Raw genomic sequence first — 57,671 nt, 5'->3', positions numbered from 1 at the left:
TAAAAGGAGTGATGCCGATCCCTCCCGCAACCCAGACCTGACGCTCAGATTGAATATTAAAGTCTAAATAACCCCAGGGGCCCTCAACAATCACGTCCTGTCCAGTTTTTAATTCTTTCTTTAGTGAATGTGTATGATCCCCTAATGCTTTAATGGCAAAGCGCAAGTGTTTTTTATCCTGGCAATAAGAGGCTATAGTGAATGGGTGTGCCTCTGCATCATGTTGAAATGTTAAAAATGAAAACTGCCCTGGTGTATGTAATAGAGGAGTGTCAGTATGTAGAGTTATTTCTATAATATCATTTGGGTAATAGTCGATGTTTGTGATGATCGCAACGCGTTTGTTTTTATAACCAATCATATTAAATAGCGAAAGACCAGCGGCATAAATACCGGGGATACTCACTATTACCAGCAGAATGCCCGCAGGTGAATTCCACCAATATGTTTTAAATAGAACGGTAAAAATATGGAAAGCAGTAGCCAGGTAAAAAACAGGAAACAGACGATGTATAAAATGGAAAATGTTATAAGGGATTTTTTTTACAAGAGAAACCAGCACCAACCCTATCATCAGGTATGTAGACCATTCAGCAGCTAACAATCCTGCATAGATCAGTTGAGATTGCCATGAGCTTATCTGAACACTTCCCAGTGATCCTGGATGAGCAAGCCAGCCATTTTGCACCAGCCAGTGAGGTATTTTTTCGTCCAGCCAGTGCGCCAGTGTAAAGACTGTCGCGATAATACCAGCTTGTTTGTGTAAACCCCACGATTTATCCAGACCTTTCAGAATTCGATTCAACCAGGGTGAACGCAAAATCAGACACATAGCTAATGTCATAAAACACCATGCGACGCACCCACTAAAAAAGAGAAAGTTTTGCCGAAACAGCCAAAAGATTTTAGATGTTTCAGCGTGGAATATTTCACCTGATAAGACAAAAATAAGACTTGCTGTGAGTAATGTTAAGCTACTCACAAAATACGTTATTTTCATAATGGCCTGTTTTTTTAGCAGGCACGGGCAATTACCCGTGTCCTGGATAATAATTACGATTGATTGTGATTGTGATTGTGATTGTGATTGTGATTATTTATAAAGAATAGCGGTGGCGTGTGATTGATTATCGATATGAAATGAAGTGATTCGATAATAATGAGCACCTGACGCTTCAGTTTTATTCTGAAGGAGTTGTATGATGCTTTCAGGATTTTTATTTATGGATGATACACTAACATGAGCAACTTCTTTCATGTCTGTTTCTGGATGACTAATTTCTGTTGCAGCAATGGATGTCTGCCCAAATAAAGAGAGTAAGAAAAAAGAGGTGACAATTTTTTTACTGATATTCATAAGAATTCCTTTCATATTAATAAACTTATCGATTAAAAGCATGAGCCAGCATACAGGGAATTTGCGCCAGCGAGTTTTTTTCTGCCAGAGATCTGCCTGGTACGGTTTTATCCACTCCTTCGGTGGGCAATATATGGACGTTAGTGATCCCCATCAAATTTAACGTTGACCGCAGATAGCTTTCCTGATGATCCAATTCCCGATGCCTGGTATCTGAATAAATTCCACCACGCGTGGAGACAATAAATGCTGGCCTGTCGGCCAGTAACCCCGTTGCACCCGTAGAGGTAAAACGAAATGTCAGACCAGCCTGGCAAACCTGATCTATCCAGGTTTTCAGACCCGAGGAGACAGAGTGGTTAATCATTGGTGCACCTATTACTAATATATCGCAGAGGCTCAACTCCGCGATCGCGTTTCTGATACCCTCCACTTCACTTTGCGTTTGTGCGTCTGTAGACATTAACTTTCCCCCAAGCACCAGAAATGTCTCTTCGCGTAAGTGGGGTGGCGGTGTCCGTCCGAGATCGCGGTATGTCACGCTGGCATTCGGAAAGCGCTGGCAGATAGCTTTTGTCAGCGCCAGGCTCAGCTTTCGTGAGCTGGAGTTGCAGAGCATAGGGCTGCTGTCAATGTGGAGGATCTTCATGGTGTTCGTCTCATTTAAAACGTGTGGCTAGTTTAACCGTTCTTAAAATGATGTTTAAATAGACGAAATTGAACTTCATTGTTGCGATAAAAGAACAATCATGATTGACTGGAATGATTACTGGTATTTTGCCCTGATTGCAGAAGAAGGAAGCTACAGCCGGGCGGCAATACGTGCGCAAGTGTCCAAATCAGTGCTAAGTCGGCGGATGTCGGCATTAGAGGAACAGCTTGGTGTACATCTGATTCAGCGGACAACCCGACGCCTTGCGCTGACCAAAGTCGGCGAGCAATTTGCGCAGGAGTGTCAGACGCTGGTAAATCAAAGTGAGCGAGCCCGCGCTGTTGTTCAGGCGGTACAGGAGTATCCACAGGGGACATTACGGATCAGTGCGCCGGTATTCATGGCAGAAACGTGGCTGGGAGCATTCATCAACGAATTTATTGCCCGTTGGCCGCTGGCAAATGTGCAACTCCTTGCTGTCAATCGCCCGGTGGATATGATTGCAGAAGGTATTGATATTGCGCTATCAGTAAATTCAGGGGCATTGCCTGATTCTTCATTGCACTACAAAAAAATCAATACGCTATACGATATTCTGGTTACCAGCCCCCAGTGGGTCGAGCAACATCCTGATTTAAAGACCATTGGAGATCTTCACAGGGCTCCGGCAATGGTGAGACTGGCCGACGGTCGTATGCAATCGTGGCATTTAATCAATGGGAGTCAGGAAATCACCCTGTCACTTTCCCCCCGTTTGTATTCCAATAATCTGCGGGTTCTGTTACAGGCAGTCGCTGGCGGCAATGGTGTTGCTTTGTTACCGTTTCCTTCCTGCAAGGAAGAATTGCAAAACGGGGGACTGATACAACTTTTCCCCGAGTGGTCTGGCCAGCCAAGACAGATTTATGCACTATTCCCAGCGAATAAAGGAATGCCCGCAGTTGCACGCTATTTTATGGACGAGTTAACCATGCGGCAGGAGAAACTAAATTCAGGACATCAAAAATGTTAATTCATAGCGGCAGAGAACTGTCGCCGTGTTGTTGTAACAAATGACCAGACATGATTGCGGCAGATAATCCCGACTTAGGCATTCTGCAATCAGTTCAGAAGTCTTAAATATACGCTATGTTGCCGGTTATTTATCAATAAGAGCAGCATGTATCAGTGGTATTCGGCGGGGGATTTTTAATGAGGGCATTTGTAAAGCGAAAGCGGGTCTGAGTGGATATATTAACTCCTGTAAACTGTGTTAAAGAACCGTCAGAGTTGACCTATCCCCGGCACAATGCTTCTTCTGAACGATAATTACTGTTAATGGCGTTTGGGTATGCTGACGCTGACCGTGAGAAGAGCTAATGGTCTGGTTCTGGTCGAAGGGTTAACGATGTATCAGAGAAGTAACACAGAGATAATATGTGTCTGAAGCGGGCTTGATTACATTGTACAGACTAACAATGAGTTTGGTGAAAGCATGGGAAACGCATTAACACATATGTAAGGTAAGCGTTATATGATGATTTTCGGCGTGGGAAAACAGGTGGAAAACCCCGATGTAGCGCGTGGAAAAGTTATTCTCTATTAGAACAAACGTTATTGATGTGCTTTTCCCCAAATTCATATGGGGGATTTTCCACCTGGTTTTCCGTCAGTTTATTCATAAAATTACAGTTAAATCAAATTGATATGTCAATTCTCTGTTTCCCCGTTTTTTTTACAGTAGTGTTGAGAGAAGAAGTAGGAACAGGTCGGAAAGACCGTAAAAAGCCCGTAAGTAAAGAAAGAGGATGGAGGTGCTTCAGGAAGTAAAAGCCGTCTAAAAGCGAGGATTATCGTCAAAAATGCGGAAAATTACAGCAAACAAATAACGTAGTGCAACGACCAGAACTCTACCATACTCGGAATAGCAAAAAGCCCCGCTTTTCAGCGAGGCCTTGTAAATAGTGGTGCCGGACTCGGAATCGATGTTTTGTTTTATTTTTATGATTTGCAATCAAAATTTTTGATTTGATTATATTTATACCCTCATTTGTACCCTCATTCCCGATTGGTATGAATCCGAAACCCGAATCGGTGACGATAAGGGGGATACTCGCCTCAGGCTGATGTGTTGATACTTTATGATGGTCCTTTGTCTGGTGACGCTCCTGGTGCGTTACAGAATCCAGTAACAAACCACCAGAAGAAAAGCACCAGGAACGCCAGTATCATTTTGTCCATAAGCAGGCGAACCTGGCAAGGGGTTTGTTTAACACTGCACTGGTACTGACATTTCACATATGCGCAGGCCCCTGATTACTGTCCGGATGCCAGCATTCCAGGGTAGTGACGGGCGATGATGTCATTCAGCTTATCGACCAGTTCTTGCCGCTTAAAGGTGATATGAGCAGTTCCCCTCTGAAAGTATTTGATTGCAAACATCTCATCCTCGTAACGATTGCTGTGCCTGTTTTCATGGATATGATCGGCGAGACGACGGGTGACGTCGGCACGGTTGTCGGGAACCGGTTTTCCGTCCAGAAGCATCAGCATCCGCTCAAGGTCAGCTAACCGATCGTGTTGCCTGCCCCAGAGAAGCCCAAATCCCCACCGGTCACATTTGACTAGTCCACTGACGATGATTTTCCCTCCAAATTTACAGGGGCTGTTCGTCTTAAAATCCCAGCTCAACCCTTTGAAGACGTTAATGACACCCCGCTCAAACACATCACCTTTATTCAGATGCAGTTGCTCAAAAGTGCTCAGAATGTTGGCTTCGCTGACTGCAGGAATGTTCTCTCCCTCAAGGTTTCTGTACCACTGATCACGCGCCTGAGCGTCCATGATGGAAAGCATCCCTGACTTTTTCATTAAATCGCGCCATATACCACGATCGAGATTACGGGCAATGGCTTTCATCGCTGTTTCTGGTTTTTCCATCAACCAGCAACCACAGCGGAATTCCTGCTTCATGGCCCAGTCCAGAGCGGTTTTACCGCCAATACTGCGGGTCAGTGTTGAAATATCGTTGAGTTGCTGAATGAGCGCTTCAATCTGTGCCAGCGCGGCATTACGTCCGGTGACGATGCGCTCAATGCTGGTGGAGCAAATCATGTCGGTGTGGCTGGTTAACACTTCGGATTCGGTGAAGGTAAGGTCTGACATCTTTGCTTTCCTTTATCTAAAAGCAAAGCGCCAGCCGGTAAGGGCTGGCGCTTATACGTGTGTAATGAGTATTGCCTGGTGGTTAATCAGTTCTGGTCTGTTGCAGAAGCTGGATTGAGCGGGCGCGAACATCATTTCGCACCTGCTCAATCCAGGACAACAACTTTGCTGAGTCGGTGTTGTCTTCGTCGTTGTCGAAGATGATCCTCGTACCGTTATCGATATTGTCCTGCAGCCAGCCAGTCAGACTATTGAGAGCGACTTCAGTGGTTAACTCTGGCATTAGAACTTTTTGTGGTGATTGATGTTGGGTTACCAGTCAAATGTGGGAAAACCTGGCAGCACTTCGCCACAGGCATCAAGATGAACAATACTGACGGAGTAACGACGCATAAGCGCCACCACCAGGCGACGACAGGCTTTCGACAGACCGAGACGTTTGAGGCGTAATACCGGAAACGACCACGCGCCCAGGTTGAGCAGATAACCCGATCCGGTGTACAAAATCCATTCAGACTCACCAAAGTCTTCATGCTGATGCGACTGTTTGTACAGCAGAGCATTGTCTTCCTCCGTGATATGTGCGGTACTGCACTGGATCCCGTTCAGACAGGCGGCGCGTGGCAGAGGATCTTCAACAATCAGCTTCCCGGGTTCGTCAGCAACGCGAAGGGAATACCCGTTGTCACTGACCACATCAATCAGCGCTGCCAGCTCAATACCATCGATATCGACGGCGATACGACCCATGTTGAGGGCCAGTACATTGATAGCATCGGCTTCTGCCGTCAGGGATAGTTTCATGAATGTTGCTCCCGAGCTGCATTTCCAGCGATGAGAAGAGTGATCCTTTTATACCCGTTACGTTGCATCAAACCCGTTGCCCGTCTGGCCCGGAGAATATCAATCACCCCGATAAAAGGGGACTGATGCTTAATGGAGAAACCGGGACGATCAATCCGCACCAGTTCAGATTTTTCAACGAGAAAATTGAGTGCATCTGACAGTGAGATACCGGCGTCAATATATTGCGTAATAATCTTCTCATCGGAAAATTGCGTGTCGCTAAGCGAAAGGCCGTAATGTCTTTTTAACAGATACGTAAGAAGTTGCTGCCAGATTTCAACGGGCGTCGGGCGTGACGGTGCCTTCCGCTTCGGGATGGCGGATAAGGTTTGCATAATGAAATGTTCCTGAATGAAGTCGGGTTAAAAAGAATGAAGGATTATGGGACGGGGTTACCGGGTTATGCTGTCGTCTGGTGTCGGATAAATTGCTGTATAAATGTAGCCATGTGATCCGAGGGAATCTGCTTCACAGGTCAGCCCTTTTGCATATAACGTGACACAGTGCTGATGGCGGGGATTGAGCTCACCGGAAACCAGCATTAATTCCAGCTGTTTGAGCAGTACCGGAAATGCCTGATCGAGATGGCGTAAATCCGCATCGCTGAACACACCGGCGATACTGGCCCGATCAGCCAGATAATGCAGGCGGTTGCCTTCCTGTACCAGTCGTGCGCCAAAACACGGAGTGATGCCCGGTTTCAGCCCCCACCAGGGCTCAGAGACATCATGGTTTACTGGAGGTAGTTGATTCGACAATTTAGTGCTCCTTAATTAAGGTTAATTGAGCGTGACGCTACGCAATACGACATACGGGCCATTGCGGTCCTGGCGGCGTTCAGCGAATACAGCCAGCACACCACTGATATCCTGCACCTCCCGGCCGGCATAGTGGCAGATACTGCCGGACCACTCGTATTTCCCGGTACAGAAGCGAAACAACCGGGACTGCGGGTGTTGACGGTATATTGCCATTGCCTGACGTTTGCTGATTATTTTCATCGCTGTTTACTCCTTACAGCCAGCCGCGCTCAGCAAAAGAGACAATATCCATCCCGCCGATGATCAGATGGTCCGGCAGGCGAATGTCAACCAGTTCCAGAGCCTGTTTCAGACGTTCCGTAATCAGCCTGTCGGCTTTACTGGGTTCAGCCTCTCCCGACGGGTGGTTATGCGCAAGAATGGCTGCGGCAGCGTTATTTTTCAGGCCGGATTTAACGACCTCACGCGGATGAACGGTGACAGTGTTGATCGTCCCCAGGAACAGTGTGTCGTGGGCTATCAGTCGATTCTGGTTATCAAGCCACAGGACGGTGAAAGCTTCGCGGTCAAGTGTGGCAAGCTGCAGACGCAGCCAGTCACGAACCGCATGGCTGGAGGTAAATGACGTGCCGGGTTCACGTAGCTGGTACTCCAGCAGGGTTAAGGCTTCCCGGATAGTGTGTTGTTCTGATGACGTTAATGAGGCGGCAAATAACGGTAGCTGTTGTTCCATACCAGAGCTCTCTCAGTCAATAATACGCATAATGGCGTTGCATTCCGCGTGGTTAATCGCGTAATCGCGCAGGCGGTAATAGTGTCCGGTCATGGTATCGCATTCCGTACGGCAGGCGTGGTGGCTGTAGGCGATGAGACAGACCGCAATCCCGGCGGCTTCAGCGCTCATCTCCGCGCCGTTGCCGTTCATGGGGTTAAACAGCACCCATTTTTCATCGTCGCCTATGTCAGTGTCCGGAGCCATAAATGCCCCACCGTTGGCCAGAGTATAAAAATTCCAGATGCCGCCGTTGTAGTGCTCACAGAAACGCTCCATCCACGCAAAAACAGCCGGTTCAAGGATTATCCATTGTGGAATGCTGCCAAAGTGCTGCGGCCAGAAGGCAATGCGCTGTTCATCCGGTACAGGTGTGCAGACAATTGCGGTTGCGTGCTGTTGTTCAGTGGATGCTGAGTCGACGGTATTGTCGTCCAGGGTGAGCATGTTGTTCATTTGATTTCCTTTGTATTTTCGGATGGGTTGTTAAAACGAAGTGACGGACAGGACTGTGCGTAGCCATTCTCATCACAGCGTGAAGGCCAGGGCCCCTCAGGGATACTTACGCTGCACTGGCTGAGTTCACCGGGACGATAAAGAAGGTGAGAGCACCAGGCGCACAGGTCGTCATCAGAGATGGAGCGGCAGCCTTGCTCACTGTTCAGGGGGAACTGATGTGGCGAAACCTGAATCACGCCGCCGGGAATACACTGCATTACTTCAGACTCTCGAGCAGGCTTTCCGCCATGACCCACAGGGCTCGGTTGAGCTTCACGTCGCCGTCAATGCCTTTAACCGCACGGGTGTGGGCCCGTTTACCTTTCGTTGTTCTGCCCGGCAGACCGCCTTTAATCAGGTTTTCCTGGATACGCTGGTAGGTGGTCCACAGGTCGGAGCTTTCATCCTGCCAGCGTCGCGCAGACAGAATCTGTGCTTCCGTCACCGGCTGGTGCTCTTCCCCAAAGCGGTACGTCAGGGCGGCTCTGGCAAACGCCTGTTGTGCCGGCGGAGGAAGTAGCATTGACTGCATGGCATCCCGCTTCTCCTCCACCCGATCAAATATCCCCAGCACCTCATAGGCCCCTTCAATGACTTTCTCCACCACATTGCCCTTATGCGGTACGCGAACCTCACCAAAGGTTTCGCCACAGACAAGTCCGTTCTGGCAGACAAAGCGAAACAGGCCCGGCAGCATCTGGTATGAACTGGAGCCGTCGTGGCTGTTAAGCAGGATGATTTCGGGGACCTGTTTGCCGGTGATTTGCCCCTCACGCCGCAGACGCAGCATGTGCTTTGTGTGGTCGCGTTTATTCAGGTCGCGAACGCGGGTCTGGCAGGCAAAGAACGGCTGGAAGCCTTCCCGCTGCAGATTATCAAGCAGTGTGATGGTCGGGATATACGTATAACGTTCTGAGCGTGATTCGTGCTTTTCTTCACTGAATATGCTGGGAACGTAATGGGACAGTTCGTCGCGGGTCAGTGGGCGGTCGCGGCGTACGAGACTGGCCGCACCAAAACGGCTGGCTAAGCGCATGGTTAATACCTCTGATATCAGGTTAAAGGGCATAAAAGCAGAAAGGCCATGCTCCGGAAGGTGCATGGCCTGTGGGGACTGTGTTCTGTTGAAAAAGTGAGCAGGATTTCGCCGCTCAGTGGCTCAGTGGCTGCGGCGACACAGGGATATCATCGCTGATGAGACAGCGGTTCAGCATCTCTCCGGCCTGCGGGGCAAAATTCCAGTCCCGCCATATCAGCATGTCGTGGCAGTCGCGGATGACCAGACGAAAATGGGGGCCCTGGTCGTCTTCGACGGTGACGTTGAGATAGCGTGCGGCCATGGCTTCCGCCTGTGCCCGGGTGAAGGGGCCGGGTGGCAGCGACGTATTATCAGTGGTCTGCATATCTGATCCCTGATGAGAAACAAAAGAAAACGCCCCGCTCAGGTGAGCAGGGCGTCGGAGGTGTGAAATACTGATGCAGTGGTCAGGGCTGGCGGGGTTGTGCTGCCTGAGCCGGAATATGCGTCATGGACTGAGGTTCCTGTTGTCGTGAGCGTGAATGAATTCAGAAAAAAGGCGTTACCTGTCTTTATTACGGCAGGGCATATTTCGGCAGACAGCCGCTGTCCCCGAACGCGGGAAGGGCCTTCCCCGCACCGTTAAGCGTAAACACGGCGGCCTTTACGCCTTCCCCGGACACGATGACCCGCTTACCGGTGCGCAGTTTATCCCATGCCCATGCCACGTTGTCTGAGCCCACATGTGACTCGCTGTCACTGACGCTGACAGGCTCCTCATCGTCAATTTTCATGTCCAGCGACTGGCCGTTATCCATCCTGACCTGATGGCCTTTTTCGTCGGTGAAACTCAGCGTGGCCGCGCGTGAGCCGGTGTCTTCGCAGGTCAGGTAAAGCTGCGACTGTCCTTTCCCCTGAATCACAAACTCAGACACTCCCTGAGCCCAGCCGCTGACCCAGACATCACGACTGCCAAAGGCCTGTGACACTGCCGGAGTCAGGGCCGATATCAGAAGAGTGGAAAGCAATATTTTCTTTTTCATGGTATTCCCTGAGGGTGATGGTTAAGACGATACGGGTCTCTCCTGAAGACGGTGAGACGCATTAAGAAAGAGGGCGGATAAGTGATACTGACCATATCACTGGCTGATGGTGAATGTGCCCTGGTCGGTGAACACCCTGGCCTCAACAAAATTGCAGGCTTTACCAAAGTCGAGAGTGTGACCAAATTTCCAGAAGACACTGTCAGCGAAGGTCATTTTGCGGGGTGTGAACGGTTTATCTGTGGGCCACCAGCCATCCACGTTCCGGCCCCTGTAGGCTATTTTTCGGTGTGTCAGCATCGGGCATTTTCCCCGGTTAACATCGATTTTCTTTATCAGAACGGTGTCGGTTTTTGCTGTCACGGTGACATAGACGCAGCCATAGCACTCATGACCGGCATGGCTGACCTCCACTTTAACGGGCATATCGCTGCCGGCCAGGGAAGGAAGTGAGGTGAACAACAGACTGGCGGTCAGCGCCATAAAAAACCTTTTCATTACTTTTCTCCGGATGAAGGCATTCCTGCAATTCATCGCATTGATTTTTAATCAGTAAATGGCTGAATACAGTATCCCTGAGGGATTCTATAACCGGAAATTCATCATGAATAATGAATAAAACCGATCGGGTCGATCGACAAAATCGATCGTGACAGAGCCAGATTATTTATCGAAATGGAAGACAGGCTTATCGATGCGGAAGTCAGCCAAAGAAGAAGGACCAGACGGTTCGGGCAGCACGGGCCACGGTGTGTGTGACGGTCTGAAGTGCGTAACGTGCAGCCTGCGGCAACGGGGCCAGGTCGATGACCGCATCAATCACTTCCACCACGGCATCGCCAAAGCTGTTGCGGGCGGTACTGATAATGCCGGGGGTGTGGTACCCGCTCTGCAGGTGAGGTACCAGCGGGCTGCGGGCCTGCTTTGGGAGACGGGTAATCATCGCCTCCACCAGACGGGGAAGGTGGTACCGCCCCCTGACTGACACCGGAAGAATATCCGTCTCTGCTGTTCCCACCTGACGGGCGACGGCCTGGCGCTTCTGCGTAATATGCTCACTCTGTGATACTGAAGGCTGTGCCGACAGCCAGTTCCACTGTTCAGCCGGTTCGGTTTTATCCACCTGGTTGAGGACCCACAACACCGGTGGCAGCGGTCCGCTGTATTGTGCGAATACCCCCTGATAAAAATGCTCTTCCACCGAAAACGCCCGGTCATCGGCCTTCAGCACCCACAGCACCATATCGAGCTGTGGCATGAGTTCGCGGTACAGCTCACGGTATTCGTCGTCGCGGCTGATGCTCTCTCCCACACCGGGCAAATCCACCAGTGTCAGGTAATGACTGCCGAAGCGCAGGCGCACACGTTGTGGCTGTCGGGTGCAGGCTTCCACGGCATTCACCGCACAGACTTCACTCCGAAACAGCGCATTACACAGCGAGGATTTTCCGACGCCGGTTTTGCCCATAATGCCAATAACAGGTTCATACGTGACCAGGCGGCTGAGTTCCTGGAGAAGATGCTGCCGCAGAGCACGGGGATAGCGCCGCAGATGGCGACGGATAAGGGCATAGCCCGAAGGATGTTTCATATAAGCCTCGGCATAATAAAAGGCCATCCGGTGGGGATGGCCTGACTGAAGTAAACGGGAGGGAATTCACTGAGGTGATATATAACTGAGAAAATTTTAAAAATGCGGATATAGCATTTAATCCAGATATCAGCAGGGGCGAGCGCCCCCCGCAGATATGTTGATTCAGTTTATGGTACGCATAAAAGGAATTTTGTTGATTTTTTTTGCAATTCTTAAAAAATATTCCCTGTGAATTGCAGGTGTGTTTTTTAGTTTGTCATAACCACTCTTTTTTTTAGTCGCACTGATTTCTGTCTCCCTGTCAGCAAGACGTCGTCTGTGGGTTCTGTTGATGTTATCTTCCCTTTCTGTTCTTCTGACCAGACGGGAAAATAATGCACAGGGTTCACGGTTATCATATCCGGTAGCTGTGACGTCAGGGAACGGGTTCAGTATATCGGATATGAAAAAAGTTATTCCTCCTGGCGTGGGAGAACTTTTTTGTTCATTGATGACTACACGCTGGAAGTTGAGTAAGAAATTAAAGTCAAAACCAGAAACACCCACCAGGCATTCAATGTCTCCAGGGATGAAAGAGTACCAGACCTCAATAATTTCCCTGATGAAGTCATGACTGACGGCCCCGTCCTGAATAAAAAATAACACATGGGCGAAAGGCTCAAAATTTTCATCCAGTATGCCCAGCCTTACATGTCCGGCTATCCGGCTGTACATTGTGCGATGCTTTATTTTACTCATCATCGAGGCAAAGGCCATGTTAATCATGGTTAAGTCATCGATGATGTGTTCAAGTTTTCCATTTGTCCTGCGGTTGAGGTGAAAGCTGATTGGGATTATTGTGATTTTTCCGGATATTTTATTTTTTATTTTGTTATATTCAGTCTGGATTTTAAGTAACACATCTTCTTTATGAATAAGATTTTTCTTCAGTTCTTCTTTATATTCTGGGGTTGCTTCGTAATGAAGTTTCAAATATTTATGCGTTCCCGCGAGAGAACGGGGTGAGCCAGGGCGTAATGAATGCTCATATTTAAGAATGTCCAACAAAAGATTGCATGCGTAGCCGTCTGTTACCTGTGTTTTTCTTTTTTTAGTGGAAGCTTCATAAGGCGGTATTTTTTCACATCCTGCATCTTTAAAGCTGATGAAGCTGTATATGTCAGCCAGGTCCGCGTAACGTATGGGTTCCGATGGATACGTGGCATCTATCTCCCTTAACCTCAGAAAGTTCACTTCATAAAAATCATTCAGTCCGTCCCTTCTCATTCTGCTCTCCCGAATACTGGTTCTGTTTTTATACCTCCGAATTATATTGTATAAAGCTCTGAATTAAGAGCGATTGGATCACAAATCCGGCATGGTAAAACATAGCCTTTTAAGCATTATTCAGAGCTTATGATTGTATTTTAATTCATTGTATTCATTGCATTATGCGTCATAGATTGTCATTTTTTTTGCGTTCGTTTTTTTTGTTGTTTCAGATTGTTATGGCATGGTTTTAAGGTGAAAACGATTCTGACTGTCTTTTCAGGCGGCTGAGCGTGTTCTGTTACTGCTGGTCAGCGTCTTACGGGGAGGCTGTTTTTCCGACTGTGTTTACCTGGTCAGGGGATATCTTATCCTGTCAGCCAGTGCAGAGCATTCTGTGCTCTTATGGTTATCTCCGGGGAGAATGCGGTTTTTCCCTCGAAAATAAATACGTCAGACCGTCATAAACTTGCTTTTTTTCATGTTTTTCCGGGCCGCTCATGGAATATTTTTCCGGAGTAACCAATAATTACTCTCTTACTTCTACGTTTTTTGTGCCTGAAAATACCGGGGGCGTAATCAGGAAAGAAACCCCGTATCGGTATAAATAACGGAAAAATACTATTGCAGTAAATATTACAGTGGCAGGGTGACCCGTTCCGGGAGTCAAACAGTGTGCGTATACAAATCTTTCATGAACACATGCCTGTACAGGTATCAAGTCCGGAAGACAGAAATGGTGGCTGATATCATTTGAACACCAGGGTGTGAATAACTTAAACCTGCGTGATGTGTGTATTCTCTGGAGGTGACTGACTGTGTGAAATGAAACATTAAGGTTATTAGTGTTATTTTATAAAAGATGTGTTATTTGTCCACTTACTTACTTACTTACTTACTTACTTACTTACTTACTTACTCCTTTGTATCCAGGAATAATGACTCTTCAGTGAGTACAGTGTTCATTCGTCTACCGGATGATGATTTCTTTTCAGACATCCCGGTACGTTTAATGTTTACTAAATCATTGTTTATTCTTTACCGTAAAGCATCATGATTGTCAGACCTTCCAGTGTGATGAACACCCATTCCATTTCACGATACAGCACGCGTGAAAAATGATACTCAAGTAACATACTTTCATGGCTGACAACCTGAATTGGTATACTGCATAAAAAATTAATCTCTCCCGTAATCTCATGACCAATAACTGTTATGGGATATTTATCATGGAATACGTAATCAACTCAAACCACAAACCAGACTATTCTCTTCAGTCAGTGTTATTTAACCATCAGGACCGGTTATTTGACTGTCATTCGAAATTACTCATGCTTCGGGTGGATTTCGCGTACAGGAAAAACTCTGATTCATACGCGTATGGTGATATTCATCAACTGGCGGCTGAGATGACATGGCTGACTGAACAATGCGCAGAGATATCTGGTCTGGAGGGATATGCCTGGGTAATGGAATATGGGGGAGATCACCGTTACCACATTCATGCGGCGTTTTATATCAATGGTCAGCGTCACCGGAAGGCCTGGTACTTCTGGAAAGCCATCCAGTTGCTGTGGGAGGACATCACGGACGGAGAAGGCTACGCGCACCGGTGTGAGCCTAAGGGACATTACCGGGTGCGGGGTGAACGAGTAATCAATTTTTCAGATCGCAGAGGAAGGGAAGGTATGCAGTACATCCTGAGCTATCTGGGTAAACAGTCACAGCGTACAGAGCAGCGGATTTACAGAGTCAGCGCAGTCCCTGCCCCGGCAGTCAGTGGCAGGCGGCGTAAGTACAGCTGAACCCGACGATAAAAAAATACGTCGGACCGTCATCGTTTGAAGAAGTCTGCACCATTCGAATACCTGGCTTCTTCTCCCTTACCATCAACGGAGAAAAAACGATGACCACACCAACCAGCCTGCTTAACGATAAGTTTGTCGATATGGCGTTTATCACCCAGCTCACCGGATTAACGGACAAATGGTTCTACAAGCTTATTCAGCGCGGTGAATTCCCTAAACCCATTAAGCTGGGCAGAAGCTCCCGCTGGCTTGAAAGCGAAGTGGAAGCCTGGCTACAGCAACGCATTGCAAAGTCCCGCCAGTGAGTGATTAAACACAATCACATCTCCCACCTGATTTAACTCCAGAGACCAATGACCCACAGTGTAGCCCTCCCCGGGACGGTTTAGCCCTGCGCGTCATCCAGCAAAGGACCAATACTATGTACGCAAAATCGTTTATTGCTCTCGATGGTAATCGACGCCTCACGGGAGCGATCATTGCCCAGATTTATCCTTACGATCACTACTTCTGTCACCTCTGCGGCAGCGCTCTGATATTCCACCCGGAATAGGACATTGCAAAAATCTGCAAACGGAGAATGTGGTGTGGAAAAGGCCTTCCGACAGGCGTTACGACAAAGGAAAGCCAGCGTGCCGCTGATCCATCATTCCGACAGAGGACAACAATACGGTTCAGCGCTTTACCAGTCGGTACATGAGAGCATCGGTACGTATGCATCCCCGGCAGTCAAGTAATGAGGGTAAAGTTGTCAAAAAGTGGGCTTTGGGGGGATGTGGAATTATTATGCGCCCGGAATGGGAGTTATCCCCCCCAGCTCAATTCCGGAGCTTTGATAAGGATTTTAGCGGGTTATCAATTACACAATGCAGATAATGTTGCACTGAGCACTGAGGGAGTTGGAAATAGTCCCCCCGGAGCAGAACAATTTATTCAATTGCTAAAGACATCTTTAGCTTTATGCCCCTGAAAGGGGCTCAAGGGGACTTAGTTCTCTGTCAGTTCCTCGCTCAAAGCTGCCTGTGAATTTTTCATTGCTTAAAAAATAGACTTGACGTGGGACAATTCCCGCTTTCCAGGCGGATCACAAAGATAATGCCCGCGACGCCATGTTTCATGTCTGTGAAAACAGCAAATTTGACAGCGCTCAGAGCGGGCTTACCGCTCAGGAATAGGACGGAAAGCAACGCGTGGAGAAACTTTCTCCCTTTGTTTCAAATGCGAGGTCGATGAGGAATACATTGCAACTGTCAGCCGCTATACATGGATGGCGCTCGCCGGGCATGTCATGCAGTCGGGCATCAAAGCCGATATGGTTCCTTTGCTTTACGGCGCTCAGGGTGCCCGCAGGTCTACTGGCGTGCACCTTATCTCTCCTGTCAGAGAGCCATACGGCTGTTTTAATCTTAACGACAAGAATGTGCGGCCAATGGTGGTGCGGTGGATTCCTGTCTGCTTGAGGATGATGTCATGTTGGCATCACGACCACCTTTTGACAGTGCAGCTATCATTATACCGACATAGCTATTGACGAGAAATACAAAATGTATTAATTTAATTTGGCTACATTTTGTAGCGCATTTTATCAAGAGGTAAACCATGTCTGTCAGGAAAGAATTACTAAAAAATAGTCTTTTTAATCAGGTTGATGATAGTGTTTCCGCACCTATATCGATCCGCCTTCCGACCGTCTTAAACAATGAATTAGACGAACTGTCTTTGAGCCTTGATCGCTCCAGGAGCTCGCTGATCAGCGAGTTCATAAAGGCGGGAATAGCTGACGCTAATGAATTGTTAAAAGAGAGCTCTCTGATCAGCGATGAGTTGAAAGAGCAACTGGTTGATCAGCGTGAGGATAACGCTGCTAGTTTCATGGATAGAAAAGCCTTCATGTTAAATACGAACTACAATAACGATGAAGAAACTCATTTCGATATGCTGAAAAATCAAGAGGCCGCAGCCTTTTGCAAAGGCTGGAAGGAATATATCTGCCAGCTTTCTAAAGGAGATAAGGTTTATTTGTATCAGAGCGGCGTTGGCATCATTGCTTCTGGGGTTGTGGATGGTGAGCTGGTGAAAAGTGAGCATTACGGCGTAGCTGATGATAAATATGCTAAGCCGCTCAAAGATTTTAAAACCGGCTTCAGGGCTATCTCTGCGCGTCGTTTTAAAGAGTTAACCGGAGGCGGGGCTAATTTCCGTAGAACGATGATTGAGCTCACTTCGATGCAGTCTCATGCTATTGCTCAAGAGATTGAAAGGCTTACCTCTAAATCCTGATGCTCCTCAGATAGTAAAGCGGTCCACAGGTTTTTTTTGACGATAGGCCTGCGGTTCCTTAAAAGGTTCCTTGTGAGGAACATTATAAACTTGAAAAGGTTCCTATTGGTGGTATTATCTTACCAACCACCACATGAGGATCTAATGATGTCTAATATTTTTGATTTTGAAGCTGATGAACAGCTTCCGACTGGAGCTAACGTTGCAGTTAAATTTTCTCTACCTGAAGGGCTTGTACGTAATTTGAGCCTTTATGCTCAATCTACTTCGCGTTCGAAGACTGAAATTGTTCGTGAAGCAATTGAGAACAGACTTCGTAATGATCCTTCCTGGTGTGCTGGTCTTTTCTTTTTTGAAAAAAATGAAGAGAAAAAAGATGAAGAAAGTGTATTGGAAATGCTGCATAAAGCGCCTAAAGGCACTTTATTGAAGGTTGTTGGTTTGAATAAAGACGCTCCCGATAGTGCTAATGTCTTAATTTGTAACTTCGTTAGGGCTCGTGGGCGTCAGATTTCTTTTGATATTCCTGTAAACTTTCGCCCTACCCCTTTGAATGACTCTCGCTTCACTGATCTTTCTTCTGTGAAATTAGTTGGGGGACAAATGGTGCTGCCGCAATCCGATCAAAATATGGGACCTTTTGGTCTTACTCAGCGTTGGATTTATACAATTGATGTTAAATACATTTGGGATATAGATTGTACCCATCCTGCCTTTTTATATTGAAAATCAAAATGATAAAGGGCCTTTAAGGCCCTTTATCAAATAGGATACGAAGGGGCAAGTTGTTATTCCAGTCACTAAAACAGGGGGCAGACTGGCAGGGGCAGCTCCCTCCCCTCTATAGTTCTGAGGCTTACCTGATTAATGCCGCACCCGTTCATCGCTACGCTGCCAGGTTTCCTGTGCTGGTAGATCTGCCCGTACTCAATGCTGAGTCCGGTGAAGATTTTCACCGTGTGACGCTGTGATGCAATAATCTTAGTGTTGATTCCATTGGGTTTGTTCTGGCAAGGGCGCGGTAACGGTGGACACCTGATCCGCGCCGTCTTTGGCCCTGACTGTTGACGCCGCTGGAGCCAAATTCTTTTTACTGCTCTCTCGTGCCAACAACACCGGCTAATGACCGATTTGGGGTCTTATATCAGTGTTGCTGACACATACTCCAACTAAATATTATTTAGTTGCCGGACACTGCCAACAGTTCTGCCCTCCAGGGGACGGCTTACTCCTGTGCATCGTCCGGCAAAGGACCATTACTATGACGATTCACAATATGCAATTTCGCATCATTCGTACCGCCCTGAACCACGTGGGCAAAGTCATTCATACCAGAGATTTAACACCTCGGTCACGCAGCGCTTATCTGATGACATCACTCGCCAGTTGAACTCCAGCGAAGGCTTTTTAAGTGGCTTAGGTTAAGGGGGGCTTCGTTCTCCGGGGTGAGCCTTTAAGGGAGTATAGAAAATTAGTCCGGCGACGCTCAAAACGACTATTTTTGCCGCACGCGATACGATTGGCAAACTCACTTGATATGTCTATAAATTTAAGCCCAGGCAGGCTACCAGACTCGCCGGAGGCATTGCCAAATGGGCAGGCCCGGTGGGCGCGGCATTTACGATTGGCTCCGATCTATGGGATGCCTATAAAGCACATGAGCGGGAACTGGAAGAGGTGAAATCCTTACTGGCGAAAATCATTAAGGAGCCGTTTAAAGATATCTATGACGTGCTTGATCCAGATGAAAAATGTTCGTTTTTTTTTGCGTCACAGATCCAAAACCTGGAACAGGTGGTCACTGAGCTGACCGAGAAAAGCTAGGCTATACACGATAACCAGCAAAAACTGACGCTTATTAAGTCGCAACTTGCGCAATTAGCTCTGCTCGCACCAGAAACTACCTCAGTCTGATATGAAGACCGCTTTGCCTGCATGGAAATCGATGACGGTAGAGCGGTAAACACGCTGAGTTACTGTTGGTAACATAAGAGACACTGGTAACCAAACGGAGACGGACGTTAACGATGTCTGCAGGCGTAAAGTACGAGTTTCACCATTTTGGTATCCCGCTGCTGGACGGGGATACCTCAGGCAAGTTCAGTGCCAGTGCCGGGATGTATACCAAAGGTCATTCTGGAAAATTCCAGGTGCAGTGGTATCGTTTTAGTGGTGATTCGCCTTTGCATCCGTTGTTGAAAACCGTTACGCATGTGGCGTTTAAGGTTAGTAGCCTTGCTTAAGCTATTATAGGTAAGATGGTAATCTTGGGGCCCTATGAACCCGTCGATGATTACCTGGTCGCCATAATTGATGACTACGGTGTACCGATTGAAACCGCGCTCAGCGATGAAGAACTGTGGGCTTGTGCAGCATCCGGTCAGGGGCGTCTGTACCGGAAGCCAGAAATGCACGGGAATGAAAATAGCGATGGATGACGGATACCGCTATACAGTGGCCAGACAATCACCCATCGCCTCTGGAGGCATACTGTTTGTCCAGGGGGAGCACGATGATGCAGTGTGCCTCTCCGGGTTATTGTTGCCAGCCAACAGTCAGACAGGCGCTTCGGTAAGAGTCGGGTTGGCCTTCTTCACTGGATCATGTCACGTATCCTGCGCATCCAGCCGATGACTTCACCTTCCGGATCTCGTTCATGGATACGGGCAGCAGTCATCAAAGGGAACGCCCGCTCTGCCAGGCGGGCTTTGGCGGCGTTGTCTTTCATCACGCCGTCAAAGCGCTGAGCCAGAGAATAGGCTTCTGCAAACACCCTGGGCGTTGCTTTACCACCCACGGGATGGTCGGTAACGGTGATCATCACCCCAAAGGCTTCGTGAATGGCATCGGGATGGAGATAACTTTCGACTTCATGTTTCAGCGTCTGTGCTGCCCAGCATCCGTTACCCCGGGAGTTGACGGCATCCACCGCTTCAGCATAGGCAGGCACATCACGGTCGTAGATATGAATTTCCCTGCGGTTCAGGGCCCGAAGATAGTTTTCATTCACCCAGTGCTTAAGCGTTCCACCGCCCAGTACAATAAACGCCACACGTTCATCACTCTCCAGGTCAGGAAGGGTGTTGTCTTCTGTATGCAGCGCTTTACTGAGTGCTTTAAAGGCGGCGACATCGGTCGGTCCTTCCACGCAGAACAGCAGTCTGACCCGGTTGTCTGGTGTGACGCCCAGCGTATCGGTAACGGTGCCAAAAACATCAGCACCGGCCTGGATGGTCGGCTGCCCGGTAGCGGCATCACGGGATACAAAGCGGATGCTGTCCCCTGGTAGCTCCGCAGCAAAGCCCGGACTGTGCGTGGTGAGGATAACCTGACAGCCCGCTTCCAGAGACAGGGATTTAAACGACTCAATCAGGATCCGCTGGTAATTGGGATGCTGTGAGGTTTCGGGCTCTTCAATGGCGTAGATGATACTGCGACGATTGCTGGATTTCAGACGCCGTTCCGCTTCGGCCTTAAAAAAGCTCACCAGCACCAGACGACGGACGCCACTGCCACGTTTATTCAGCGGGATCCCTCCGTCAGTGTTGAGACCAACGGAGAACAGCCCTTGCCATTTTGCCGGTGTGGGAGGGGTAAATTCAGGGGTAAGTTCGCTTGCCAGACCTGGTTCAATGGTCTTCAGCGCTTCATGTGTGTTTCGGGCAATCTCTTCAGCCTTTTGCTGGACCCTCAACTGGATCCTGGCAATATCGTCCTGAACTTCCGCCAGTGCAGCCGTTATAGCGGCCTTCATCGGGCTTTGTACTTCATCGTCGGAATCCCGGCTGCTTCTGTCGCTCTGGAAGAGTGCAAACATGGGCAACCAGCTCTCAATTTGGTCCCAGATGCGTTTTGTGTCTTCTTTGGCTTTGCTGACGGGAAGTAGTGTTTCCGTTAGTTGCAGATCAGCTGAGGCTGCCCATATGGCTTTTCGCATCCCGGGATTCCCCTTAAGCGAAACATCGAGTCCCAGTTCCTTCACCCTAGCCTGAAGTTCTTTTTCCTTAAGTTCCAGGAGATTCTGAAAACCGGCAGCAGCAGGGTGGTTTGCAATGACAAAAATCTCGGCTGTCGGTTTTTTGTTACTGCAGTTAAAGATCTTACGGATTTTCAGTGAGCCGGTTCCCGTCAGCAGAAACTCTTCCTGAAGCGTGGTTTCCGCGCCAGAATCGAGTGTGAGGGAACGGGGGAGATCGATAAATTCGCAGGTGATCTCCACATTGTCCTGTCCACTGTGAATACAGGCATCGCCTTTTTCGATCGATACCACGCTGTTGTTAAAGAAGATCTCCAGCGCTTCAAGGATCGTCGATTTGCCAATGTCGTTGCGTCCGACAAAGGTTGTCATGTCATCAAACTCAACGCTTACTTCTTGTGAATAACAGCGAAAATTTTTAACTGCCACACTTTTCAGTCGCATGTCTCTTCCCTTTTGCTGAAACAGCTCAGTTGATCTGCCCGCTATTCTACCGGGAAGGTGAACATTTTTATTGACGGCGGTTTGATTTATCGCCTGATTTAAGCGAACAACACCGTGACGGGGGATGATACTATCATGTGGTACACGGCAATCTGGTCCGGTATTTCGATGGCTGGCTTCACGAAGATCCCGGTGTCATGGCTGACGCGCGGCAATAACACTGAGCTTGAACAAGCGCTGGGACGGGCCGCTTATCTTGCCAAACGCGAAACCAAAGCGACCGGTGACTGTGAGCGTAACTTCGGCAGCAGCCGGAGCTGAGCGTCCTCCCATGCTTAATTCAGCAGGCCTGATTAAACGGGGCCGGTAATTTTTAACAGGCAATCCCTGTCCTCTGAGGCGAACCGGCATGTCCATGATTCAACGACACCAGATGTCTCCCGACAACCATTCCTCAGAAGGAGATAACGACCATGTCCACACTAAACACAAACAACACCGCACTGCTTTGCGCAGAAGGCCTGCTCATTAATATGACGTTTATCACCACCTGTACCGCAACGAGCGTTACTGCCTGACCTGCGGGCCGGTGAATACAGCCGTGAAAGTGCTGACGTGACTGGCAGTACACTGGGGGTGAGCGCATGCGCATACTGAAGTGTTATCTCGCGAACGATGCTTCAGGCAGCTTCGTCACGGCGGATGATGCCGCGAGGGCGCCGGGCAGCTGTGCATCCTGTGGCTGTGTGCTGTACCTGCTGACGGGCTTTGGTGAGAAACCTTGGTTTGAGCACGACCAGCAGACTGTCGCTGAACATGTGCTGATGAACTGTGCGCATCTGGACCCGAAGGTGAAGGCCGAAGCCGGCACAACAAACTGCACAGTATTATCCGTGGGCTGGATGCGCCGGTTATGTCGCTTGCCTGGTACTGCGCGTGGTATAGCAATCATTATCAGGGCATGAAGTATTGCGCCCGCTACCTGACCGGCATTTACAGCATCGAAGAAGCTGACTGCCGGATGCATTACCGCTGCTACACGCTCCCCGGATAACCCCTGTTATGACTTTTTACTTCTGACAAACCGTCCAGCCGGCCTCCTGCCGTATTCAACGAAAAGAGATATCCCATGAATAACTATCACACCGATGCAGTAGCCGGTAGCGCTGCGGATCCAGCAAATATACGCGCATTTCTGCAACAGGCTATTGATCATTACCCCCGACTGGCAGCATTCAGCTTTACGCTGGCGTTGCCGTACCGTGAAACTCAGGCCGATTACCGCTTGCTGACCCTGAGATTTCACACTGAGGTCTGGCAGCGAATGGGCGAATATTCGTGGCAACGCCGGCAGTCGTGTCAGAGTTCACCGCCGACACTGTTACGCTGGATATGGGAGGCGGCCAGCGCACCAGAATGCAAAATGGTGCTGTTGCTCAACCTTGATACGCTGGGGAGAGTCCACGATGAAAGTGTTCAGCAGGGGATTAGCGAGATACTCATTGATGCATGGATAACAGTAACTGGCGCAAATCGTAAAGACGTAACGAATATAACGCCAGTCATCCTGAACCGTGTTGCCCGGGGAGTCTTCACAACGCCTTTTAACCAGCTTATCGCGCAGATTAAGGCAATGACGGTACCCGTCACTCTCGCCCGGACTGGCGTTATTTGCCCCTGAACGTGCAGTCTGACGATGAGGAAAGATGTCACAGCCCGGCGCTGATGTTATCTCTCCGGCCTTCAGCCCTTTTCCGCGCTACGTGCTGCCGATATAATCTCCGTCATGAATAAAACGAATCTCACTGTATTACCTCCCGAAGAATCACTGGCTGACCTTGCGCATTTTGCCTGGTGTGCGCTGGTGGGATTACGGCTGGCTCAGCAGGACGGCCAGGCACGTTCACCGCTGACCATTCACACTTTTCTGGTCCGCTGGCTGGCGGATGTACAGAAACAACGTCGGTTTCCGCGCTCTGTTGCGCCCGACATCGACAGCCTGTTGCGTCTGGGGATGATGAAAGGTCCAGCAGCTACTCTGTTGCAGCGGCTGGAATACCTCTTTGACGCCTGCAGCAACCCGGTTACCACTGAGACAGTGGATAACGGACGTCAAAGCATACCGGATATGTGCTGGGCAGTCTGCGTATCAGAGAAAGCGTAAGCAAAATTGATGGGAAAATTGGTAAGCGGCTTGGCCATGAAAAACAATGGTCTCTACAACACGACCTCAGGCGAACGCTTTCAACCCATCTGAGTGATTTGGGCGTTGAGTTTCATGTCGTGGAGCAGCTGTTAGGCCATGCATTACCTGGTGTGGCGGGTATTTATAACCGAAGTAAATTTATGGCGAAGAAACTGGACGATTTGGAGCTCTGGACAACATATCTCAATAGCATCTCAAGTGCTGAGTCAAAAGTGATGAGCCTCAAACAAAAGGCAGGCTAACATGAAAAAAATGGAAGTTGTTGATAAAAAAGGGAGTGTGGCGCCAATGTAGTGTTGGTGTACTCTTTTGGCTTTTGAATGCAACTATGTCAAAGATTGATGTGGTGTCCTCGTTGTTCTGAAATAAAGATGGTAATTCGAAACGGTCATTCCAGCTCAGTTACTGCTACAATGGCACTAAACCCGAACCCCATCAGACCATTGAAGATAAGCCTCAATGCTGTTCTTCGTCATTTAAAAAACTGACCCCACATTAGGTAGCACAAAACGTTAAACCCGGCGCTGAAGTTGTTATCTGCTGTGAAGTCGATGAACAGAGGTCTTACGTACAGAATAAAGGTCATCCACGCTGGCTATTCTACGCTTATGACCGCATCGGAAAGTGTGTCCTCGCCCATGTATTTGGTACACGTAATGCTCTGACTTTACGGCGGCTTCTGGTTTTACTGAGCCGGTTTAACATCGTTTCCTACATGACTGACGCCTGGCCTGTGTACCGGGCTTTACTGGCTTCTACCAGCCATGTCGTCGTCAAAAAATACACCCAGCGAATAGAACGGCATAATCTCAATTTGCGAACCCATCTTAAACGACTGGCCCGCAGGACTATTTGTTTCTCAAAGTTAGAAGAAATGCACGATAAGATCATCGGGTGGTATCTGACGATCAATCATTACCACTGAGTCTGCGTCACGACCCTGGTTGTAATTTATCCGGTTGTTGAACTAGTACGCAATGAAAAAAAATCGGCTGACCGGCGTTAAGCTATTTTTTCAGCGAGACGTTGATACCCGCATTTGGCGCAAGCCGCGTCATGTCATACACTCCGAGCGCAGTGATAATCGCGATGACGACAAATCCCAGGCGAAACCCCATTCCAGGAACGGTGGCGTAACCAAGATCCTCACTGAGGATGCTGCCCATGCGAATACTTAGCGCGCCCATTGTCACTCCCAGTCCGCTGGCGAGCTGAAGTGAAGTACTGAACAGCGTATTGGCTGAACTCATCTCCTGGGACGGAACTTCAGCGAAGGCCAGCGAACTGATACCAGTGAACTGCATGGAACGGCTTAATCCGCCGAGGAACAGCAGCACCAGCGTTACCAGATGCGGCGAGTCAGGCGTTAGCAGTGCACAAAGCAACAGCGTCAATACGCAAGCGACACCGTTACCGATAAGCAGCTTACGGAAGCCAAAATAGCGAATTAGCGGTGTTGTCGCGGGTTTCATCGCCAGGTTGCCTGCAAAAACGGCCAGCACCATTGAGCCTGCTTCAAACGCGTTCATTCCGAAGCCAACCTGAAACATCAGGGGCAGCATAAAGGGGGCTGAGCTAATCGTCGCACGAAGGATAAATCCTCCGCGCATGCTAATACGAAATGAGGGAACCGAGAGCGATGACAGGCCAATCAGTGGCGTTTTACAGGTCAAAAGATGACGAATACTCCAGAACAGGGTGGCGAGTCCAATTGTAATGGTTACTGCAACTTCGAACAGGCTAACATTTTGCTGGCTGAACATTTCCAGCCCGGCAACCAGGCTCAGCATCGTTATGCCAGTGGCGACAAACCCTGTGAAATCAAATGGTCTGCGATCTTTAGCCGATTGGTTTGGCATCATCCGCAATGCTAATACAATAGCAATCAGCCCCAGAGGGACGTTGAGAAAGAAGATCCAGTGCCAGCTGGCGTAGGTAGTAATGAATCCACCCAGCGGCGGCCCAATGATGGGGGCTACCAACGCTGGCCAGGTTAGCGTGGCAATGGCCTTGATAAGTTGATCTTTAGGAGTGGTGCGCAGAACGACCAGGCGTCCTACAGGAACCATCATCGCGCCGCCGGTTCCCTGAAGGATACGCATCAGAACGAACTCAGTTACGTTATGGGTCAGACCGCATAACAGGGATGAAAGTGTAAAAATGCACAGCGCCAGAGTAAAGACGTTTCGTGCGCCGAAACGCTCCGCAACCCAACCGTTGGCCGGGATCAGCACTGCCAGAGTTAATAGATAGGCACTGATGCCAATATTAAGGTCTATCGCCGTGACACCAAACGCCTTTGCCATATCCGGAAGAGCAGTAGCAATCACCGTTCCATCAAGAAACTCCATAAAAAATGCGCTGGCAACCAACAGCGCCAGCCCTGAAATCTGCCCAGAGTCAGGGCGTTCCTGCCGGAGTGCTTTGTCCTGGGGGGAATCTGTTAAAGCCATATACCGTCCTCACCGATTTGCCACGGTGCCGTAGTGGTGTGATAAGTTCGAAAGATGTTATACCAAACAAACAAGCTGGCTGAGAACTAATTTTTAATATATGTTACATAAATATTGATTTTTGATAATAGAAGTACTCGTATCTTACAGATACCATTCCGTTAATGTAACGATGGGAAATTATATAGATATTAAAAACAAGATCGTAACAATTCAATACGGACCTCAATGACTTGCAATCAACCTCTTTAACTTTAGTGCAGTATTATTTTTTTACAATACCAATGTCTGCCTTATTAATATTTTTCTATTTTTTCAGGGTGAAGGTTTAAAATGTCGAGAAAAAATACAATTTTGTTAGCACTAGTCTCTCAATCAGTTGAGGGAGTGTTGAATTTATATACCATTAAAAATGGTGAAATATATTATCATCGGAGGATAAATGCAGGTGATAAAGTGATGCCTCTGGCACTATCTGCTGATGGAAATGCTCTTTTTGCTCATACTCGTGGGCTAAAAAAAGAGATTCTTTACTATCCACGTAAATGGTTAATAGTAGAAAATGAGCCCCTCGTGAGAACAGTAGTTGAGGATAACTTTGTTTTTCTTGCTGTGTCGCCGTTTTCTCGTTTTTTATACGCTGTGTCATATGAAGCCCATCGCTTAGTTGTCTTTGATCTGGATGCGTTGAAGCGCGGAGAACCCCTGGTGGTAACAACGGTGGAAAATATTCCTCATGCTCACTCTGTGGCTGTTTCATCGGATGAACGTTTTGTATATATCTCGTCATTATCAGCTGGTTTTGTCGCCACATTGCAATGGCAATGCCAGTCGCTGGTTGTTGTTGGACGTCAACTTATTGCGGCAGATTTTGGCCCTCGCCATCTTAGACTTCATACGCCTTCTGCGAGGCTATATGCTATTAGTGAATTTAAGGGACAAATTGCAACGATGTGTGTGAATCCGCAAACGGGCCAGCTTGCTCTTGAAGAGATATCTTCTCGACCGGTGGCGCTTGCGGGTTTACAGGATGGTTTCCCTCGTCCTACTGCAACTGACACTGTCCAGCCTTCTGCTGCTTTGTTGGCAGGGAGGTGCTGGGGGTCTGAGATTCAGATTACTCCTGATGAACGCACCATACTTATTGCCGAACGAACTTCCAGCCGCATTTTACTCTGGCAGCGCAATGCCTCAGGATGCCTTATCTGTCGCTCATGGATTGAAACTGAAACTCAACCGCGCAGTATACAGCTTAGCCCTTGTGGGAATTATCTGATGAGTTGTGGTGAGAAATCGTCAATGGTTGCGCTTTATAAAATTGATCATTTAAATGGCAAACTTGTATTAGTTGATCGTGCGCCCGGAGGCAATGGAGCAAACTGTATTGAAATTATTACGTTGCAAAGAGGTGAGAAAATGTTGTGAGCATACGAAACGGTATAAAACCACTTCCCAGGATTTAATGTTATCAGAGATGTATATTGCTGGAATGTAAATAGCATCACGGTAGATAATGCTGGAGAAGTACTCTATCGGTTGGTAGGGTTATGCAAGAAGCAGTTCCGCTGGCGTCTGCCAGAAGGTAATTCTTATCTGAGGACACCCGTTGGCATTGTCTCCACACCACTTGACGACACGCTGGCAGATACGACAGTTCGTCTTCTGAAGGTATTATTTTCACCACTTGAAGCGCGGGTTCTGGGCCCGGGGATTGTGCGGGAGCTGATTTTTCGTGTGCTGCTGGGTGAACAGGGCGGAGCCATTCGTGCTGCGCTGGCCTGTCATGGCAACTTTGGACGTATTGCACGTACGTTACGGCGTATCCACCTCGATTACGCCCGTCCACTGGATGTGGCTTCACTTGCGCACGAAGCTGGCCTGAGCGTTCCGGCTTTTCATGCGCATTTCAAAGCCGTGGCGGCGACTTCTCCCATTCAGTACATCAAGTCAGTGCGTCTTCATCAGGCGCGACTGATGATGATACGGGATAACGTTACTGCAGCAGGGGCAGCAGCGCGGGTCGGCTACGAAAGTGCGTCGCAGTTCAATCGGGAGTTCAAAAGACTGTTTGGTCGCAGCCCCGGAGAGGAGACACGTAAAATGCGCACAGCATTCGCACTGATGGAACCTGCGCAACTCGAAGCAGCGACGTCGACACACTAATCTGCAACTGTCGATATTCATGCGCAAATGTTCACTGTAAACCGGACTGAGACGCCAGGAAGCTAACAGTTCATGCTGATATGAAGGTTATCTGAATAACCTGTAGAATTTTCGTTCGTAACAAAAATGTCAGCTACACCTGCCGGCACATCAACACCGGCAGCCAGAACCAGTATGTACCTGTACCTCTGTGAACTGCGTGGAAGACGAACGTAAAACATCGCAAAACCTGGTGCGAAAGCGTAAAGCAGTCGTGCCATTTATATGCGCAGATTGACGGGCTAACCGTCCTGCTTTCATCACCAGGTTTTCAGGCCCGTTCGAGTTACAAACCCAGCTTGTCTTTCATTTCTTTTTCTTCAATCGCCTTGGCAATAGCGTTTCTCATCACTTTCAGAATGATCCCGCTGAACATGGCCGTTAAACCGATGGTAAAGAATGCCGTAACCGCAAGGTCAATTAACCAGAATCCTGAATGAACAAGAACGGGCCTGTAAATTGCAACACCGGCAAAAACCACCCAGTGACTGAAACAATAAAAACAACTGAACAGGTAACCTGCCATGGCATTTTTTTTGACCATCCATTCACGCAACGGGCGAAACATTTCCTGCTGTGTGACGGTGATTGAAATGCAACTGGACATCAGTGCAATGACGAGGCAGACCCATAACTGTTCTGACACATTATCGAATGACATAAAAAATACTCTCTGTATGGATTTCATGTAATAGTATAAGATACATGATATCGCACCGCTTATGCAACAACGAAAGTTTCATAAGAAGCTTCGCAGTAAACAGGATAAAAAATGAGAAAAGACCACCGGCTGTCCCGTGCATTACACGTGCTGATACATATGGATAAAATACGCGATCCCGTTACCTCGGAAGATATAGCATTGATGATCAATACGAATCCGGTCGTGGTCAGACGCCTTTTCCAGGGGCTCAAACAGGCGGGTATCATTCATTCTGAAAAAGGGCATGGAGGTGGCTGGACACTCCAGAAATCTCTCGGAGACATCACTCTCCTTCAGGTTTTCCACGCTATTGGCAGCACTGAACTTTTTTCAATAGGCTGGGCGACTGAGCATGACAAATGCCAGATAGAGGATGCAGTTAACAATGAAATAAGTGATACGCTTGAAGAGGCTAGGTGTCTGATTACGAACCGCTTTGCTGAACTTACCCTTGATAAGCTTGTGCCGGAAGTCCTTAAACATAAATAAATTCAACAGCCGGGCATCATATAGTGTCCGGCTGTTGAAAGGTCATGATAAATTTTTAGTCTGAAGCCTGTTCTGTTACCGGCCGTTCCTCAGGCGCGTCCGGTAAAGTGGCCGAGTGCAGTGGTTTCCCTGATATTTGTCGGGCTAACAGGTAGAACACGGGAGTCATAAACAAGCCAAAAAGGGTGACGCCAAGCATTCCAGAAAATACCGATATCCCGATAGACTGACGCATCTCAGCGCCAGCGCCATGCGATATCATCAGGGGGATTACACCCATGATGAAAGCCAGTGAGGTCATCAGAATAGGACGCAGCCTGAGACGGCATGCTTCCTTCACTGCGCTACAGGCAGACTTACCTGAAAGTTCAAGTTCACGGGCAAATTCAACGATAAGAATGGCATTTTTAGATGCCAGCCCGACCAGGACGATAAATCCAATTTGCGTAAAGATATTATTGTCCCCATGAGTGAGCCACACCCCGGTAAGTGCAGAAAGGATACTCATTGGAACAATCATAATCACAGCCAAAGGGAGCGTAAGGCTTTCATACTGGGCAGCCAGCACCAGGAATACAAGGAATACACAGAGTGGGAAAATCCAGACGGCACTGTTGCCTGCAAGAATTTGCTGGTAGGTCAGGTCTGTCCACTCATACTCTACGCCGGGTGGAAGTGTTTTCATCGCTATACGTTCAATCTCTTCCATCGCCTGACTTGAAGAATAGCCTGGAGCAGGCGCGCCACTAAGATCGACCGCTGTAAAACCGTTATAACGGGTAACCAGCTCAGGACCGTGTGTCGGCTCAATACGGGCTATGGCAGACAGCGGTACCATATTGCCATCGGCATTTCGGGTCTGTAGTTTCAGTATATCCTCCGGGGTCGCCCTGAACTCTGCGTCGGCCTGCATTCTTACCTGATATACACGACCTATTATATTGAAATCATTTATATAATATGAGCCAAGATAGGATTGTAATGTCTCGGTGATATCACTGATGTTCACCCCAAGTTGTTTGGCGCGATTACGGTCAATATCGACATTAATTTGTGGAAAATTATTCTGGTATGTTGAAAAAAGTGGCGTCAGCACAGGTGATTTAGCTGCTTCTGCCTGAAAGCGTCGAAGTACTTCGGCCATTCCGTCGTAACCGATATTTCCTCTGTCTTCAAGCTGCAATTTGAATCCCCCCAGGGAACCCAGACCCATAACGGGTGGTGCCGGGAAAACGGCCGCAAAATCTGCGCCAGGAAGTGACTGATATCTGGCATTCAGAGAGGCGGCAACATCATCTGCGCTGATGCCAGGCCGTTGCTCAAAAGGCTTGAGGAGGACAAATGTCAGACCGGAACCAGGGCTTGTGGTGGTGCCGTTTACAGACAATCCAGCATAAGAAGATGTGGAAGATACTCCTGGCTCACTTCGTGCTATTTCATTCATTTTTTCCAGTACCCGGTCTGTTCTGGACAATGATGCGCCAGCTGGAAGCTGCACAAAACTGATAAGGTATTCTTTATCCTGAGCAGGGATAAACCCCCCGGGTACAGACCTGCCCAGTAACAGCGTAATTGCCAGCAGAATGCCATAAATCACCATAATCAGAATCTTGCGCTGGCCAAGCGCGCCAACACCTTTTTCATATCGCCTGGCACTACTGTTGAACAGGCGGTTGAAAACAGTAAAGAACCGTCCACAACTACGATGCATAATGCGCGTAAGCCAGTCGCTGTCTGAATCACGTGACTTCAGCAGCATGGCAGAGAGAGCCGGTGAGAGCGTAAGGGAGTTAATAGCGGAGATAATCGTTGAAACTGCTATTGTCACTGCAAACTGCTGATAAAACCTCCCGGTCAGGCCACTCATAAAAGCCAGCGGAACAAATACGGCACTCAGCGTCAGCGCGATCGCAATAATGGGACTACTGACTTCCTGCATAGCCTTGCAGGCGGCATGATATGGCGTCATGCCTCTTTCTATGTTTCTTTCTACATTTTCAACAACAACAATGGCATCATCAACGACAATGCCAATAGCTAGGACGAGGCCAAAAAGGCTCAGGGCATTGATTGAAAACCCAAAAAGGTACAGAAATGCCATTGTGCCGGTTATCGAAACGGGAACAGCCAGCAGAGGAATGATTGATGCTCGCCAGGTCTGGAGGAAAAGAAAAACAACCAGTACCACGAGGAGTATGGCCTCAAAAAGAGTATGAAGCACAGCTTCTATACCCGCCCTGACTGATTTGGTTGGATTATAAACTATCTGGTAATCCAGTCCTTCAGGGAACTGTTTTTTCAGATCTTTCATTGTGCGACTTACTTGTGAGGCAATTTCCAGAGCATTTGCGCCCGGAGACTCCTGTATGGCCAGCGCTACCGCAGGCTTTTTATCCAGGTAAGTACGCATGGCATAATTTTCAGCGGCCAGTTCAATACGGGCGACATCCTTCAATAATGTCGTTCTGGTATCCTGTCGGGCATGGAGCACAATGTTGCCAAATTCTTCAGCCGTTTTAAGCCGACCGCTGGCATTAACTGACAACTGTAACGGTGTTTCTTCTGCCATAGGGGCTGCGCCAATGCTTCCCACTGGTGACTGGGCGTTTTGTTCACGGATAGCAGAGGCGACATCTGATGTCGTCAGTCCGCGAGCAGCCATAGCATCAGGATTAAGCCAGATTCGCATCGCGTAACCACCGGGGCCCCATACTGATACCTGGCCAACTCCCTCAATACGCGAGAGCTGGTCTTTGATGTTACGTATGGCGTAATTACTGATGTAATTATCGTTATATCTGCCATCAGGCGATATCATATGAACGGCAAGTGTGATATTCGGCGAGCTTTTATTCGTTGTGACACCCAGTCGCTGGACATCTTCAGGTAACCGGGGCAGAGCCTGCGACACCCGGTTCTGCACCCATTGCTGAGCCTGATCGGGATCTGTGCCCAGTTTGAAGGTCACTGTCAGATAGAGATTGCCATCCTCATTTGAAAGTGACTGCATATACAGCATATTCTCTACGCCGTTCACAGTTTCCTCTATTGGAGCTGCAACCGTCTGTGCAATCGTAGTGGCATTGGCTCCAGGATACTGGGCATGAACGATAACGGATGGGGGGACAACCGGTGGGTATTCCGATACCGGTAGACGAAATATGGCGATAATCCCTGCCAGAATGAACAACGCAGACAGTACTCCAGCAAAAACCGGCCTGTCGATAAAGAATTTTGATACTTTCATGATGACTTATTTCCTTCCCGGGATTTTGAAGAAGGGGATTCGTCTTTGCTGACAACGACTGTTTCACCGGGACTGACCAACTGCGCCCCACCGGAAATAACTCTGTCACCCTTATTGAGGCCTTTTTTCACAACAATCAGTTCCCCCTGTCTGTTTCCCAGTTCGAGGGGGCGATATTCAACTTTGTCATTGTTTCCGACTACCAGAACATAGCGTCTGTCCTGGTCGGTGCGGATCAGTGTCTGGTCAATCAATACTGCTGTATAAGATTTGCTTGCCTGGAGTCTGACCCGGGCCTGTAAACCGGGAAGCAACCTTGATGATGGATTATCAAGAAGTGCGCGCATCCTGATAGTGCCGGTTTCAGTACTGAGATGATTATCCACAGAATGAAGAATGGCTTTATGTGGATAATCTTTTTCATCGGCCAGTCCTACCAGCACTTCAGGTTTGTCTTTATTTGAAAGCTTGTCGATATAATTAAGATAGGTTCGTTCATCCGCATTAAAAGCGACATACAAGGGATCAAGAGCAACAATGGATGCAAGAACTGGACTGTCAATACCGGCTGCGACCAGATTACCGACTGTCAGTTCTGCTCTGGAAATACGGCCAGTTACCGGTGCGGTGATCCGGGTATAGCTTTCGCTGAGCCTGGCGCTCTCGACCTCAGCTTCGGCAATCTCCCTGGCTGCTTTCGATTCCCGGGCGGCATTGTTCAGAACGTCATAATCGCGCTGTGAGATAGCATGGGTCCCGATAAGTTTTTTACCCCGGGACAGATCCAGCAATGCCAGGTCCTGCTTCGCTTTTGCCTGCGCGTATGCTGCACGAGCCCGGGCCAGTTCAGTCTTATAAGGGGCTGGATCGATAATAAATAAAATATCGCCTTTCCTGACCAACTGACCATCCCTGAACTTAACATCCACAATCGAGCCTGTAACTTTTGAACGTACAGTGACCTCATCGGTGGCTTCCAGTTTTCCCGAGAATTCGACCCAGTCGTTTACCGTATGAACAACTGCGGACGTAGTTCGCACCGTTTTAAAGTTTGATGTCTCAAGTGCATACGCGCCGGGTATGACGCTCTGTTTTGAAAGGAACAGCCCGATGACAGCCAGTGTAACGGTTAAGCACAACATGCGACGTTTGAGCGATACAGTCATAAATCAGTCCAGAAATGATTTGATTATGAAATCGGACGTTAAGAAATTTATCGATGCTTAACGCCAAACTTTTTGTCTGAGTTGCTTTATTGATACGAGGGCGCAAAAGGATCTGGCTAGCTGGTATCAAAAAGCGAAATCATGTAACTTCATATGAGTCATGAAATAGGCTATCACAAGAAACAGGTAGAGTTACATGATATTTTTGCGTGAAGAGTTTTTCTCTAGAAAGGTTTTAAGCTCAAGGAAAGAAGAGATTGCTGTATTTAAGGAATTTCATGCAGTAATGTTGTGATGTGCTCGCCATAAAATGTGGACTGAACTGACCTAACTCCCGTAGACGATCCTGCCCTATAAATGGACTGACCCCACCCCGGTAGACGATCCTGCCCTATAGTTTGAGCATAGGAGGAGTGTATGGGCACACCACGATTTACACCTGAATTTAAGGAAGAAGCCGTCCGTCAGATAACGGAGCGCGGTTATTCTGTTGCTGAAGTATCCGACCGTCTGGGCGTTTCTGCGCACAGCCTCTACAAGTGGCTACGGGCTATCAAGCCTGATAACAGCGAACAGCATGCCCGGGATTTACTGGAAGCCAAAAGCGAGATCCTGAAGCTCAGGGCACAGCTGAAGCGCACTGAGGAAGAACGGGATATTCTGAAAAAGGCCGCGCGGTACTTTGCAAGGGAGCCCGACTGAAGTACCGCTTTATCAATGAGCACCGCACTGTATGGGGTGTCATGACGATGTGTCGGGTTTTATGCGTTGCCCGGGCTGGGTTTTATGCGTGGCTGCATAATCCGGTCTCTACGCGGGATAAAGATAACCAGCGTCTGCTGACGCTCATCCGCGATTCATATTCTCTGAGCGGTGGCGTCTATGGCTATCGTCGGGTTCATGGCGATCTGAATGAGATCGGTGAAACCTGCGGCAAAAACCGGGTGGGTCGTATTATGCAACTGAACCGGATTAAAGCCGTACGCGGCTATAAAGCTCCGCGTCGTATCGCTGGCCGGCCTTCAGTGGTTGCCCCTAATCGCGTGCAGCGGCAGTTTACTGTTGTCCGGGCCAATCAGGTCTGGGTCACCGATATTACGTATAGTGTGCCCGGAGTTCAGGGCGGGCATGGATGCTTAAATGAACCGCGAGTCTGTCTGGAATATTGAACCGGTAACTCACGATGAGAAACCCAACAATCCCACCGGGTGTGACGGTGGAGAACCTGAGCGGCAGTGACCTGCGGCATGCCCGCAGGGTGATGTAACCCGCTGACAACGGGGATTGAGGCGAGATCACTAAGCCGAGATGATCCTCAAGGTTAAGTACTGAAAGGCTGAAGAACATGAACCCGTTAATCCGCCTCTGTGGGTTGAAAACGTCACCACGGCCTACGTGATCTGACAGGCCGTGCAGGAGGAACTGGCAGTGATACGTAAGCACTGCCGGTCGAAGGTGTTTTGACATGTATGCGAAACACCGGGGCAGCAGCGTCTATCACGCTTGCGTTGCTGACTTCTGCCAACTTGCGGCAAGCAAGGATAAAGAGTGCGACGGGCAGCCTCCTCAGTATGCCTGAGTCCAGGCAGGTAAACCGGGGAAGGTCAGCGACGGATGTTAAGGGGGCATGGCTCCGATGACGCGCTGGCTGGCGGAGCTTCCGTAGTAGTCCGCGATGGGGAAAGCCCATTACATGGCGAAGGGAAGCAGTTTGAATGTGTTTGCGACGTGAATTAACTGACCTAACGAGGTGAAGACCTTTGATAATCAGCGAAATGCAACGCAAGCTTGCCACATGGGCAGCCACCGATCCGTCCCTACGGATTCAACGGCTGCTGCGTCTGATAACACAACCAGAATGGCTGGCTGAAGCGGCGCGGATCACGCTTTCATCAAAGGGGGCGCATACCCCCGGCGTTGATGGCGTGAACAAAACAATGCTACAGGCCAGACTGGCTGTTGAGCTGCAAATCCTCAGGGATGAATTACTCTCAGGCCACTACCAGCCCTTGCCCGCCAGACGGGTTTACATCCCTAAAAGCAACGGCAAACTGCGACCACTGGGTATCCCCGCGTTGCGGGATCGTATTGTTCAGCGGGCCATGCTGATGGCGATGGAGCCGATATGGGAGAGTGATTTTCATACGCTCTCATATGGCTTCCGGCCTGAGCGCAGTGTCCACCACGCGATCCGCACGGTGAAATTACAGCTCACAGACTGCGGTGAAACCCGGGGACGCTGGGTGATTGAAGGCGACCTGTCCAGTTACTTCGACACCGTACATCATCGACTGCTGATGAAGGCTGTACGCCGCAGGATCAGTGACGCACGTTTCATGACTCTGCTGTGGAAAACCATCAAGGCGGGACATATCGATGTCGGTCTCTTTCGGGCGGCCAGTGAAGGTGTGCCACAGGGCGGTGTTATATCGCCGCTATTATCGAACATCATGCTGAATGAGTTCGATCAATACCTGCATGAGCGCTACCTGAGCGGGAAAGCCAGAAAAGATCGGTGGTACTGGAATAACAGTATCCAACGGGGCCGAAGTACGGCGGTCAGAGAAAACTGGCAGTGGAAACCCGCGGTGGCGTACTGCCGCTATGCCGATGATTTTGTCCTCATCGTCAAAGGCACCAAAGCACAGGCGGAAGCCATCAGGGAGGAGTGTCGGGGTGTGCTCGAAGGCAGTCTGAAACTCAGGCTGAACATGGATAAGACTAAAATCACCCATGTTAATGACGGCTTTATCTTTCTGGGGCACAGGATCATTCGCAAACGCAGTCGTTATGGCGAGATGCGAGTGGTCTCAACGATCCCGCAGGAGAAAGCCAGAAACTTCGCCGCATCGCTGACAGCACTGTTATCAGGCAACTACAGTGAAAGCAAAGTCGATATGGCTGAACAACTCAACCGAAAACTGAAAGGCTGGGCCATGTTCTATCAGTTCGTTGATTTTAAGGCCAAAGTCTTCAGTTATATCGACCGTGTCGTGTTCTGGAAGCTGGCTCACTGGCTGGCCCGCAAATACCGTACAGGTATCGCTTCCCTGATGAGGTGGTGGTGTAAATCACCGAAACCGGGTCAGAGCAAAACGTGGGTTTTATTTGGTAAAACCAATCACGGCAAGCTCAGCGGCGAAATACTGTACCGGTTGGTGGGGCAAGGCAAGAAGCTGTTCCGCTGGCGGCTACCCGAAGGTAATCCCTATCTGAGGACGGAGACCAGAAACACGTATACATCGCGCTTTACAGAAGTGGCAATGGCGTTCGCCAGCATTTAAATGGAGAGCCGGATGCGCTGAAAGGTGCACGTCCGGTTCGGGGAGGAGAGGCAGGGAAATAGTCCGACTACGCCCTGCCTCTTACTCTACTTCGCACCTGGCAGGGCTGGCTGTATCTGGCGGTGGTTATCGATCTCTTCGCCCGTAATGTGGTCGGCTGGTCGATGAAACCCACTCTCTCACGCGAACTGGCACTCGACGCGCTGATGATGGCGGTCTGGCGACGTAAACCTGACGGCGAGGTCATCGTACACTCGGACCAGGGCAGCCAGTACGGCAGTGACGACTGGCAACGGTTCTGTCGGGCCAATAACCTGGCACCGAGCATGAGCCGGCGTGGCAACTGCTGGGATAATGCGGTGGCCGAATCGTTCTTCAGTTCGCTGAAAAAAGAACGGATCAGAAAACGTATCTATAAAACCCGGGATCTGGCCCGGGCCGATATCTTCGATTACATTGAAGTCTTCTACAACCGGGCCCGGCGCCACAGTCACCTTGGCGGCGTCAGTCCGGAGGCCTTTGAACAGGCCTCGTCGTGAGGACAGGAAATGTCTACTGTTGTGGGGTCAGTCCAAAGAGGCTATGCAGGTGTCTTGATTTTGTGGTCCACTACAAATTTTCGCCGCAAGGGAAAGCAACGTTTGCCAGTACGCAACCCGGTGCCACTGGTGACGCCAGAAGCGCTGAACCAGAGCTGGTCCATCGATTTTATGCACGATGCGCTGGTGTGTGGCAGACGCTTCCGGACCTTCAAAGTGGTTGATGACTTTAACCGCGAGGCTCTCGCCATAGAAATCGACCTGAATATCCCGGCGCAGCGGGTGGTCAGAGTGCTGGACAGGATCGTGGCAAACCGGGGCTACCGCTGAAGATGCGGATGGACAACGGACCCGAACTGGTCTCACTGGCGCTGGCACAATGGGCTGAGGAACATGGTGTGATGCCGGAATTTATAAGGCCAGGTAAGCCGACACAGAATGCCTTCATCGAGCGTTTTAACCGGACGTACCGGACAGAAATTCTGGATTTTTATCTGTTCAGAACCCTGAATGAAGCACGGGAAATCACAGAGCGCTGGCTGACGGAATATAACAGCGAGCAGCCTCATGAATCCCTGAATAACCTGACACCGGAAGAGTACCGGCTAATGGCGGAAAAACCGGAACTCTCAAAAAGTGCGTGGAACTAAAACAGGTGTGCTTACACGACGACTAGCTAATTTAAACCTGCTAAATTGTGTGTCGGACACATTAATGAGTCCGACACACATATTAATTAAATTGCCTACATTTATTTAGGAAGCATAGATATTGCACTTATGCGATTTTACGGCGGCGCGACCAGTGATTTCCTGCCAATATAAAAATAACTATAACCCCAACGATAGCTGCACCTAAGAATACAGTAGATGAATCTCCGGGTATGAACTCCATAAACGACGAAAGGAATTGACCGGAAAAAATCGCCATCGAAAGCCATGCTAGATTTCGCCCTCTGACACTCATATGGCTTTGCTCAACGGTCATGTGATTAACAAGCGGTACAGACAATCCAAAACCGAATCCCATCAAGATACCACCTACTGTAAATATCGAAACAGAAGAAGCTATGGAAAAGATGATGTGAGCCAATGTATAACACGCAAAAGCAGCGTAAAGAGTTCCAAACTCATGAATGCGGTCAACTATTTTTGGCATCAATGCTGCGGCGCCAACTGCTACTAGTGAAATGAATGACAGATAGTAACCAGTTTCCGCTGAGCCTATGCTCATTTTGTAGAATTGTTGAGGAATCACTATGATGCCGGTGAAAAAACAAATCATAGAGAATACTGCTGCGATAAATACTGGCTTCAGGCTTCCGATTGTTTCTGGTTTAGATAAGCCATCAAGCACCTCATTCTTTTCAGAAACTTCATAAGATGGTTCAGGAATAAAAATGAGTTGCATAGCAAGAAAGAGCCAACTGACAAGATACAATACAAATGGCCATTGCCAACCTAATGTAGCTAGGGTCCCTCCAATGAATAGGAATATCACCCCTCCCAATTCAATAGACATGCCTTGCGATGCAATCATTTTTAATCTAGACCGTCCGCTGTAAAATGTAGAAATCAACCCTGTTCCTGCTGACATTACAATTGCCGTAGCTCCCCCAAGCAGTAAGCGATCAATCATTACCGTTACAAGTCCATGAAGAAAAACTCCTGCGGTTCCCAAAAGCCCATAAAGGAAAAGGCCCCAAGAGAGTGCCTTATAGGCCCCGGCCTTGTCGATGAATTTGCCGGCTAATGGACCAAATACTACAACCCCTAGTGATGGTACGGTGACGAGCCAGCTTGCTGCAGACGGTGTGCCAAGATTTTCTGCGACTTCTGTCAGTCCGGGAACGATTACGCAGCCCACCATGATAGTAAGGCATGCAACCGCCAAGAGCGTAAACGCCCCCATTTTGTTCATTTCATTCATAACACCCCCTCAATTATCCGAATGATGGTCATGCAATCCGTTAGATGGTTGCATTTTCGGGCTACCGCGTTTATTAGTCAACGATTGAAAGGTAAGTCGAATGTAAGCAAAATGAATTATCATTAATTAAATTGTTGTGAGATTTAATTTTTATGATATAAATCAATTGGTTGAAGTTTAATTATCATGTGGCATTTACCAAATTTAGTCAAAATAAGCTTTCATTTCGTCAATGCCGTCATTAAACTAAACCCTCGCGTTGTCCATATAATGGATGATAATAGGTGTGATTGAGGTTTCGCACTTGAACTGACGGGTGAGATATGAGCAGTGATGCAGAAAGTAATGGTTCTCAAGTTATCGCTAGGGCTGCGAAAATTCTTCATGCTCTTGAAGTACACCCGGGCGGTCGAACTATTTCGCAGCTTTCTCGTGAGACAGCTTTGCCTAGGACAACTGTCCATAGATTGGTCACCTCGCTGGAATCGCAGCAATTACTCATTGCAGGTGCTTCAGGGGTTAGGTTAGGACCTGCCCTAGCACGTCTCGCAGCTTCAGCACACACTGACATTATTTCTCTCTCAAGAGCATCCATTGAGACGCTTGGGCGAAGAACTCGTGAAACTGTTGATTTAAGTGTTTATAGAGGGAGTCACGCTGTTTCAGTTAGTCAATACACTTCAGACCAAGAGCTTAGAGTGGTTTCGGCTGTTGGCACTGCTTTCCCGTGCCACTGTACTGCTCATGGAAAAGCTATTCTGGCTAATTTTAGCGATAAGCAAGTATCTGATCTTATTGGAACACGGCCGGATGTAAGGACCAAAAACACCCTTTCAACACTGCCAGAAATTCTTGAGGAACTGCGGGAAACACGCGAAGCAGGATACGCTATTGATTGTGAGGAGCATGCAAGAGGTGTTTGTGGAATTGGTGTTCATTTAGATATTGGTCTTCATGAACATTACGCAGTTTCAATTGCAGTTCCTGCAATCCGATTTGAGGAAAAGCTCGACCTTCTACTTAGCTCTTTGCTTCAATGCAAGGCTGAGATAGAGGCTTCAATAAGATAGGTAATTCAGCCAACTTACTGATAGTGCTTTATGTTCAGATAATGTCAGATGACTTTATCATGCAGTTCCACCGATTTTGAGAACGACAGTGACTTTCGTCCAAGCCTTGCCAGATGCTGTCTCAGATTCAGGTTATGCCGTTCAATGCGCTGCGTGTAACGTTTGCTGATTACGTGCGGCTTTCCCTTCAGGCGAGACTCATACAGCGGCCAGCCATCGGTCATCCATACCACCCCATCAAAGGGTGACAGCAGGCTCAGAAGACGCTCCAGCGTGGCCATAGTGTGCTCACCAAGGACGTGTGCCACGCCTGTCTTCCGTATCCTGTCATACGCATAAAACAACCAGCGCTGGCGTGATTTGGTGCCCACGTAGCTCCGCTTCCCATGAAACTTGACCATTTAGCGTGCTGAGTGCATTCCTGCCCAAGCATATATCTTTATAGCAACAGTCTTAAAAGTGGAGCTGTGATTTCAACGCTTTTGTGATTATTTCTTCACATCGCCCTTCTATAGGGTTACTTTATCTTCAAACCAGGATTCAATAGGATCAGGGTATTGAGACCAGAGATGTGGGCCTTCTGCCATCTCTTTGTCGGTTAACAACGCTGCACCCAGTTTTGCGCGCAGTTCAGCTTCCTTCATCTCTATCCCGATAAACACCAGCTCCTGGCGGGCATCGCCAATGCCATCGACCCAGTTTGCCTCGATAAACTTCAGCGACTGTTCATCTTCCGGCCAGCGATCTCTGGGCACGCTTGCCCACCACATTCCGCCGAACCCCTGTCTTGCTACTCCTCCCGCCTGTGACCAGCTTCCGGCGTACTCCGGGCGACTCGCCAGCCAGAAATAACCTTTCGATCTGACTACACCGCCAAGTTCATTTTCCAGAAAATGACAGAAGCGAGTGGGATGGAAAGGACGGCGGGCACGGAATACAAAACTCGTAATGCCATATTCCTCGGTTTCAGGTGTGTGTTCGCCACGCAACTCTTTTAACCACCCAGGGGACTGAGCCGCTTTATCAAAATCGAAAAGTCCGGTATTCAGCACATCGTCCAGAGGAACCTGTCCGAACTGTGAAATAATTATTTTTGCCTGAGGATTGAGAGACACTAAAATAGCCATCAGCTTCTCTCGCGCACCGTCGCGAATCAGGTCAACTTTGTTGAGGATCAGCACATCACAGAATTCGATTTGATCAATCAGCAAGTCAACCACGCTCCTTTCATCACCTTCACCTAACGATTCTCCGCGTGACTGAATACTGTCTTGCGAACCATAGTCCTTCAGAAAATTGTACGCATCCACCACAGTGACCATGGTGTCAAGGCGGGCCACCGTCGAAAGGCTTTCACCGTCATCGCCCGCAAAGGTAAATGTTTCAGCAACAGGCAGAGGCTCAGATATACCGGTGGACTCAATGACAAGCTGATCAAAACGCCCTTCTTTTGCCAGACGATTAACTTCAAGAAGAAGATCTTCGCGCAACGTGCAGCAAATGCAACCGTTGCTCATTTCTACCAGTTTTTCATCAGTCCGGGAGAGTTCTGCACCACCTTCCCTCACAAGGGCAGCATCAATATTCACCTCAGACATATCATTAACAATGACAGCAACACGACGGCCTTCCCGGTTGTTCAGAATATGGTTAAGCAGTGTCGTTTTCCCTGCTCCCAAAAATCCCGAAAGTACGGTAACCGGCAGGCGTTTATCGCCATGAAAATTTGCACTGACTTCGGACATTACCTTACATCTCCTCAGATATTCGTTGTGTTCGGATTAACCAGGAGCGTTGAGCACGGTTAGCTCATCGCCTTTAACGGCGTTGTAAAAACAACTCCGCCGACCTGTGTGGCAGGCTCCACCTTTTTGATCCACAAGCAGTAGTACCGCATCTCCGTCACAATCCAGACGGATATCATGTACTTGCTGAACGCAGCCGGAGGTCTCACCTTTTCGCCAAAGGCATGATCGGGATCGCGACCAGTAACAGGCTCTGCCAGTCAATAAGGTTTCATCAAGAGCCTGTTGATTCATCCAGGCCAGCATCAACACCTCTCCAGTGTCATATTGCTGTGCAATCGCAGCGATCAATCCATGAGAATCCCAGGGTATTGTTGCCAGGATATCTTCAAGTTTAAAAACTGCACCTGCATGGGCTTTTTCCAGTAAGAGAAACATTGGCACCTCACTTATCATATGTTATGTTATAACGTAACAATTAAATTTGCCAGTTCTTCTTTACTTACATGGCACGATCACAACATCAGTAGATTTCCATCGTTTCAGGACAAGAAAAGAAAACATCGCTTGAAAATTACAGGAGGCTCAATGAGTAATAGTCCATCTTCTCTAAGTACAAGGAATACTACATTATCGTCTGCGGATTGTTCCGGGCTGAGAGAGCTGATGGCGAGTAAGAAGGTACGAATCACACCGCTCCGGGAGAGAGTTTATAATTTTGTCAGTCATGCTAAAGAAAAAGGCATTAGCGCATACCAGATTCTGGAATTAATGAAGAAATATAATCCGAATGCAAAACCGGCTACGGTTTATCGTTCTCTGGATTATTTGCAACAGGCAGGGGTTATCGTAAAAATAGAATACTGTAGTAAATTCATTAAAAAAAATAATTTATCATCTGATGTTGTGACCATTTTTTTGATTTGCTCAAATTGCGGAATAATAATTCAACATACTGACAAACTCATCCATACTTACATTGAGGAAAAGGCAATAGATTATGGTTGTGCTGTACAAAAAAAAGATATTGAAGTTAAAGTTATTTGCCCTGAATGTAGAGGAAAGATTTAAACCAGCTATCCGCAAGCTGTGCTCTTGGCTGAAAATTTAGAGCATTGTTCAGTAATGTAGTCTTGTTTGATTCTGGAATTTCGTCGTAGCAGTAACGGGTATACGAATATCTTCATTCATACTGAGCTTGGTATGCTTCCACTTAAAATCAGCACATTATGGAATAACAACAAACAGTTAAGCTAATCAGTAGATTGATGCGGGGAAATTTATGGAAACAACACTACTCTCTCAGCTTTATCTCACAACCCCGGGTAACCCGTCACTTTAGGTTAATTAGCCTGCCTGGCCAGAAATAAAACATCAGGGTAACCATCAACAATTTATGAAAAAAATTAACTTTCGTGTGGCTGGTAGATAATAATTGTGCATGTCAAAACTGTTTGAGCTCATCGGAAACAACACCAACAAATTCATTCCCGTGACTAACACATATTCTACCCTAACTAGCCCCCCATTGTGGCGGAATCAGCATGTCTTTGTCAGGCGCCCATTACAAACACAACATCATGTGATGTGTAACGACTCAGTCCTCTGACTTCAGACCTGAGCTTATCACTCGTTCGCGCAAGTCTGAAAGGAGATTAGAGGTTAACGCTGCGTAGTGAGGTACAAAATGCGCAATTACAGCCAGCTATCGGTATGATTTGTGTCGCATCGGCATTTATCGCTTCCGACGGTATTGCATGCCCGTTGTTCACGGCACTCGTGGTGTTTATTTGTTGCCCGACAGGCACTGGTGATGTTGAAACAAATGCCGCGGCATGAAAAGACGTCACTAACAGCGTCGCGCCAACGATACTCAGTACTTTCATTTTTATCCCCTCAAATAACCTCAGAAGTCTACTTTATCCCTGCCAGGGATACTGCGCCAGTATAATGGTGCGAAATTATGTCATAAAGGCACAGGCCCCTCCATTTAAGGGGAGAGTTGAGGATACCATACTTGCCGTGCCTCAACGTGAAACGAGTACCGACGATAACTCATTGTATCCTTGAATGCTTCTTACTGGTCAGGCCTGCCAGACTCACCCCCATCACGGATAAAAGCGCCAGGGCACTCGCCGGAGCTAGTACGACCCAGTACGCGCGTTCAAGATAGGGCATGCCTTCCGCGAGAACTCTGCCCCATTCCGGCTCAGGTGGTGATGCCCCCAGCCCCAGAAATCCCAGTGACGCTAATGCCAGCGCGATTCCAGGCAATCGCAGCATGGCATGACGGAAAAGAGGGCCAATGAGTGCAGGAAAAACATAGAACAGATTCTGGCGTAGCCAGCCCGCACCCAGAACGGGCAGCATACTGATATAAGCTCTGGCACGTATCTCTGTTGCCAGTGCGGCAGTGTGTGTCGCCAGAGGAGCCCAGCCGACAGCCGCTATTGCAATGGCAGCACCTGAACTGCCGGGGCCGCTCACCGAAACGACCAGTAACCCCGCAATAACCGGGGGTAAGGCATTCGCCATCTCGGTTGGCCCCACGAATACCCGGGGGAAAAGGCCAATCACTAATCCCAGAACCAAACAAATCATCGAGACCATCAGTGCCAGAAAGCAGGTGTGCACCGTACCGTGCGCTACTCTCGCCAGTAAATCACGCCCCATGGCGTCTGCACCGAAGGGCAGTGCCAGAGAAGGCGGTGCCAGGCGCAGAAACTCAGACGTGTACGGGTCACGTGGTAATCCGGCCAGCAGAAGGAGAGTCAGTGCGACGCCACAGATCACCGGTAATACAATCAACAGTTTTCTGTTACTGTCGTCCGGCTCAGTGGTTACCGGCAGAGATGACGAACGTAATGCGCTGCCAAGAATAAGGTATCTGATCCCCGCGGCCAGAATGCCAAACATAAATGCGATAATCAGCAGGAATAGAATACCGGTCTGCAACGCAGGAAGATCCTGTGCGACAACGGCACCGAGCGTTGCTCTGCCCAGCCCCGGGATGGCAAACACTTTCTCGACGGCTACTGCACTTCCCGTCAATGACACCAGAATAAGACCGAATAACGGCATTATCGTGGAGAGGGTTCGCTTGAGCACCGCACAAATAATATGCCAGCGCACTATCCCTGCAACGGTCCAGGTAATGACCCAGTTTTCGCTGAATGTTGCGGCTGCTGTGACGGGCTCCTTTTCATTGTCTCAAGCGACCCTGTCATTCCTGTGGCTGTCGTTAGCGGGTATTACAATTGGTGCAGGATTAACTGCGATATTGATGTATGGCAATGGGATTATCCGGCGCAAATTTGGTGTGGCACCAGGTAATGATGTGTTGTTGAGTCTCATAGTACCGTTTCTTGTATATTCCGTAGCTGAATATATGCAGGTATCAGGAATTCTTGCTGCAGTCGCCGCAGGTATTTGCATGAGCTATGTCGAAATGTCGGGACGTTTGCAGGCAACGACCCGGGTTGAGCGTCAGGCGGTATGGACGATGGTGCGGTTCACATTGAACGGAATGATGTTCGTTCTGCTCGGAGAACAACTGCCTGTACTGTTGAAGGGGCTAAAACTGGCTGCCGATGAAAGTGGCGGGCGTGAGTTGTACTGGTTGCCGATTTATGGTGCACTGATTTGTCTGGGGCTCGTGCTGACCCGACTGCTCTGGGTTGTTGTCTCTTTGAAGCTGGGGGAGTTTTTTGCCAGGCGCCGTGGCAAGCAACGCACAAAAATCAGTAAAAGGATCATGCTTGCTATATCTGTCGCAGGCGTTCGTGGGGCTGTCACACTGGCTGGTGTTATGACACTGCCACTGGCGATGTCTGATGGTTCGCCATTTCCTGCCCGCGAGCTTGCTATTTGCCTGGCCGCAATTGTGCTGTTGTTTTCCCTGGTGATTGCAAGCGTGGGGTTGCCTCTTCTCCTGAAAAAAGAGCACCATCCTGCTAATGACCAGGTATTGAGAGAACGTACGATTGTTCAGGATGCAATATTGAATGCGGCGTTGAAAAGTATAGCAACAACGTGCCAGGAGTTAGCCGCGGAGCATCCGGACGACATCACGTTGTACACAAATATGGCCGATCGCCTGTCGATTTCATTGCTACGGCAGTCAGGTAAAGATGAACAGGAAAAGTCATCAGAGGCATTGGCGCGTGAACAGGAGATTTCCCGCAACATGCGTCTTAAGGCTGTTGTAGCCTCGCGCCAAGCGGTTTACCATCTGGCTAAGCAACACCGTATTTCTGATACATTAGCTCGTGAGCAAGTGTTATGGTTGGACATGGAAGAAGCCCGCATTCTCGGTGGGCATTTGGACTGACCCCATGGCGAAAATCATCCTGGACTGTGTCGCAAACCAGTCAATCAACTTTTCACGAGAGAGCTTAACTCTTCCACTAGGCTTGCCTTCCGATGAAATGCTGAAAAGATAAAAATTTGTTTTCGCGAGATAAATTCAAATAATGTTCAGCCTTGACATGGTTTCTCACCCTTTCAATGTTGATTAAATCCACCACTATCATGACGGTATTGAGAGATGCCGTGAAGGAGGGGGAAGACCATCTCATTGCTTACAGATGAACAGAACAGGTGATGAATTAAAAATCTGACACAGAAAGTTATATTGTTTGATTTCCGGCTATTAATACGGTAATCATTCTGAAACCGGTTAGCAGAATATCTGATACTATGTAGTTCGTCCTCGATTTTTGCTACGCTTTATATCACTTATCTGTTTCAGACATACGGCGGATTTTGCATAGGCATATTTACGGTTTATCCCAGAAGTCGCCGCCCAGAAAGCCTGTTTCCAGAGTACCTGGGCAAGATAATACTTACCACTGATTTCTGCCTCTGTTGCAGCATTGTTTAATTCAGCCCATTTCGGTTTCGTAAACGTGCGTCTGTCGTTAATGTCTATTTTTCTCAGCGACACTGATTTCTCCGGGATCTGATAAGTAACGTAAGCATAATTCCAGTACCATCTGGAAATTCCTGAGAGGATAGTGGACACTAAATATGGCGGACGCTATCCATGAAATCATTAACCCCTGTGTGTAAAAAAGCCCTAATTATCCTGTTAAGATCAAAATTAGAATGGTTCAATTCTTATATCGACCAGAGATCTCTGTAGCGCACCACACACGTGAGCATGGGATAAACGATAATCTGCTGTTGAAGTAGCACCGGTACTGGCGCGAAGGAAACTCCCTCCCCCTTCAACAACAGAAAACAGCATGTCTGAGTAAACCCTTATAACACTTGGTGCCGAAGAAGATGTTGTCCCCACAACCACCTTCCGGTCATAGCCTGTAGTTGCTGCAGCAACTGAATCACTCAACATTAACAGTGAAATGATGTTCCGGCATGGAACCAGCCAGCAATATAAATATAATCGTAAAAATGAACATTAAAAGAGTGATATTCCATTATGCTATCATTTTTGTACAAATACCCAGAAATTAAATTAATTTATTGGTGTTTTTCCCAACTTTCTGGAGGTGTCGATGAAAGTGATTATATATGCCACATCAATATTAATACATATCCTTTTTTACTGTAGTGTAGTAAGTGGCCGATATTAATCATTCACTTATAAAGTCGTACAGAATCCGAGCACCAATTTGCACCATACTCGTAAAATAATTTATCGCGCACTTTCATTTGAAGGTCGCGAGAAAATATCGAAGGGACTAATTCTAACTATTGAGGATATCAACATAAATTCTGGGCAGTAAAATATTGATACAACTCTTAACACTATGGGCTATATTTATTTGTATTTAACAAGTCAGGTGAATGCTGGTAGTTGTGAAGATAAAACTTGGGAGGTATATGTTGATGATACGTATGTTTTCTCCACGGGTGTGAGTGCCGAACAAACTTGCTAGGGGGAGCAGTTATATATAATTCTGGAGGAGGATTCAGTACTATGCGATGCGTTAACATTAATACATGGTTCATATCTAATGCTTTACAAGCATCTGTTAGACCCGTTGCTGGTATTATTTAAAATTTTGGTTCTAATGCCAACATTACCACATCTGGGACAGTAATCGGAGAAGGGGAATAAGCTACTGGTATTTATATCGGATTTAGCTTCAATTCTGGGTGATAGCACTATTAAGGGAAGTATTAATAATGCCGGACGACTTGATTCATCAGGAAAACGGAGCATCTAAAAACGCTGACGATAAATGGAAACTATACTGGAGCATACGGTATTCTCATTCTGAATACTGAGTTACATGATGATAACTCAGGCGACAGAACGTCTTACTGTTAATTGCAACACATCCGGACATACATGGTTACAGATAACAACCTGGGCGGCTCCGGTGCCTCCACAGTGGAGGGGAGAGAGGTTGTAACAGTAAATAGTAATTCTGATGGTACCTTCGATAAATCAGGGCGCATTGTGGTGGGAGAATATGGCTATAATGTTATACAAAAGACAGCAACTGGTACCTGACCAGTATGCAGTCTCAAACAGATCCGAATAGGCCTGTTATACCGTCTGCGGATTAACAGCAGTATCGCCCGGAAACCGACTGCTATCAAACGAACATCCTTGCCGCCAATACGTTGTACGCCATCTGCTTTCACGATCGTCAGGGAGAAATCCAATACTCCGAGACGTTGGCCGGCGAGCAGAAGGTCATCAGATTGTGGATGAGCTACATCGAGCGAACATAAGCGTTTTAAAGAAAGTATCGGGGAAATTAGCACACGGAGCAACCGTTTTGTGATGCAACTGGGCGGCGATATCGCACAATGGGGTACCGATGGTCTGGATTGCTGGCTCCAGGGTTTGATGATCGGTTACGCCAACAGTAAGAGCCGCAGCCACCCCGGCCTGACCGCATACGCTTAATGCGGGGAAATTGGCGGCTACAGCGCGGCTCGGGATGACACCAAGGTATGCGAATGACAAAACCGGTGCATACGTCGATGGCTGAATGCTCTATAACTGGTTTGACAACACTGTGTCAGGATAGAGACTGAACGCTACTGATAATTTCAGAACATACATACGTTTTATCAACATATATTTTCGTTTTTTATCTTCAAAATTTTCAGCAGTTACTGGATATATAAAAAATATGGTTCCGAGTTTTAAGGATTTTATTGCTCACTTGTCATAATCCTATATGATTCCGAATTCTATTACCCTCGCCCAACAAATGGCATATTGTTTGCAATGATAGTAATTTCCAAAACGTTTGTCGTAACTGGTAGCTGTGCCATCATCTGTATAGCAGTAGCCACGTCATTTACGCTCATCATATCTTCTGCGCTTACAGAACCATCAGCCTGATAAACGCCCTTTCTCATTCTGCCAGATAGTGCCGTTTCAGCGTTGCCGATATTTATTTGGCCGCAAGAAATATTAAATCTTCTACAATCAAGTGAGATAGCCTTAGTTAAACCAGTCACAGCATGTTTAGATGCTGTATATGGTGCAGTATAGAGTCGAGGTGTTAAAGCAGAAACAGAAGCATTATTGATGATACGTCCTCCCATTGGCGTTTGGTCTTTCATGATTTTAATAGCCTCCTTCGCACACAAGAAAGTGGAGTGTACATTTGCACTGAACACTCGCAACCATTCATCGAATGAAATTTCTTCTATTGTTTGTGCCGGACTATTATTACCCGCATTATTAAACAAAAGATCCAGTCTACCAAAGCGTGTTCTGATAGCACGAAATAATGACTGTGTTGCCACTTCCTTAGTGACATCTGCCACCATAGGGATAAATCTTTCCGGTGAAAAACCTTGTACACATTGTTGCAAGCTTTCTTCATTACGGGCAGCAACAATAACAGTATATCCGATGTCATATAACGCCTTTGCTGCAGCAAAACCAATACCTCTGCTACCTCCAGTAACCAAAGCAACTTTACTCATAACTGACTCCGCTTATGTAAGAATAATATCGTTTTTGACGAATAACAAAGTGCTTATTTGTGTATTCAGAGTTTTATAGCGACAGACTAATTTAAACTATAATAAGTGATTAAAGAAAAGTGGTTTTTATTTTATATTGTCAAATATATCGCATTCTTTGGTGGTAAAGTAAATGTGTCTTTGCACAAATATCATTGTTAACATATTGGCGAAAGCACAGATGATATCCGTTGGGATATCATTCCTGTAAACACATATTTAGGGGGCAATAATGGCTGGTTAAATTTCTATTTAGAGAGTAAACTGATGCTATTGTATTGAGATATATGTGATATGTGGGTGAGTTTGTTGATTAATAGTATTAACCTTAAAGTGGTTTGTAAATGAAAAACCCTTTTGTCGCTAAATGGAGCAGGAATGGCAATCTATTATGCCATGGGCATTGGATTATCAGTTTCAGAAATAACCCGTTTATCCTCCCTGAGAAAAGGAGAGATTGTCATATGGGGACATTGGCCATTTACTCAATTATTGACCCTGATGACGAATTGTTTTTAGAAGGATTAGATGAGGATGACTGGATTCTGGCGAATATTGAATGGCTTGCAGATTGTTTCGAAGATAACTCAGTGCCCATAGAAGAACCTTTTTTCAGATTTTTTTATCAAGCTCTTAATGCTGCAGATTGGCGATGTACAAGTTGCGCAGGCTGTATATAAGGTGCATTCTTGAATGAAAAATATTTTTGGATGTAATTCTGGATGATGGGAGTGTTATTTATAATGACCGAGACCTCATCGGCAGGGATTTGCATGTCACTGATATTAAACGCGTGGATGTTTTCGGTAGAGCCACAAGCCAGGCACGGAGAGTCCGATAGAAAGTGCGCCCACAATCGACGAGCTTTTCAGGAAATTGGTCAGTAGCGTAATCATCAATGGTTCGCTATAGCCAAAGTGGCTGATTTTCACTGCAGAGAGCATCGCCGTATAGGCTGAAATTCCCGGGAACATCGGGATCACCGCCGCAACAGTAAATACTTTTGGATGCGCCAGATACCAGCGAGACCATTGAATGCCGATGCTACCGACGAGCAATGAGGCGATAAAGGTTCCCCATTCAATATTAACCCCGGCGATCATCATTGCCATGCGCGAACCGTGACCGAGTGCGCCAAGCAGCGCACACCAAGGCAGGACGCGGTGCGGGACGTTAAAGACCATTGCGAACCCCATTGCGGGGATCGCGGAAAGCAGCATATCCTGCATCAGCGTGAGAATGAAGTCGATTATACCCATCCGCGAAGCCCCCAAAGTGTCAGTGCCATGACTACCCCCACGCAGGTTGCGAGCGTCAACAGGCTGGCTATAGCCCAGCGAGCCAGACCCGTATTGATGTGGCCTTTAAACATATCCGCCACGGAGTTGATCAGTGGAAAGCCGGGAACCAGGAGCAATACGCTTGCAGCCATGGCTACTGTTGGCGTCTGGCCAAAGATTGGCAGATACAGCAAGAGTCCGGAAATCGTGGTCGCGACAAATGCGGTAACGCAAAAGTTGATCTGCGGATGCAAATGGCGCTGTGCCAGGCTCTGACGAATATACATCGCCACCATGCTGGCAAATAAGGTAATCACTGCACCATCCCACCCACCGTTGTTCAGCTTGCAAAAACAGGCGCAGGAAAGACCAACCATCCATGCTACTAACCCGGGAGGGTAGCGGAGTGGTTTTACCTGACTAAAACGTTTTTCGACGCCTTTGTAATCTAGCAATTTGTGTTCTGCAAGGATGACAATGTGCTGAACTTCGGTGACCACGTGCATGTTAATACCGCGGTCCTGATTTTTACGCGTAGAGGTCAGGCATTGCCCGTCTTTTATAGTAGTCAGAATAATAGCATTAGAGGAGATAGCGATTTCCACGCTGTCCATCCCTAATGCCAGCCCAAGGCGGCTCGAGAGCTCATCTACCAGTGCGCTCTCCGCTCCGTGTTGCAATAGAAAAAGCCCGCACTGAATGCACAACCGTGTAACTGTTCGTTGTAATGACTGCTCTGCTTGCATGACTCGCCCAGGCTGAAAAGACGTGTTGTGTAGAACATGATGACGATAGACCTCTTTGTATCCCGTCTTCATTGTTAGTTATTTTGATTGCACCTATATGTAGAGCATAGGGTTGATATTAACTACTGACATACAATATCACTCTGCTACAGAAAAGTGATAACTGTATAACATTAATATAAAGTGTAGTATATGGTATCACCTCTGTTTTCTGTTACATATGATTAAATTGGGAAATGTAACAATAAACCACTATGGTTTTTAGGCGTATGTGTAAAAATGATGACGAGGTGGAGTATGGTTCTTTTAATCCTTCTTTTTTATGATTATATTAAAGCTGCTGAAAAGCAGCATGCATTCCTTTTACATCAAATGGTGTATTCGCCCCCCATCACAGAGGTATTAGATGGGGGGGGTTTATGCTTATGTTCTGCTTCATTACTCTCTCATGTATATTTAACTTTTGTTGATTATTCTGTTATTAATTGATTAATAAGTAATGTGAAAAGGGAAAATCCATATCGTGAGAAGGGTTAGAAATGGATTTTTTATGAGAATATTCCCAGCGCCTCGAGTGTAAAACATAAAAAAAGTTCATTTTGCAATCCGACAGAACATTTCTACAACACGCTACATATCAATATGATAAAAAGTTAATCCAATTTTTTGTGGCGAGCAGAGCTTTCCCTAAATAAATTACTGTGATTAAGTCCATACTTTTACCAGTAAAACAACAATCCTTCGTCTGGTAATAGTACCCATGACCACCGGCATGTTGTCAATGATCACTATATTCGTTATAATTCTTTGTGCGTTATGCTAATGCTATTAGAGATAGATTTTTTTATCATGAACTTTTGCTAACTGGAGTTTTTATGACTAGCTGGCATCTGGAATCAAAAATAGCACAAGATATTGTTGACCGGGCAATGGATATCATTGATATAAATATAAATATCATGGATGCCCACGGGCGAATTGTTGGTAGCGGAGACGCTGAGAGAATTGGAAAAATCCATGAGGGTGCGCTTCTGGTTTTGTCTCAAAACCGAGTGCTAAATATTGATGATTCCGTAGCTCGGCGTTTATTTGGTGTCTATCAAGGTATTAATCTCCCTTTACACCTGAATGGTGAGGTTGTCGGTGTAATTGGTCTTACTGGTGATCCTGATTTATTAATAAAGTTTGGAGAGTTAGTCTGCATGGCGGCTGAAATGATGCTAGAGCAGGCTCGTCTTATATCTTTTTTAACTCATGATAATCGTTTGCGTGAAGAGTTTGTGATGAGCATTATTAAATCTGAATCATATTCACCGACACATCATGTCTGGGCTCAGAAGCTTCGGGTTAATATCCATTTGCCCAGAGTTGCGATCCTTATTGAAGGAGATCTCAGAAATGGACAGTCTGATTCGACTGAAATAATATCTGTACTTCAGAGTTTACAAAAGATTCTGGTGGGACAAGATGAAAATAATCTGATTGCTATTATATCACCAGTAAGCATGGCTATATTATTACCTGCGTTGAATAATAATGTTTTGGATGAGAAAGAACATCTTAACCATATAGATAAACTGATATCTCGCACAAATGAAAATAACTCTTTAGTATTTCGTGTTTCTCAGGGGAAGTATTTCCCGGGGGAAGGCGGTATTGCCCGTTCCTGGCGAACGGCAAAGGCTTCAATGTTTGTAGGGAAGCAGCGTATGCCAAAGGCGCGTTGCTATTCTTACCAGCAGTTAATGTTGCCTGTTCTACTCAATAGCCTGAAAGATAGCTGGCAGGCCAGTGAGATTTTATCTCCGGTTAACCGATTGAAGTTAGAAGATAAAAACGGGTTGCTTTTAAAAACTCTGACCGCATGGTTCCGCTATGATCTTCAACCTCAACGGGTATCAAAAGCATTATTTATTCATAGAAATACTCTTGAATATCGATTAAAAAAGATAGCTGATTTAACTGAGCTAGATCTTGATAAATTTGAAAATAGAGTAATGCTGTATATCGCAACGCAACTTGATGATACACAATGAATTTTATATTATCTTTATAGATTGGTTTTTCAGTATCATATTACGTTGAATATCATTGTGGTTTCTTATATTGTTTAGTCTGATATTGTTTATTTATAAGGGCGTGAATGTAAAAGGGTGATGTTACTCCCAGGCAAATTGTAAGTGAAATATATTTCCAGTATGGGATCTGACTTAGGTATAACGTTCTAAAAGTGGATTGAATAAATCTTCTTATTGGCTATTTTACTATATATATTATCCTTGTGTAGTTAAATATCCAAGTAAGATAAACTGCAAAAGTTATAGTAAGAGGATTAATATATTTTTATATGATAGCTCCAAACTGGTGCTTGTATTAGCAACAACTCTAAATAAAAAATCACCATCTCCCTAGGGAGATGGTGATTTTTTATTTAAGGCTATAACCTGAAGCATACCTATGCTGGAATATCTCTGCTTACCACCACAAGTCGGAATAAAGGATTGCGAGGCTCTGGCGCTAAAATTTCAGCCAGATCATGTACATCTTGTAGTAATAATGCCACTAAAAATATCGATATCTACTCTGATGCGGTATCTGAAAGACTGCAGCGCCATCAGGCTCTACAATCGATTCCCACACATAAGAAAGATGTTATGGTGCAACACCACTTTTGGTCACGTGGCTACCTTGTATATGCTGTCGGGGTGAACGAGGTAATAATCAGACGATATGTGAGGCATCAGGAGTAAATGGAACAAATACGTGAGCAGCGGATGGAATTACTAACGTAGTAAGCGGAAAGTGACAATAGCTCCCCTTACAGGGGGCATTATTAAAAGCCACCTTCTAAGAAGGTGGCTCTTACTAATAATAAAAGTTATTGAAACCTGGCTGATGGTTTCTCAAAAATATTGTTCAAGTCACCGGTGCCGGATTGAACACCGCCAGTTGATTGTGCAGTCCCCATTGATCGGAGTACGTTTTCTTACGGCCGCTGGCGACATCGAGAATAAACTCGAACAGCTTCTGACCGACTTCCTCAATCGTTTCTTCGCCCGTGGCGATGGTACCCGCATTGATATCCATTAAGTCGTACCAGCGGTTTGCCAGCTCGGTACGGGTCGCCATCTTAATTACTGGCACGGCTATCAGGCCATAGGGGGTGCCGCGACCAGTGGTGAACACCTGGACGGTGATACCGGACGCTACCTGCTGTGTACCGCAGACAAAATCGCTGGCGGGTGTTGCGGCGTAAATCAGGCCGCGTTTGGTCGGACGCTGGCCCGGAGAGAGCACTTCGACAATAGCGCTTTTACCGGATTTCGCAATTGAGCCCAGCGCTTTTTCCACCACATTCGCCAGACCACCTTTTTTGTTACCCGGTGAGGGGTTAGCGCTGCGATCAGTTTTCCCCATATCGAGATAGTTGTCGTACCATGCCATCTCTTCCAGCAGACGCTTACCAACCTCTTCGTTTATGGTGCGCGGTGTCAGCAGATGGATCGCATCACGCACTTCGGTAACTTCTGAGAACATCACAGTGGCGCCGCAGCGTACCAGCAGGTCAGAGGCATAGCCCACCGCCGGGTTCGCCGTTACGCCAGAAAATGCATCACTGCCGCCGCATTGCATGCCGACGACCAGTTCAGAGGCCGGACAGGTTTCGCGCTGGCGCAGATTCAGCTTAGCCAGATGGCGCTCAGCGACCTGCAGGATATCATCCACCATGGAACGGAAGCCCACATGCTTCTCATCTTGAAGGCTGACGATGCTGGCGCTGTCTACCGGAATACTTTGCACATCGTCAGTACCTTCCAGTAAACGTTCCGGCTGCAGTTTTTCACAGCCCAGACCAATGACCATCACTTCGCCACCAAAGTTTGGGTTCAGCGAGATGTTATGGATGGTACGAATCGGCACCACGGCTGCCGGAGCGTTAATTGCCACGCCACAACCGTACAGGTGGTTAAGTCCGACCACACCATCGACGTTTGGGTATTTAGGTAGCAGATCGCGTTCAATGATTTTGACGACGTAATCCACCACGCCCGCCACGCAGTGTACGCTGGTGGAAATGCCGAGCAGATTTTTGGTGCCCACGCTGCCATCGGCGTTGCGATATCCTTCAAATGTGTAGCCTTCCAGCGGCGGCAGTGCTTCCGGTACTTTGGTAGCCAACGGTAGGGTGTTCAATGGCGGGGCTTTTGGCAGTTCAACCATGGATTCATCAATCCAGCTTCCGCGCGGAATATCACGCATGGCGTAGCCGATCACTTCGCCGTAACGTACGATTTCGCCATGAACCGGAATATCCACCAGCGCGACTTTATGTCCCTGTGGAATATGTTCAATCAGCTCAAGCCCATCCGGGAATCGCGTCCCGGCTTTCAAACCATTGTCATTAACAATGATCGCCACATTATCTGTCTCGTGGACTTTTATATAAAATGGGCTCGGCGATTCTTGTCTGATTTCGATGTTGGTCATTGTCCAGTATTCTCCAACCTGAAAAATTAAATGTGATTATTTTGCTTTCATTAAAAGTGTGGCAGTGGTTTATAAGTATTAATGTGATCTAAATCACCCTATATGCCGCTGAGCCTTTTAGAAAGTACATAATTAACAGATCTGTGTGCTTGCTCGCCCTCTGTGGTACGCATGCACAGTTTGTATATATTTTAATATTTAAATGTTGTGCTTTTGCACGGTGCGCACATTGTCCTTCTGGAATACAATGAAATTGAATAATAATTGCCTTTGATTTTAAAAAGCTATTTCTGGCGTACAAAGAAAAGCACTGGCTGCTTTAATTGCATTAATACCCGACCATATTCTCAGGAAAATTAGAGGAAAAAATAATGATGGATAACGCCATTACTTCAAAGAAAGGGGTGCCAACCCGTTATTTGATACTATTAATTATTTTTATTGTTACAGCTGTTAACTACGCGGACCGCGCAACACTTTCTATTGCAGGCACCGAGGTGGCAAAAGAGCTGGGTCTTTCAGCCGTATCTATGGGTTATATTTTTTCTGCTTTCGGTTGGGCGTACCTCCTGATGCAAATCCCTGGCGGCTGGCTGCTGGATAAGTTCGGTTCGAAGAAAGTCTACACTTACAGTCTGTTCTTCTGGTCGCTGTTTACTTTTCTGCAGGGTTTTGTCGACATGTTCCCGCTGGCTTGGGCGGGTATTTCAATGTTCATCATGCG

Annotated in this window: 53 protein-coding genes and 12 pseudogenes (1 of these 65 running past the window's edge); 33 read left to right on the top strand and 32 right to left on the bottom strand. The window is 47.5% G+C overall.

What is annotated here, in order from left to right; genetic code table 11:
- The 3 genes from FDX04_RS20035 to FDX04_RS20025 all read right to left on the bottom strand — a co-directional run.
- A protein-coding gene (locus FDX04_RS20035; protein ID WP_080222237.1) for a ferric reductase-like transmembrane domain-containing protein crosses the window boundary here: on the bottom strand, positions 1–1,000 show its 5' portion. The gene continues 320 nt to the left of window position 1, outside the view; the window shows 1,000 of its 1,320 coding nt (coding positions 1–1,000); its start codon is at positions 998–1,000; the stop codon falls past the left edge of the window.
- A gap of 93 nt (positions 1,001–1,093) precedes the next feature.
- Entirely contained in the window at positions 1,094–1,357 is a 264-nt protein-coding gene (locus FDX04_RS20030) for a YdgH/BhsA/McbA-like domain containing protein (RefSeq protein ID WP_080222236.1), read from the bottom strand.
- A gap of 25 nt (positions 1,358–1,382) precedes the next feature.
- A complete protein-coding gene (locus FDX04_RS20025) occupies positions 1,383–2,006 on the bottom strand; it encodes an FMN-dependent NADH-azoreductase (RefSeq protein ID WP_000697438.1) in 624 nt (207 codons plus the stop codon).
- Positions 2,007–2,106: 100 nt separating this feature from the next.
- Here FDX04_RS20025 and FDX04_RS20020 point away from each other — a divergent pair, with 100 nt between their 5' ends.
- Positions 2,107–3,021 (top strand): LysR substrate-binding domain-containing protein, encoded by a 915-nt coding sequence (locus tag FDX04_RS20020; RefSeq protein ID WP_137371381.1) that lies wholly within the window; start codon positions 2,107–2,109, stop codon positions 3,019–3,021.
- Between the two features lie 1,283 nt (positions 3,022–4,304).
- On the opposite strand, the gene FDX04_RS20015 is transcribed toward FDX04_RS20020, so the two are convergent.
- The 14 genes from FDX04_RS20015 to FDX04_RS19945 form a co-directional block, all read right to left on the bottom strand.
- Positions 4,305–5,153 (bottom strand): DUF4942 domain-containing protein, encoded by an 849-nt coding sequence (locus tag FDX04_RS20015; protein WP_101739934.1) that lies wholly within the window; start codon positions 5,151–5,153, stop codon positions 4,305–4,307.
- A gap of 82 nt (positions 5,154–5,235) precedes the next feature.
- The gene (locus FDX04_RS20010) at positions 5,236–5,436 is read right to left on the bottom strand and encodes a DUF957 domain-containing protein (RefSeq protein WP_101739933.1); all 201 of its coding nucleotides are present in this window, start codon (positions 5,434–5,436) and stop codon (positions 5,236–5,238) included.
- Between the two features lie 29 nt (positions 5,437–5,465).
- The gene (locus tag FDX04_RS20005) at positions 5,466–5,957 is read right to left on the bottom strand and encodes a DUF5983 family protein (RefSeq protein WP_101739932.1); all 492 of its coding nucleotides are present in this window, start codon (positions 5,955–5,957) and stop codon (positions 5,466–5,468) included.
- The gene (locus FDX04_RS20000) at positions 5,954–6,334 is read right to left on the bottom strand and encodes a TA system toxin CbtA family protein (protein ID WP_101739931.1); all 381 of its coding nucleotides are present in this window, start codon (positions 6,332–6,334) and stop codon (positions 5,954–5,956) included. Before FDX04_RS20000 ends, FDX04_RS20005 begins: the two co-directional genes overlap by 4 nt.
- Positions 6,335–6,391: 57 nt before the next feature.
- Positions 6,392–6,757, bottom strand: a complete 366-nt coding sequence (locus FDX04_RS19995; protein ID WP_101739930.1) for a type IV toxin-antitoxin system YeeU family antitoxin — start codon at positions 6,755–6,757, stop codon at positions 6,392–6,394.
- 21 nt (positions 6,758–6,778) lie between these two features.
- Entirely contained in the window at positions 6,779–7,000 is a 222-nt protein-coding gene (locus tag FDX04_RS19990) for a DUF987 domain-containing protein (protein ID WP_047358709.1), read from the bottom strand.
- A 13-nt stretch (positions 7,001–7,013) separates the two neighbouring features.
- A complete protein-coding gene (gene radC / locus FDX04_RS19985) occupies positions 7,014–7,493 on the bottom strand; it encodes a DNA repair protein RadC (protein WP_024156448.1) in 480 nt (159 codons plus the stop codon).
- A gap of 12 nt (positions 7,494–7,505) precedes the next feature.
- Complete coding sequence (locus FDX04_RS19980) at positions 7,506–7,979, bottom strand: antirestriction protein (RefSeq protein ID WP_024156447.1); 474 nt, start codon at positions 7,977–7,979, stop codon at positions 7,506–7,508.
- A 268-nt stretch (positions 7,980–8,247) separates the two neighbouring features.
- The gene (locus FDX04_RS19970; RefSeq protein WP_101739929.1) at positions 8,248–9,066 is read right to left on the bottom strand and encodes a DUF932 domain-containing protein; all 819 of its coding nucleotides are present in this window, start codon (positions 9,064–9,066) and stop codon (positions 8,248–8,250) included.
- A gap of 115 nt (positions 9,067–9,181) precedes the next feature.
- On the bottom strand, positions 9,182–9,433 hold the full coding sequence (locus FDX04_RS19965; RefSeq protein WP_101739928.1) for a DUF905 family protein: 252 nt from the start codon (positions 9,431–9,433) through the stop codon (positions 9,182–9,184).
- A gap of 190 nt (positions 9,434–9,623) precedes the next feature.
- Complete coding sequence (locus FDX04_RS19960) at positions 9,624–10,091, bottom strand: hypothetical protein (RefSeq protein ID WP_101739927.1); 468 nt, start codon at positions 10,089–10,091, stop codon at positions 9,624–9,626.
- A gap of 96 nt (positions 10,092–10,187) precedes the next feature.
- Positions 10,188–10,589: a hypothetical protein gene (locus FDX04_RS19955; RefSeq protein ID WP_101739926.1), complete on the bottom strand. Its 402-nt coding sequence runs from the start codon at positions 10,587–10,589 to the stop codon at positions 10,188–10,190.
- Between the two features lie 205 nt (positions 10,590–10,794).
- Positions 10,795–11,682, bottom strand: a complete 888-nt coding sequence (locus FDX04_RS19950) for a GTPase family protein (protein WP_170975175.1) — start codon at positions 11,680–11,682, stop codon at positions 10,795–10,797.
- A 165-nt stretch (positions 11,683–11,847) separates the two neighbouring features.
- Positions 11,848–12,951 (bottom strand): hypothetical protein, encoded by a 1,104-nt coding sequence (locus FDX04_RS19945; RefSeq protein WP_096755718.1) that lies wholly within the window; start codon positions 12,949–12,951, stop codon positions 11,848–11,850.
- 1,211 nt (positions 12,952–14,162) lie between these two features.
- Between FDX04_RS19945 and FDX04_RS19940 the strand changes: the two genes are divergently transcribed.
- The 9 genes and pseudogenes from FDX04_RS19940 to FDX04_RS24540 all read left to right on the top strand — a co-directional run bounded on the left by FDX04_RS19940 (position 14,163) and on the right by FDX04_RS24540 (position 19,459).
- Positions 14,163–14,738, top strand: a complete 576-nt coding sequence (locus FDX04_RS19940; protein ID WP_101739924.1) for an inovirus-type Gp2 protein — start codon at positions 14,163–14,165, stop codon at positions 14,736–14,738.
- Between the two features lie 101 nt (positions 14,739–14,839).
- Entirely contained in the window at positions 14,840–15,046 is a 207-nt protein-coding gene (locus FDX04_RS19935; RefSeq protein ID WP_101739923.1) for an AlpA family transcriptional regulator, read from the top strand.
- Positions 15,047–15,302: 256 nt separating this feature from the next.
- Positions 15,303–15,463, top strand: a pseudogene (locus FDX04_RS24715) (IS3 family transposase); the annotation flags it as partial.
- Between the two features lie 449 nt (positions 15,464–15,912).
- A complete protein-coding gene (locus tag FDX04_RS24710) occupies positions 15,913–16,272 on the top strand; it encodes a virulence-associated E family protein (protein WP_219622034.1) in 360 nt (119 codons plus the stop codon).
- A gap of 68 nt (positions 16,273–16,340) precedes the next feature.
- Positions 16,341–17,021 carry a hypothetical protein gene (locus tag FDX04_RS19925; protein WP_101739921.1) on the top strand — a complete coding sequence of 227 codons (681 nt, stop codon included), beginning with the start codon at positions 16,341–16,343 and terminating at the stop codon, positions 17,019–17,021.
- 144 nt (positions 17,022–17,165) lie between these two features.
- Complete coding sequence (locus tag FDX04_RS19920; protein ID WP_131380063.1) at positions 17,166–17,747, top strand: hypothetical protein; 582 nt, start codon at positions 17,166–17,168, stop codon at positions 17,745–17,747.
- Positions 17,748–18,569: 822 nt separating this feature from the next.
- Positions 18,570–18,845, top strand: a pseudogene (locus FDX04_RS24550) (LeoA/HP0731 family dynamin-like GTPase); the annotation flags it as partial.
- 203 nt (positions 18,846–19,048) lie between these two features.
- The gene (locus tag FDX04_RS24545) at positions 19,049–19,264 is read left to right on the top strand and encodes a hypothetical protein (protein WP_233597711.1); all 216 of its coding nucleotides are present in this window, start codon (positions 19,049–19,051) and stop codon (positions 19,262–19,264) included.
- Between the two features lie 24 nt (positions 19,265–19,288).
- Entirely contained in the window at positions 19,289–19,459 is a 171-nt protein-coding gene (locus tag FDX04_RS24540; RefSeq protein WP_233597712.1) for a hypothetical protein, read from the top strand.
- A gap of 155 nt (positions 19,460–19,614) precedes the next feature.
- Here the strand turns inward: FDX04_RS24540 and FDX04_RS19900 are convergent, their stop codons facing one another.
- Positions 19,615–21,441, bottom strand: a complete 1,827-nt coding sequence (locus tag FDX04_RS19900; RefSeq protein ID WP_101739918.1) for an ATP-binding protein — start codon at positions 21,439–21,441, stop codon at positions 19,615–19,617.
- Positions 21,442–21,576: 135 nt separating this feature from the next.
- On the opposite strand from FDX04_RS19900, the gene FDX04_RS19895 reads away from it, so the two are divergent.
- The 6 genes and pseudogenes from FDX04_RS19895 to FDX04_RS19870 form a co-directional block, all read left to right on the top strand.
- A complete protein-coding gene (locus FDX04_RS19895) occupies positions 21,577–21,762 on the top strand; it encodes an inovirus-type Gp2 protein (RefSeq protein WP_119457986.1) in 186 nt (61 codons plus the stop codon).
- 323 nt (positions 21,763–22,085) lie between these two features.
- A pseudogene (locus FDX04_RS19890) lies at positions 22,086–22,495 on the top strand (putative zinc ribbon protein).
- A gap of 75 nt (positions 22,496–22,570) precedes the next feature.
- Positions 22,571–23,122, top strand: a complete 552-nt coding sequence (locus FDX04_RS19885) for an inovirus-type Gp2 protein (protein ID WP_101739917.1) — start codon at positions 22,571–22,573, stop codon at positions 23,120–23,122.
- Between the two features lie 105 nt (positions 23,123–23,227).
- Positions 23,228–23,605, top strand: coding sequence for a DUF2913 family protein (locus tag FDX04_RS19880; RefSeq protein WP_101739916.1), 378 nt, complete (start codon positions 23,228–23,230; stop codon positions 23,603–23,605).
- Positions 23,572–23,889, top strand: a complete 318-nt coding sequence (locus FDX04_RS19875; RefSeq protein ID WP_247751653.1) for a tyrosine-type recombinase/integrase — start codon at positions 23,572–23,574, stop codon at positions 23,887–23,889. The genes FDX04_RS19880 and FDX04_RS19875 overlap by 34 nt, the downstream gene beginning before the upstream one ends.
- A 195-nt stretch (positions 23,890–24,084) precedes the next feature.
- Positions 24,085–24,572: pseudogene (locus FDX04_RS19870) on the top strand (IS1 family transposase); the annotation flags it as partial.
- Between the two features lie 82 nt (positions 24,573–24,654).
- Here the strand turns inward: FDX04_RS19870 and FDX04_RS19865 are convergent.
- On the bottom strand, positions 24,655–26,100 hold the full coding sequence (locus FDX04_RS19865; protein ID WP_101739915.1) for an MFS transporter: 1,446 nt from the start codon (positions 26,098–26,100) through the stop codon (positions 24,655–24,657).
- A 333-nt stretch (positions 26,101–26,433) separates the two neighbouring features.
- Here FDX04_RS19865 and FDX04_RS19860 point away from each other — a divergent pair, with 333 nt between their 5' ends.
- On the top strand, positions 26,434–27,525 hold the full coding sequence (locus FDX04_RS19860) for a beta-propeller fold lactonase family protein (protein WP_101739914.1): 1,092 nt from the start codon (positions 26,434–26,436) through the stop codon (positions 27,523–27,525).
- 177 nt (positions 27,526–27,702) lie between these two features.
- Positions 27,703–28,263 (top strand): annotated as a pseudogene (locus FDX04_RS19855) (helix-turn-helix domain-containing protein); the annotation flags it as partial.
- Positions 28,264–28,588: 325 nt separating this feature from the next.
- Here the strand turns inward: FDX04_RS19855 and FDX04_RS19850 are convergent.
- The gene (locus tag FDX04_RS19850; protein WP_044173415.1) at positions 28,589–28,963 is read right to left on the bottom strand and encodes a hypothetical protein; all 375 of its coding nucleotides are present in this window, start codon (positions 28,961–28,963) and stop codon (positions 28,589–28,591) included.
- A gap of 111 nt (positions 28,964–29,074) precedes the next feature.
- On the opposite strand from FDX04_RS19850, the gene FDX04_RS19845 reads away from it, so the two are divergent.
- The gene (locus FDX04_RS19845; protein WP_048330677.1) at positions 29,075–29,494 is read left to right on the top strand and encodes an Rrf2 family transcriptional regulator; all 420 of its coding nucleotides are present in this window, start codon (positions 29,075–29,077) and stop codon (positions 29,492–29,494) included.
- Positions 29,495–29,549: 55 nt separating this feature from the next.
- Here FDX04_RS19845 and FDX04_RS19840 read toward each other — a convergent pair whose 3' ends face one another.
- Positions 29,550–32,741 (bottom strand): efflux RND transporter permease subunit, encoded by a 3,192-nt coding sequence (locus FDX04_RS19840; RefSeq protein ID WP_101739913.1) that lies wholly within the window; start codon positions 32,739–32,741, stop codon positions 29,550–29,552.
- Positions 32,738–33,907: an efflux RND transporter periplasmic adaptor subunit gene (locus FDX04_RS19835; RefSeq protein ID WP_101739912.1), complete on the bottom strand. Its 1,170-nt coding sequence runs from the start codon at positions 33,905–33,907 to the stop codon at positions 32,738–32,740. The genes FDX04_RS19840 and FDX04_RS19835 overlap by 4 nt, the downstream gene beginning before the upstream one ends.
- A 417-nt stretch (positions 33,908–34,324) precedes the next feature.
- Between FDX04_RS19835 and FDX04_RS19830 the strand changes: the two are divergent.
- From FDX04_RS19830 to FDX04_RS19810, 4 genes and pseudogenes are all read left to right on the top strand, one after another.
- A pseudogene (locus FDX04_RS19830) lies at positions 34,325–35,010 on the top strand (IS3 family transposase); the annotation flags it as partial.
- Between the two features lie 672 nt (positions 35,011–35,682).
- Positions 35,683–37,191, top strand: a complete 1,509-nt coding sequence (ltrA, locus tag FDX04_RS19820; protein ID WP_001189111.1) for a group II intron reverse transcriptase/maturase — start codon at positions 35,683–35,685, stop codon at positions 37,189–37,191.
- An 80-nt stretch (positions 37,192–37,271) separates the two neighbouring features.
- A pseudogene (locus FDX04_RS19815) lies at positions 37,272–37,730 on the top strand (IS3 family transposase); the annotation flags it as partial.
- Positions 37,731–37,805: 75 nt separating this feature from the next.
- A pseudogene (locus tag FDX04_RS19810) lies at positions 37,806–38,380 on the top strand (integrase core domain-containing protein); the annotation flags it as partial.
- Positions 38,381–38,507: 127 nt separating this feature from the next.
- Here the strand turns inward: FDX04_RS19810 and FDX04_RS19805 are convergent.
- Complete coding sequence (locus FDX04_RS19805) at positions 38,508–39,659, bottom strand: MFS transporter (RefSeq protein ID WP_170975174.1); 1,152 nt, start codon at positions 39,657–39,659, stop codon at positions 38,508–38,510.
- 323 nt (positions 39,660–39,982) lie between these two features.
- On the opposite strand from FDX04_RS19805, the gene FDX04_RS19800 reads away from it, so the two are divergent.
- On the top strand, positions 39,983–40,729 hold the full coding sequence (locus FDX04_RS19800) for an IclR family transcriptional regulator (RefSeq protein ID WP_101739910.1): 747 nt from the start codon (positions 39,983–39,985) through the stop codon (positions 40,727–40,729).
- Positions 40,730–40,773: 44 nt separating this feature from the next.
- Here FDX04_RS19800 and FDX04_RS19795 read toward each other — a convergent pair.
- The 3 genes and pseudogenes from FDX04_RS19795 to hisI form a co-directional block, all read right to left on the bottom strand.
- A pseudogene (locus FDX04_RS19795) lies at positions 40,774–41,103 on the bottom strand (IS1 family transposase); the annotation flags it as partial.
- Positions 41,104–41,238: 135 nt separating this feature from the next.
- Positions 41,239–42,474, bottom strand: a complete 1,236-nt coding sequence (gene zigA, locus FDX04_RS19790) for a zinc metallochaperone GTPase ZigA (protein WP_101739909.1) — start codon at positions 42,472–42,474, stop codon at positions 41,239–41,241.
- A 36-nt stretch (positions 42,475–42,510) separates the two neighbouring features.
- Positions 42,511–42,912 carry a phosphoribosyl-AMP cyclohydrolase gene (gene hisI / locus FDX04_RS19785; RefSeq protein ID WP_101739908.1) on the bottom strand — a complete coding sequence of 134 codons (402 nt, stop codon included), beginning with the start codon at positions 42,910–42,912 and terminating at the stop codon, positions 42,511–42,513.
- A 150-nt stretch (positions 42,913–43,062) separates the two neighbouring features.
- On the opposite strand from hisI, the gene FDX04_RS19780 reads away from it, so the two are divergent.
- Positions 43,063–43,545, top strand: coding sequence for a Fur family transcriptional regulator (locus tag FDX04_RS19780; RefSeq protein ID WP_137371380.1), 483 nt, complete (start codon positions 43,063–43,065; stop codon positions 43,543–43,545).
- A gap of 584 nt (positions 43,546–44,129) precedes the next feature.
- Here FDX04_RS19780 and FDX04_RS19775 read toward each other — a convergent pair.
- Together FDX04_RS19775 and FDX04_RS19770 are read right to left on the bottom strand one after the other, a co-directional pair.
- Complete coding sequence (locus FDX04_RS19775; protein ID WP_101739906.1) at positions 44,130–44,360, bottom strand: hypothetical protein; 231 nt, start codon at positions 44,358–44,360, stop codon at positions 44,130–44,132.
- A gap of 169 nt (positions 44,361–44,529) precedes the next feature.
- A pseudogene (locus FDX04_RS19770) lies at positions 44,530–45,657 on the bottom strand (ABC transporter permease subunit); the annotation flags it as partial.
- On the opposite strand from FDX04_RS19770, the gene FDX04_RS19765 reads away from it, so the two are divergent.
- The 4 genes and pseudogenes from FDX04_RS19765 to FDX04_RS19745 form a co-directional block, all read left to right on the top strand.
- Positions 45,629–46,804: a cation:proton antiporter gene (locus tag FDX04_RS19765; RefSeq protein ID WP_137371378.1), complete on the top strand. Its 1,176-nt coding sequence runs from the start codon at positions 45,629–45,631 to the stop codon at positions 46,802–46,804. The pseudogene FDX04_RS19770 and the gene FDX04_RS19765 overlap by 29 nt on opposite strands.
- Positions 46,805–48,643: 1,839 nt before the next feature.
- On the top strand, positions 48,644–48,769 hold the full coding sequence (locus tag FDX04_RS24705) for an autotransporter outer membrane beta-barrel domain-containing protein (protein ID WP_137371382.1): 126 nt from the start codon (positions 48,644–48,646) through the stop codon (positions 48,767–48,769).
- Between the two features lie 21 nt (positions 48,770–48,790).
- Positions 48,791–48,955 carry an autotransporter outer membrane beta-barrel domain-containing protein gene (locus FDX04_RS24700; RefSeq protein ID WP_137371377.1) on the top strand — a complete coding sequence of 55 codons (165 nt, stop codon included), beginning with the start codon at positions 48,791–48,793 and terminating at the stop codon, positions 48,953–48,955.
- Between the two features lie 231 nt (positions 48,956–49,186).
- Positions 49,187–49,357: pseudogene (locus FDX04_RS19745) on the top strand (autotransporter outer membrane beta-barrel domain-containing protein); the annotation flags it as partial.
- Positions 49,358–49,650: 293 nt separating this feature from the next.
- Here the strand turns inward: FDX04_RS19745 and FDX04_RS19740 are convergent.
- Entirely contained in the window at positions 49,651–50,394 is a 744-nt protein-coding gene (locus tag FDX04_RS19740) for an SDR family oxidoreductase (protein ID WP_137371375.1), read from the bottom strand.
- A 383-nt stretch (positions 50,395–50,777) separates the two neighbouring features.
- Here FDX04_RS19740 and FDX04_RS19735 point away from each other — a divergent pair, with 383 nt between their 5' ends.
- Complete coding sequence (locus FDX04_RS19735) at positions 50,778–51,113, top strand: hypothetical protein (RefSeq protein ID WP_137371374.1); 336 nt, start codon at positions 50,778–50,780, stop codon at positions 51,111–51,113.
- Positions 51,114–51,218: 105 nt separating this feature from the next.
- Here the strand turns inward: FDX04_RS19735 and FDX04_RS19730 are convergent, their stop codons facing one another.
- Both FDX04_RS19730 and FDX04_RS19725 read right to left on the bottom strand, forming a co-directional pair.
- Positions 51,219–51,692 (bottom strand): threonine/serine exporter, encoded by a 474-nt coding sequence (locus tag FDX04_RS19730; protein ID WP_137371373.1) that lies wholly within the window; start codon positions 51,690–51,692, stop codon positions 51,219–51,221.
- Positions 51,683–52,459, bottom strand: coding sequence for a threonine/serine exporter ThrE family protein (locus FDX04_RS19725; RefSeq protein WP_137371372.1), 777 nt, complete (start codon positions 52,457–52,459; stop codon positions 51,683–51,685). The genes FDX04_RS19730 and FDX04_RS19725 overlap by 10 nt, the downstream gene beginning before the upstream one ends.
- 875 nt (positions 52,460–53,334) lie before the next feature.
- Here FDX04_RS19725 and FDX04_RS19720 point away from each other — a divergent pair.
- Positions 53,335–54,495 (top strand): sugar diacid recognition domain-containing protein, encoded by a 1,161-nt coding sequence (locus tag FDX04_RS19720; RefSeq protein WP_137371371.1) that lies wholly within the window; start codon positions 53,335–53,337, stop codon positions 54,493–54,495.
- Positions 54,496–54,952: 457 nt separating this feature from the next.
- Positions 54,953–55,209 (top strand): annotated as a pseudogene (tnpA, locus tag FDX04_RS19715) (IS200/IS605 family transposase); the annotation flags it as partial.
- 166 nt (positions 55,210–55,375) lie between these two features.
- Here the strand turns inward: tnpA and garD are convergent.
- On the bottom strand, positions 55,376–56,947 hold the full coding sequence (gene garD, locus FDX04_RS19710) for a galactarate dehydratase (protein WP_137371370.1): 1,572 nt from the start codon (positions 56,945–56,947) through the stop codon (positions 55,376–55,378).
- A 371-nt stretch (positions 56,948–57,318) separates the two neighbouring features.
- Here garD and FDX04_RS19705 point away from each other — a divergent pair.
- On the top strand, positions 57,319–57,671 hold a 353-nt coding region (locus FDX04_RS19705; protein ID WP_137371369.1), incomplete at its 3' end, for an MFS transporter.

Origin of the sequence: Citrobacter sp. wls615 (assembly GCF_005281355.1) — a bacterium.
Taxonomy (GTDB): domain Bacteria; phylum Pseudomonadota; class Gammaproteobacteria; order Enterobacterales; family Enterobacteriaceae; genus Citrobacter; species Citrobacter werkmanii.
This window is presented reverse-complemented; position numbering and strand designations above follow the sequence as displayed.

Coding starts and splice junctions, on each gene's coding strand:
- radC (WP_024156448.1), bottom strand. CDS start 7,493: ATGGAACAACAGCTACCGTTATTTGCCGCCTCATTAACGTCATCAGAA.
- FDX04_RS24700 (WP_137371377.1), top strand. CDS start 48,791: ATGGTTACAGATAACAACCTGGGCGGCTCCGGTGCCTCCACAGTGGAG.
- FDX04_RS19780 (WP_137371380.1), top strand. CDS start 43,063: ATGAGTAATAGTCCATCTTCTCTAAGTACAAGGAATACTACATTATCG.
- FDX04_RS19935 (WP_101739923.1), top strand. CDS start 14,840: ATGACCACACCAACCAGCCTGCTTAACGATAAGTTTGTCGATATGGCG.
- FDX04_RS20030 (WP_080222236.1), bottom strand. CDS start 1,357: ATGAATATCAGTAAAAAAATTGTCACCTCTTTTTTCTTACTCTCTTTA.
- FDX04_RS24545 (WP_233597711.1), top strand. CDS start 19,049: ATGTCTGCAGGCGTAAAGTACGAGTTTCACCATTTTGGTATCCCGCTG.
- FDX04_RS20025 (WP_000697438.1), bottom strand. CDS start 2,006: ATGAAGATCCTCCACATTGACAGCAGCCCTATGCTCTGCAACTCCAGC.
- FDX04_RS19900 (WP_101739918.1), bottom strand. CDS start 21,441: ATGCGACTGAAAAGTGTGGCAGTTAAAAATTTTCGCTGTTATTCACAA.
- FDX04_RS19730 (WP_137371373.1), bottom strand. CDS start 51,692: ATGGGTATAATCGACTTCATTCTCACGCTGATGCAGGATATGCTGCTT.
- FDX04_RS19740 (WP_137371375.1), bottom strand. CDS start 50,394: ATGAGTAAAGTTGCTTTGGTTACTGGAGGTAGCAGAGGTATTGGTTTT.
- zigA (WP_101739909.1), bottom strand. CDS start 42,474: ATGTCCGAAGTCAGTGCAAATTTTCATGGCGATAAACGCCTGCCGGTT.
- FDX04_RS20015 (WP_101739934.1), bottom strand. CDS start 5,153: ATGTCAGACCTTACCTTCACCGAATCCGAAGTGTTAACCAGCCACACC.
- FDX04_RS19840 (WP_101739913.1), bottom strand. CDS start 32,741: ATGAAAGTATCAAAATTCTTTATCGACAGGCCGGTTTTTGCTGGAGTA.
- FDX04_RS19720 (WP_137371371.1), top strand. CDS start 53,335: ATGACTAGCTGGCATCTGGAATCAAAAATAGCACAAGATATTGTTGAC.
- FDX04_RS19845 (WP_048330677.1), top strand. CDS start 29,075: ATGAGAAAAGACCACCGGCTGTCCCGTGCATTACACGTGCTGATACAT.
- FDX04_RS19850 (WP_044173415.1), bottom strand. CDS start 28,963: ATGTCATTCGATAATGTGTCAGAACAGTTATGGGTCTGCCTCGTCATT.
- FDX04_RS19800 (WP_101739910.1), top strand. CDS start 39,983: ATGAGCAGTGATGCAGAAAGTAATGGTTCTCAAGTTATCGCTAGGGCT.
- FDX04_RS19880 (WP_101739916.1), top strand. CDS start 23,228: ATGAATAAAACGAATCTCACTGTATTACCTCCCGAAGAATCACTGGCT.
- FDX04_RS19990 (WP_047358709.1), bottom strand. CDS start 7,000: ATGAAAATAATCAGCAAACGTCAGGCAATGGCAATATACCGTCAACAC.
- FDX04_RS20010 (WP_101739933.1), bottom strand. CDS start 5,436: ATGCCAGAGTTAACCACTGAAGTCGCTCTCAATAGTCTGACTGGCTGG.
- FDX04_RS19865 (WP_101739915.1), bottom strand. CDS start 26,100: ATGGCTTTAACAGATTCCCCCCAGGACAAAGCACTCCGGCAGGAACGC.
- FDX04_RS19805 (WP_170975174.1), bottom strand. CDS start 39,659: ATGAATGAAATGAACAAAATGGGGGCGTTTACGCTCTTGGCGGTTGCA.
- ltrA (WP_001189111.1), top strand. CDS start 35,683: ATGCAACGCAAGCTTGCCACATGGGCAGCCACCGATCCGTCCCTACGG.
- hisI (WP_101739908.1), bottom strand. CDS start 42,912: ATGTTTCTCTTACTGGAAAAAGCCCATGCAGGTGCAGTTTTTAAACTT.
- FDX04_RS19950 (WP_170975175.1), bottom strand. CDS start 11,682: ATGAAACATCCTTCGGGCTATGCCCTTATCCGTCGCCATCTGCGGCGC.
- FDX04_RS19895 (WP_119457986.1), top strand. CDS start 21,577: ATGTGGTACACGGCAATCTGGTCCGGTATTTCGATGGCTGGCTTCACG.
- FDX04_RS19920 (WP_131380063.1), top strand. CDS start 17,166: ATGATGTCTAATATTTTTGATTTTGAAGCTGATGAACAGCTTCCGACT.
- FDX04_RS19955 (WP_101739926.1), bottom strand. CDS start 10,589: ATGAAAAGGTTTTTTATGGCGCTGACCGCCAGTCTGTTGTTCACCTCA.
- FDX04_RS19970 (WP_101739929.1), bottom strand. CDS start 9,066: ATGCGCTTAGCCAGCCGTTTTGGTGCGGCCAGTCTCGTACGCCGCGAC.
- FDX04_RS20020 (WP_137371381.1), top strand. CDS start 2,107: ATGATTGACTGGAATGATTACTGGTATTTTGCCCTGATTGCAGAAGAA.
- garD (WP_137371370.1), bottom strand. CDS start 56,947: ATGACCAACATCGAAATCAGACAAGAATCGCCGAGCCCATTTTATATA.
- FDX04_RS20000 (WP_101739931.1), bottom strand. CDS start 6,334: ATGCAAACCTTATCCGCCATCCCGAAGCGGAAGGCACCGTCACGCCCG.
- FDX04_RS19765 (WP_137371378.1), top strand. CDS start 45,629: ATGACCCAGTTTTCGCTGAATGTTGCGGCTGCTGTGACGGGCTCCTTT.
- FDX04_RS19945 (WP_096755718.1), bottom strand. CDS start 12,951: ATGAGAAGGGACGGACTGAATGATTTTTATGAAGTGAACTTTCTGAGG.
- FDX04_RS19735 (WP_137371374.1), top strand. CDS start 50,778: ATGAAAAACCCTTTTGTCGCTAAATGGAGCAGGAATGGCAATCTATTA.
- FDX04_RS19885 (WP_101739917.1), top strand. CDS start 22,571: ATGAATAACTATCACACCGATGCAGTAGCCGGTAGCGCTGCGGATCCA.
- FDX04_RS20005 (WP_101739932.1), bottom strand. CDS start 5,957: ATGAAACTATCCCTGACGGCAGAAGCCGATGCTATCAATGTACTGGCC.
- FDX04_RS19835 (WP_101739912.1), bottom strand. CDS start 33,907: ATGACTGTATCGCTCAAACGTCGCATGTTGTGCTTAACCGTTACACTG.
- FDX04_RS19775 (WP_101739906.1), bottom strand. CDS start 44,360: ATGAAAGTACTGAGTATCGTTGGCGCGACGCTGTTAGTGACGTCTTTT.
- FDX04_RS19860 (WP_101739914.1), top strand. CDS start 26,434: ATGTCGAGAAAAAATACAATTTTGTTAGCACTAGTCTCTCAATCAGTT.
- FDX04_RS19940 (WP_101739924.1), top strand. CDS start 14,163: ATGGAATACGTAATCAACTCAAACCACAAACCAGACTATTCTCTTCAG.
- FDX04_RS19965 (WP_101739928.1), bottom strand. CDS start 9,433: ATGCAGACCACTGATAATACGTCGCTGCCACCCGGCCCCTTCACCCGG.
- FDX04_RS19925 (WP_101739921.1), top strand. CDS start 16,341: ATGTCTGTCAGGAAAGAATTACTAAAAAATAGTCTTTTTAATCAGGTT.
- FDX04_RS19725 (WP_137371372.1), bottom strand. CDS start 52,459: ATGCAAGCAGAGCAGTCATTACAACGAACAGTTACACGGTTGTGCATT.
- FDX04_RS19960 (WP_101739927.1), bottom strand. CDS start 10,091: ATGAAAAAGAAAATATTGCTTTCCACTCTTCTGATATCGGCCCTGACT.
- FDX04_RS19980 (WP_024156447.1), bottom strand. CDS start 7,979: ATGCTCACCCTGGACGACAATACCGTCGACTCAGCATCCACTGAACAA.